This window comes from Bradyrhizobium sp. UNPF46, assembly GCF_006658625.1.
Classification (GTDB): domain Bacteria; phylum Pseudomonadota; class Alphaproteobacteria; order Rhizobiales; family Xanthobacteraceae; genus Bradyrhizobium; species Bradyrhizobium nitroreducens.
Map to the genome: position 1 here is coordinate 114,749 of NZ_LFJB01000002.1, position 56,076 is coordinate 170,824.

The 56,076-nt window shown below is 65.7% G+C and carries 51 protein-coding genes (2 of these 51 only partly in view); 20 read left to right on the forward strand and 31 right to left on the reverse strand.

Going from position 1 to position 56,076, the window contains the following annotated elements:
* The 9 genes from UNPF46_RS37245 to soxX form a co-directional block, all read right to left on the reverse strand.
* Positions 1-139 carry the 5' portion of a hypothetical protein gene (locus UNPF46_RS37245; RefSeq protein ID WP_181769718.1) on the reverse strand. 29 nt of this gene lie to the left of the window's left edge, so the window shows 139 of its 168 coding nt (coding positions 1-139); its start codon is at positions 137-139; its stop codon lies off the left edge, out of view.
* A gap of 79 nt (positions 140-218) precedes the next feature.
* Positions 219-1,256 carry an MBL fold metallo-hydrolase gene (locus UNPF46_RS00985; RefSeq protein WP_142248724.1) on the reverse strand — a complete coding sequence of 346 codons (1,038 nt, stop codon included), beginning with the start codon at positions 1,254-1,256 and terminating at the stop codon, positions 219-221.
* Between the two features lie 219 nt (positions 1,257-1,475).
* Positions 1,476-1,934: a DsrE family protein gene (locus UNPF46_RS00990; protein ID WP_142248725.1), complete on the reverse strand. Its 459-nt coding sequence runs from the start codon at positions 1,932-1,934 to the stop codon at positions 1,476-1,478.
* Positions 1,931-3,682 carry a thiosulfohydrolase SoxB gene (gene soxB, locus UNPF46_RS00995; protein WP_142248726.1) on the reverse strand — a complete coding sequence of 584 codons (1,752 nt, stop codon included), beginning with the start codon at positions 3,680-3,682 and terminating at the stop codon, positions 1,931-1,933. Before soxB ends, UNPF46_RS00990 begins: the two co-directional genes overlap by 4 nt.
* A gap of 56 nt (positions 3,683-3,738) precedes the next feature.
* Positions 3,739-4,044 carry a hypothetical protein gene (locus UNPF46_RS01000; protein ID WP_100181499.1) on the reverse strand — a complete coding sequence of 102 codons (306 nt, stop codon included), beginning with the start codon at positions 4,042-4,044 and terminating at the stop codon, positions 3,739-3,741.
* Complete coding sequence (gene soxA, locus UNPF46_RS01005) at positions 4,041-4,904, reverse strand: sulfur oxidation c-type cytochrome SoxA (RefSeq protein ID WP_181769719.1); 864 nt, start codon at positions 4,902-4,904, stop codon at positions 4,041-4,043. The genes UNPF46_RS01000 and soxA overlap by 4 nt, the downstream gene beginning before the upstream one ends.
* Positions 4,904-5,215 (reverse strand): thiosulfate oxidation carrier complex protein SoxZ, encoded by a 312-nt coding sequence (soxZ, locus tag UNPF46_RS01010; RefSeq protein WP_142248728.1) that lies wholly within the window; start codon positions 5,213-5,215, stop codon positions 4,904-4,906. The genes soxA and soxZ overlap by 1 nt, the downstream gene beginning before the upstream one ends.
* A gap of 13 nt (positions 5,216-5,228) precedes the next feature.
* On the reverse strand, positions 5,229-5,720 hold the full coding sequence (gene soxY / locus UNPF46_RS01015) for a thiosulfate oxidation carrier protein SoxY (protein ID WP_142248729.1): 492 nt from the start codon (positions 5,718-5,720) through the stop codon (positions 5,229-5,231).
* Between the two features lie 25 nt (positions 5,721-5,745).
* Entirely contained in the window at positions 5,746-6,096 is a 351-nt protein-coding gene (soxX, locus tag UNPF46_RS01020) for a sulfur oxidation c-type cytochrome SoxX (protein ID WP_142248730.1), read from the reverse strand.
* A 237-nt stretch (positions 6,097-6,333) separates the two neighbouring features.
* Between soxX and UNPF46_RS01025 the strand changes: the two genes are divergently transcribed.
* Positions 6,334-7,005 carry a DUF938 domain-containing protein gene (locus UNPF46_RS01025; RefSeq protein ID WP_142248731.1) on the forward strand — a complete coding sequence of 224 codons (672 nt, stop codon included), beginning with the start codon at positions 6,334-6,336 and terminating at the stop codon, positions 7,003-7,005.
* 248 nt (positions 7,006-7,253) lie between these two features.
* On the opposite strand, the gene UNPF46_RS01030 is transcribed toward UNPF46_RS01025, so the two are convergent.
* Positions 7,254-9,320, reverse strand: a complete 2,067-nt coding sequence (locus UNPF46_RS01030) for a prolyl oligopeptidase family serine peptidase (protein WP_142248732.1) — start codon at positions 9,318-9,320, stop codon at positions 7,254-7,256.
* A gap of 210 nt (positions 9,321-9,530) precedes the next feature.
* Here UNPF46_RS01030 and UNPF46_RS01035 point away from each other — a divergent pair, with 210 nt between their 5' ends.
* Both UNPF46_RS01035 and UNPF46_RS01040 read left to right on the forward strand, forming a co-directional pair.
* Positions 9,531-10,778, forward strand: a complete 1,248-nt coding sequence (locus UNPF46_RS01035) for an MFS transporter (protein WP_142248733.1) — start codon at positions 9,531-9,533, stop codon at positions 10,776-10,778.
* Between the two features lie 176 nt (positions 10,779-10,954).
* On the forward strand, positions 10,955-12,187 hold the full coding sequence (locus UNPF46_RS01040) for an MFS transporter (RefSeq protein WP_142248734.1): 1,233 nt from the start codon (positions 10,955-10,957) through the stop codon (positions 12,185-12,187).
* A 92-nt stretch (positions 12,188-12,279) separates the two neighbouring features.
* Here UNPF46_RS01040 and UNPF46_RS01045 read toward each other — a convergent pair whose 3' ends face one another.
* Positions 12,280-12,771: a VOC family protein gene (locus UNPF46_RS01045; protein ID WP_142248735.1), complete on the reverse strand. Its 492-nt coding sequence runs from the start codon at positions 12,769-12,771 to the stop codon at positions 12,280-12,282.
* Positions 12,772-12,860: 89 nt separating this feature from the next.
* A complete protein-coding gene (locus UNPF46_RS01050) occupies positions 12,861-13,406 on the reverse strand; it encodes a carboxymuconolactone decarboxylase family protein (RefSeq protein WP_142248736.1) in 546 nt (181 codons plus the stop codon).
* 139 nt (positions 13,407-13,545) lie between these two features.
* Between UNPF46_RS01050 and UNPF46_RS01055 the strand changes: the two genes are divergently transcribed.
* Both UNPF46_RS01055 and UNPF46_RS01060 read left to right on the forward strand, forming a co-directional pair.
* On the forward strand, positions 13,546-14,760 hold the full coding sequence (locus UNPF46_RS01055; protein WP_142248737.1) for an acyl-CoA dehydrogenase family protein: 1,215 nt from the start codon (positions 13,546-13,548) through the stop codon (positions 14,758-14,760).
* 147 nt (positions 14,761-14,907) lie between these two features.
* Entirely contained in the window at positions 14,908-16,047 is a 1,140-nt protein-coding gene (locus tag UNPF46_RS01060) for an acyl-CoA dehydrogenase family protein (protein WP_142248738.1), read from the forward strand.
* Positions 16,048-16,286: 239 nt separating this feature from the next.
* Here UNPF46_RS01060 and UNPF46_RS01065 read toward each other — a convergent pair whose 3' ends face one another.
* From UNPF46_RS01065 to UNPF46_RS01110, 10 genes are all read right to left on the reverse strand, one after another.
* A complete protein-coding gene (locus UNPF46_RS01065; protein ID WP_100181500.1) occupies positions 16,287-17,324 on the reverse strand; it encodes an amino acid ABC transporter substrate-binding protein in 1,038 nt (345 codons plus the stop codon).
* A gap of 86 nt (positions 17,325-17,410) precedes the next feature.
* Positions 17,411-18,004, reverse strand: a complete 594-nt coding sequence (locus UNPF46_RS01070) for a L,D-transpeptidase (protein WP_142248739.1) — start codon at positions 18,002-18,004, stop codon at positions 17,411-17,413.
* A gap of 279 nt (positions 18,005-18,283) precedes the next feature.
* Entirely contained in the window at positions 18,284-19,258 is a 975-nt protein-coding gene (locus UNPF46_RS01075) for a hypothetical protein (protein WP_142248740.1), read from the reverse strand.
* A gap of 106 nt (positions 19,259-19,364) precedes the next feature.
* The gene (locus tag UNPF46_RS01080; protein ID WP_142248741.1) at positions 19,365-19,928 is read right to left on the reverse strand and encodes a thioredoxin family protein; all 564 of its coding nucleotides are present in this window, start codon (positions 19,926-19,928) and stop codon (positions 19,365-19,367) included.
* A gap of 32 nt (positions 19,929-19,960) precedes the next feature.
* Complete coding sequence (locus tag UNPF46_RS01085) at positions 19,961-20,659, reverse strand: cytochrome c biogenesis CcdA family protein (protein WP_142248742.1); 699 nt, start codon at positions 20,657-20,659, stop codon at positions 19,961-19,963.
* 527 nt (positions 20,660-21,186) lie between these two features.
* On the reverse strand, positions 21,187-21,798 hold the full coding sequence (locus tag UNPF46_RS01090; RefSeq protein WP_100180215.1) for a sigma-70 family RNA polymerase sigma factor: 612 nt from the start codon (positions 21,796-21,798) through the stop codon (positions 21,187-21,189).
* A gap of 440 nt (positions 21,799-22,238) precedes the next feature.
* Positions 22,239-22,973 carry a response regulator gene (locus tag UNPF46_RS01095; RefSeq protein ID WP_100180216.1) on the reverse strand — a complete coding sequence of 245 codons (735 nt, stop codon included), beginning with the start codon at positions 22,971-22,973 and terminating at the stop codon, positions 22,239-22,241.
* A 10-nt stretch (positions 22,974-22,983) separates the two neighbouring features.
* Positions 22,984-24,729, reverse strand: a complete 1,746-nt coding sequence (locus UNPF46_RS01100) for an ATP-binding response regulator (RefSeq protein ID WP_142248743.1) — start codon at positions 24,727-24,729, stop codon at positions 22,984-22,986.
* Positions 24,699-26,777 carry a sensor histidine kinase gene (locus UNPF46_RS01105; RefSeq protein ID WP_246668577.1) on the reverse strand — a complete coding sequence of 693 codons (2,079 nt, stop codon included), beginning with the start codon at positions 26,775-26,777 and terminating at the stop codon, positions 24,699-24,701. The genes UNPF46_RS01100 and UNPF46_RS01105 overlap by 31 nt, the downstream gene beginning before the upstream one ends.
* A 6-nt stretch (positions 26,778-26,783) precedes the next feature.
* Positions 26,784-27,794: a TRAP transporter substrate-binding protein gene (locus tag UNPF46_RS01110; protein ID WP_100181503.1), complete on the reverse strand. Its 1,011-nt coding sequence runs from the start codon at positions 27,792-27,794 to the stop codon at positions 26,784-26,786.
* A 205-nt stretch (positions 27,795-27,999) separates the two neighbouring features.
* On the opposite strand from UNPF46_RS01110, the gene ugpB reads away from it, so the two are divergent.
* From ugpB to UNPF46_RS01160, 10 genes are all read left to right on the forward strand, one after another.
* Positions 28,000-29,322 (forward strand): sn-glycerol-3-phosphate ABC transporter substrate-binding protein UgpB, encoded by a 1,323-nt coding sequence (gene ugpB / locus UNPF46_RS01115; protein WP_142248744.1) that lies wholly within the window; start codon positions 28,000-28,002, stop codon positions 29,320-29,322.
* A 184-nt stretch (positions 29,323-29,506) separates the two neighbouring features.
* On the forward strand, positions 29,507-30,448 hold the full coding sequence (locus UNPF46_RS01120; RefSeq protein ID WP_142248745.1) for an aminoglycoside phosphotransferase family protein: 942 nt from the start codon (positions 29,507-29,509) through the stop codon (positions 30,446-30,448).
* 303 nt (positions 30,449-30,751) lie between these two features.
* Entirely contained in the window at positions 30,752-32,374 is a 1,623-nt protein-coding gene (locus tag UNPF46_RS01125; protein ID WP_142248746.1) for an ABC transporter substrate-binding protein, read from the forward strand.
* Positions 32,375-32,607: 233 nt separating this feature from the next.
* Positions 32,608-33,621 carry an ABC transporter permease gene (locus tag UNPF46_RS01130; RefSeq protein ID WP_100179530.1) on the forward strand — a complete coding sequence of 338 codons (1,014 nt, stop codon included), beginning with the start codon at positions 32,608-32,610 and terminating at the stop codon, positions 33,619-33,621.
* Between the two features lie 9 nt (positions 33,622-33,630).
* Entirely contained in the window at positions 33,631-34,530 is a 900-nt protein-coding gene (locus tag UNPF46_RS01135; protein WP_142248747.1) for an ABC transporter permease, read from the forward strand.
* A 277-nt stretch (positions 34,531-34,807) separates the two neighbouring features.
* A complete protein-coding gene (locus UNPF46_RS01140; RefSeq protein WP_142248748.1) occupies positions 34,808-36,583 on the forward strand; it encodes a dipeptide ABC transporter ATP-binding protein in 1,776 nt (591 codons plus the stop codon).
* A gap of 16 nt (positions 36,584-36,599) precedes the next feature.
* A complete protein-coding gene (locus UNPF46_RS01145) occupies positions 36,600-36,779 on the forward strand; it encodes a DUF4089 domain-containing protein (protein ID WP_142248749.1) in 180 nt (59 codons plus the stop codon).
* Between the two features lie 7 nt (positions 36,780-36,786).
* Entirely contained in the window at positions 36,787-38,181 is a 1,395-nt protein-coding gene (locus tag UNPF46_RS01150; protein ID WP_181769720.1) for an AtzE family amidohydrolase, read from the forward strand.
* Between the two features lie 12 nt (positions 38,182-38,193).
* Entirely contained in the window at positions 38,194-38,586 is a 393-nt protein-coding gene (gene hpxZ / locus UNPF46_RS01155; protein WP_100179527.1) for an oxalurate catabolism protein HpxZ, read from the forward strand.
* A gap of 4 nt (positions 38,587-38,590) precedes the next feature.
* Entirely contained in the window at positions 38,591-39,313 is a 723-nt protein-coding gene (locus UNPF46_RS01160; protein ID WP_181769721.1) for a GntR family transcriptional regulator, read from the forward strand.
* 145 nt (positions 39,314-39,458) lie between these two features.
* Here UNPF46_RS01160 and atzF read toward each other — a convergent pair whose 3' ends face one another.
* A complete protein-coding gene (gene atzF, locus UNPF46_RS01165; RefSeq protein ID WP_142248751.1) occupies positions 39,459-41,267 on the reverse strand; it encodes an allophanate hydrolase in 1,809 nt (602 codons plus the stop codon).
* 192 nt (positions 41,268-41,459) lie between these two features.
* Positions 41,460-41,960, reverse strand: coding sequence for a MarR family winged helix-turn-helix transcriptional regulator (locus UNPF46_RS01170; protein ID WP_100179524.1), 501 nt, complete (start codon positions 41,958-41,960; stop codon positions 41,460-41,462).
* A 191-nt stretch (positions 41,961-42,151) separates the two neighbouring features.
* On the opposite strand from UNPF46_RS01170, the gene UNPF46_RS01175 reads away from it, so the two are divergent.
* On the forward strand, positions 42,152-44,002 hold the full coding sequence (locus tag UNPF46_RS01175) for a feruloyl-CoA synthase (protein ID WP_181769722.1): 1,851 nt from the start codon (positions 42,152-42,154) through the stop codon (positions 44,000-44,002).
* A gap of 378 nt (positions 44,003-44,380) precedes the next feature.
* Here the strand turns inward: UNPF46_RS01175 and UNPF46_RS01180 are convergent, their stop codons facing one another.
* Complete coding sequence (locus UNPF46_RS01180) at positions 44,381-44,887, reverse strand: MarR family winged helix-turn-helix transcriptional regulator (RefSeq protein ID WP_142248753.1); 507 nt, start codon at positions 44,885-44,887, stop codon at positions 44,381-44,383.
* An 83-nt stretch (positions 44,888-44,970) separates the two neighbouring features.
* On the opposite strand from UNPF46_RS01180, the gene UNPF46_RS01185 reads away from it, so the two are divergent.
* The 3 genes from UNPF46_RS01185 (at position 44,971) to UNPF46_RS01195 (ending at position 47,804) form a co-directional block, all read left to right on the forward strand.
* Positions 44,971-46,191: a cytochrome P450 gene (locus UNPF46_RS01185; RefSeq protein ID WP_142248754.1), complete on the forward strand. Its 1,221-nt coding sequence runs from the start codon at positions 44,971-44,973 to the stop codon at positions 46,189-46,191.
* A gap of 12 nt (positions 46,192-46,203) precedes the next feature.
* On the forward strand, positions 46,204-46,527 hold the full coding sequence (locus tag UNPF46_RS01190; RefSeq protein ID WP_142248755.1) for a 2Fe-2S iron-sulfur cluster-binding protein: 324 nt from the start codon (positions 46,204-46,206) through the stop codon (positions 46,525-46,527).
* Between the two features lie 65 nt (positions 46,528-46,592).
* Complete coding sequence (locus UNPF46_RS01195) at positions 46,593-47,804, forward strand: ABC transporter substrate-binding protein (RefSeq protein ID WP_142248756.1); 1,212 nt, start codon at positions 46,593-46,595, stop codon at positions 47,802-47,804.
* Positions 47,805-48,012: 208 nt separating this feature from the next.
* Here the strand turns inward: UNPF46_RS01195 and UNPF46_RS01200 are convergent, their stop codons facing one another.
* Positions 48,013-49,275: an NAD(P)/FAD-dependent oxidoreductase gene (locus UNPF46_RS01200; protein ID WP_181769723.1), complete on the reverse strand. Its 1,263-nt coding sequence runs from the start codon at positions 49,273-49,275 to the stop codon at positions 48,013-48,015.
* A gap of 308 nt (positions 49,276-49,583) precedes the next feature.
* Between UNPF46_RS01200 and UNPF46_RS01205 the strand changes: the two genes are divergently transcribed.
* Positions 49,584-50,756, forward strand: a complete 1,173-nt coding sequence (locus tag UNPF46_RS01205) for an ABC transporter substrate-binding protein (RefSeq protein ID WP_100179518.1) — start codon at positions 49,584-49,586, stop codon at positions 50,754-50,756.
* A 175-nt stretch (positions 50,757-50,931) separates the two neighbouring features.
* On the opposite strand, the gene UNPF46_RS01210 is transcribed toward UNPF46_RS01205, so the two are convergent.
* The 5 genes in view from UNPF46_RS01210 to UNPF46_RS01230 are tightly spaced (at most 10 nt apart) and all read right to left on the reverse strand, a layout consistent with a single transcriptional unit that may run on beyond the window.
* Positions 50,932-52,803, reverse strand: coding sequence for a bifunctional sugar phosphate isomerase/epimerase/4-hydroxyphenylpyruvate dioxygenase family protein (locus UNPF46_RS01210; RefSeq protein WP_142248758.1), 1,872 nt, complete (start codon positions 52,801-52,803; stop codon positions 50,932-50,934).
* Positions 52,800-53,858 carry a Gfo/Idh/MocA family protein gene (locus UNPF46_RS01215; RefSeq protein ID WP_142248759.1) on the reverse strand — a complete coding sequence of 353 codons (1,059 nt, stop codon included), beginning with the start codon at positions 53,856-53,858 and terminating at the stop codon, positions 52,800-52,802. Before UNPF46_RS01215 ends, UNPF46_RS01210 begins: the two co-directional genes overlap by 4 nt.
* Positions 53,855-54,592 carry an ABC transporter ATP-binding protein gene (locus UNPF46_RS01220; protein ID WP_142248760.1) on the reverse strand — a complete coding sequence of 246 codons (738 nt, stop codon included), beginning with the start codon at positions 54,590-54,592 and terminating at the stop codon, positions 53,855-53,857. Before UNPF46_RS01220 ends, UNPF46_RS01215 begins: the two co-directional genes overlap by 4 nt.
* A gap of 10 nt (positions 54,593-54,602) precedes the next feature.
* The gene (locus UNPF46_RS01225) at positions 54,603-55,346 is read right to left on the reverse strand and encodes an ABC transporter ATP-binding protein (RefSeq protein WP_142248761.1); all 744 of its coding nucleotides are present in this window, start codon (positions 55,344-55,346) and stop codon (positions 54,603-54,605) included.
* Positions 55,343-56,076 carry the 3' portion of a branched-chain amino acid ABC transporter permease gene (locus tag UNPF46_RS01230; RefSeq protein ID WP_142248762.1) on the reverse strand. It continues 265 nt past the right edge of the window, so the window shows 734 of its 999 coding nt (coding positions 266-999); the start codon falls outside the window, past its right edge; the stop codon is at positions 55,343-55,345. Before UNPF46_RS01230 ends, UNPF46_RS01225 begins: the two co-directional genes overlap by 4 nt.

Here is a 56,076-nt window from a genome sequence, read left to right on the forward strand (position 1 = left end):
GGTCGCGCTTGGGCGTTGCGATGTCGCCGTCCTCGTAGTCGTCGTCTTCGAGGGGAGGCGGAGGCGTCTTCGCCTTGCCTTCCGCCGGCTTCTTCTCGGCGACCTCAGGCAGCTCGCTTGGTTTGCAGATCCTGGTCATGGCTGGTCCCGGATGGTGATGCTGCATCCGATCCTATCCGGAAGATATGTGCAGTTTCTGAGCTATCGCAAGCAGGCCGTCAGTGCACGACCGGCCCGCCCGCCTTCTTCCAGGCGTCGATGCCACCGGCGATATGGGCCGTGTTGAGCAGCCCCGCCTCTTTCGCTGCCGCAACCGCCATCGCCGAGCGCTCGCCGAAGGCGCAGAAGAACACCACGCGGCGCCCCGTCGCGGCTGCGACCTCGCGCAGCATGCCGCCGGGCTTCAGGCTCTCCTCGACCGACGGATAGGGCGTATGCAGCGCGCCTTCGAGCATGCCGTGCTTCATCCGCTCGTTGGTCTCGCGCAGATCGACCAGCAGCATGTCGGGCCGGCCGAGAATGCGGATCGCCTCGACCGCGCTGAGCGCGCGGCCTTCCTTCTCCAGCTCCTCCTGATGCAGGCCGACATGCATGTTGGCGGGCACCGCCACGTCCATCATCTTCGGATTGGGCAGCTTCAGATCGGCCATCAGCTCGATATATTCGTCGACCGATCGCACCTGGAGGCGGGGGTTGTAGCGCTTCTCCTCGCCGATGGTGGAGACGGTGTCGCCCTTGTAGTCGTGCGCCGGGAATACCATCGTCTCGTCCGGCAGCTTCAAGAGGCGGTTGAAGATCGAATCGTACTGTGCGCGCGAAGAACCGTTCTGGAAATCGGTGCGGCCGGTGCCGCGGATCAGCAGCGTGTCGCCGGTGAAGACGCGATCGCCCATCAGATAGGAATAGGAATCGTCGGTGTGGCCCGGCGTGTACATCACGTCGAGCGACAGGCCCTCGATCGTGACCTTGTCGCCGTCGGCAACGCGCATCGCCACCACGTCGGCCTTGGTCTGGTCGCCCATCACGGTCATGCAATGGGTGCGGTCGCGCAGCTCGCCGAGGCCGGTGACGTGGTCGGCATGCAGATGGGTGTCGACCGCCTTCACCAGCTTGAGGTCGAGCTCGCGCAGCAATTGGCAGTAGCGGTCGACCTTTTCCAGCACGGGATCGAGGATCAGCGCCTCGCCGCCGGGGCGGCTGGCGAGGATGTAGCTGTAGGTGCCCGAAACGCTGTCGAAGAGCTGGCGGAAGATCATGGCAGAACCCGGCTTGGAACTGATTTCGAGGATTCTACTACGTTCTGGGCCAGAAATAGAAGTAATTCACTGCATTTGGAGTAAAATTTAGAAAATTGTTGTTCCGAGTGATCGGCCGGAGGAGGGGATCTATGTGGGGGAACGCCGGTCCCACAAATTCGGTCGCCCCTGCGTTCGCAGGAACGACACTGAGGGTGACGCGAGAGCGCGCCTACGCCCCTACGGCCTCACCAGCGTGTACCCGTTCTCCGCCAGGAACAGGATCTGCGCGACGCCGACCTGCACCGGCGTCGCCGCGGCGATGAATTCCGGCCGCTTGCCGGTTTCGCGCTCGATGGTGTCCACCGTGTTGAGGCAGATGTCGAAGCGCACGCCCTGCGCGATCAGGCTTTCGACCTGCTTGCGACGCTCGCTGCCTGACAGCAACAGGTCGATGCCGGGACCGAATGCCACCACCTCGATCGCGATCTTGTCGGGGTCGTAGGCCTTCAGCAGATTGTTGGCGACGCTCAGCACCAGCGCCTGCTTCCTGGCATCGCCGTCCGAGAGCTGCAGCACGACCCTGTGCTCCGCGAACGGCTTGTCCTGCAGCGGCACCTGTTGCGCCGAGGCCGGCGCGAGCGCGGCCCACGCCAGCAGCGCCAGCATCAGCGCGGACAGGATCTGCGCCCGTCTCATCCCTGTCCCGCGATGCCTGGATTGTCCTCGACGCCCTTCAGCGTGACGCCGGAGCCGAGTCGCTCCTGAAACATCCGGCCCGAGCGCAGATATTTGCCGACGACGTCCCACACCGGCGCGCCTTGCTGGCTGTTGACCGAGGCCCAGCCCGCGACCTTGTAGCGATGGCTGGCGCTGAGCGCCTTGCCGTTATGGAGCTTCAGCTCCGAGATGCGGCTGCCGATCGCGCCCGCCGGCGTGCAGGTGTAGCTGAGCCCGCCGGCGCGCACCATGTCGCCACCTTGCTGGTAGTAGGGATCGGCATTGAAGAGATTGTCGCAGATGTCTTCCAGCACGTCCTTGACCTGCGCGCCCGTCATCTCCTGCACATAGGTCTCGGGATAGGTGATCGCGGTTTCCGCGAGCACATCCTCCATGGTCAGCGCCTGGCCGGGCAGCGCAGTGACGCCCCAACGGAAGCCCGGCGACAACGCGATCTCGGCATCGAGCTCGGTGCGGAGTGCGGTGCAGATCAGCTCGTCGACCGGTCCGGAGAAATTGCCGCGCCGATAGAGCAGGCGGTCCGGCGTTGCGATCTTCGTCGACCAGTCGGTCACATGCGGCGCGCGCAGCCGGCCGATCAGCTCGGCCATGGCGGGATCTGGCTTCAGCAGTTCGGAATAAACCGGTAGCAGATGATAACGAATGTCGCCGACCTTGCCCTTGTCGATCGCGAGATCGAGCACGGCGAGGAATTTTCCGTTGGAGCCGGCATTGGTGACGAGCGTGGTGCCGCCGGCGTTCTTCACGGCAATCGGCTGCGGCACGGCGTCATGGGTGTGGCCGCCGAGAATGACGTCGATGCCGGTGACGCGGCTTGCCAGCTTGAGGTCGACGTCCATGCCGTTGTGCGAGAGCAGGATGACGGCATCGACCTTGTCGGTGCCGCGCAAGGCATCGACATGCTTCTGCAACTCCTCCTCGCGGATGCCGAAGCTCCAGTCCGGCGTGAACCGCTTGGGATGCGCGATCGGCACGTAAGGGAAGGCCTGGCCGACGATCGCGACCCGATGGCTGCCCATCTCCTTGACGACAGACGGCTTGAACACGCGCCCGCTGGCCTTGTCGAAGGCGAGGGCGTCGTTGAACGCGGCTTCCTCGGTCAGGAAGACGTTCTGCGCCAGGAACTCGCCCTTGAAGCGCTCGAGATTGTCGCGCAGCACCTGCTCGCCATAGGTGAACTCCCAATGCCCGGTCATCGCTTCGATGCCGAGCAGGTTGGCGACCTCGACCATGTCGCGGCCCTGCATGACATTGGCAAGCCCGGTGCCCTGCCAGAGATCCCCGCCGTCGACGAGCAGCGAACGCTTCTCGCCGACATCGCTACGCAAGCGGTCGACCAGCGTCTTCAGATGGGCAAAGCCGCCGAGCTTGCCGAAGCGGCCTGCCGACTTCTCGAACTCGATACAGGTGAAGGCATAGGCTTCGGCGCTGTCGGCGCGGATGCCGAAGCGCTCCAGGAAAGCTCGGCCGACCAGATGCGGCGGCCGTCCGGCCATCTCGCCGACCCCGATATTGACGCTGGGCTCGCGGAAATAGACCGGATTGAGCTGCGCATGCGTGTCGGTGATGTGCAGGATCCGCGCATTGCCGAACCGTTCGAGGTCGTAGATGCTCGCGGTCTCGGTGCCTCGCGCGAGCCTCGGCAGACCAAACGATGCGGCGGCAAGGCCAGCGCTCTTCAGGAAATCGCGGCGGCGGATCGCCATTCCAAAATTCTCCGCGCCCTCAGGCGGTCGCAAGACTGTTCCAGTGGGGGCCCAGTCTAGCGGATTTCCATCGCCTTCCAGGCTTCTTTTTCGGAGGCAGCCTGGAAGATCGAGGCCTTTGCCAGCGCCTCGGCTTCCTTGGCTGCGGCGGTGGCGCGGTCGAAATCGCCGCCATCGGCCGCCTTCCTGGCGGCAGCCAGCGTCGAGACGGTGACGGTCCATTGATTGCGCAAGCCGGCAGCCTCCTTCGATGCGGCTTCCGCAGCGGCGTAGGCCGCCTTGTAGTCCGCTTCATTGGCCGCGCGCGCCGTGGGCGCAAGGCCGAGCGCGAGCAGCATGGCCAGGGGAAGTGACCGCTTCATGGCCGCGCTCCCGGGCCCGCGATCGGCAGGCCGTTGGCGACGTAGGACAGGAAATATTCGACGTCGCGGTATTCGTCCGACTGCGGCTCCAGCGGAACCGCGCGGGTCTGGCTGTTGCAGGTGACGAAGCGGCGGCTGATCGTGCCCATGCCGCTCCATTCGGAGCGGTAGATCGGCATCGCGTTCAGAATGCCGAGCGCCGGCGCCAGGATCTCGGCGCGGATGCGCTCGCCCGGGCTCTGCACGTGGCAGCTCGCGCAGGAGAAGTTCATCTGGCCGCGCCGCGTGTAGAAATAGCGCTTGCCGTTCTCGAACGCCGCGAGCGCGCGCGGATCATCGGGAATCTTGATGTCCATCAGCTTGCCGCGCGAGGTGAAGGCCATGTAGGCGGTGAGCGAGGCCATCTCGTCCTTGACGTAGGAATAGGGCACTTCCCCATTGGCCTCGCGGCAGCGGTTGAGCGCGAGCTCCAGGGTGACGACCTTGCCTTCCTTCTCGTCGAAGTAAGGATAGTTCTGGCGGATGCCGATGCCGCCGTTCGGAAAGCAGTCGGCGTAGGTCTTGCCGTTCTTGAACGGGGTCGCGAACATCTCCTTGCCGGCGTCGAGCGCGAACTCGTAAGGCGGGAATTCCTCCTTCTCCTGCCATTGCCGCTTCATGTCCGCGTTCATCGAATACGGACCGTTGACGAAGTCCTCGTGCTTCACGTCGGGAAATTTCTGGAAGAAGAAGTTCCTGAACGCCTTGGCATCAGTGACGGGATCGACCTTGTCGGCTGCGGCGACGCGCGGAGAAGTGAGGGCAAACGCAACGAGCGCGGCGCTCAGCGAGCCAAGCAGGAGGGCAGACCGGGTCTTCATCACGCGATCTTCGCGGTGGTCGTGTCCGACGCACCCTTGTTGTCGGTCCAGGAAATCTTGAGCTCGTCGCCCTTCTTGGCGCCCTTGAAGCTGAATTTGACATAGGGGTCCTTGGAGACCGCGGTGCCCCAATCGGCGACGAAGACGTCCTTGCCGTTACATTCGAACTTCAGCTGCTGGATGTAGTGCGCCGGGATCAGCTCGCCGGCGGGATTCTTGGCGAGGCCGGTATCCATGGGGTGCTGGATCAGTGCCTGCACCTCGGTGATGTCGCCGTTGGACGTTGCGCGCACGCGAATGCTTGATGCCATCGGACCGATCCTCCTAGCCGCCGCAGCCGCCGACGGTGACCTTCACTTCCTTGGTCGCGCTGTAGAGCTTGCCATCAGCCTCGACGATGGCGATCAAGTTGCTGGTCTTGGCCATTTTCAGCCGGTTGGCGACGCCCGGAATCGTGCCGTCGGCGATCTTGTAGGACGCCGCGAGCGCGAACGGGTTCTCGGCCACGAAGAACGAGATCGAGGTGACCTTGTCGAGCGTGGTCGTCACCGAGACCGGCACGACGCCGCCGTTCTCGGCGATCTCGGGCGCGTCCAGCCTGACCTTGTCGGAAGGCTCGGCGGTCCTGCCATAGAGCGCCTTGATCGCGTCGGCCTCGCTCTTCTGCTTGAACGCCTCTTCCGGATATTTGTCATTGGCCGCAGCGCGCGCCGGCGCGGCTGCGAACGGCAGATTGCCGAGGCCCAGCACGGCGACACAGGCCGCGCCCTGCAGGATCAGGCGCCTTGTCGCAACGGGGCCGGTGGTCGTGGTCATCGGAGGTCTCCTGGGCAGCCGGCCATTACAGGGTTTGCAGGAAATCAACGATCGCGCCGATCTCCTGTTCGGTCAAAATCCGGTTCCGGCCGAACGGCGGCATCATGGTCTGCGGATTACGCTTGGTCTCGTCGAAGATGATCGCGGTGAGCTCGTTGCGGTCGGGGTACTTGGTCTTGAGATCCTTCAGCTCCGGACCGATCGTTCCCGGCAGGTCGCCGCCCTTGATGACGTGACAGGTCAGGCAATTGCCCTTGCCGCGGTCGAAAGCGAGCTTCTGGCCGTCGGCGACAGTGGATTGCGCCTGCGCCGCAGCCGCGCCGGCGAGGAGGGCCAGCGCCACCAGAGCAGCAGGCTTGCAAGGAAAGGCGGTCAAGGCATCGTCCCAAGCGGTATGTCGATGATCTCGTTTGCAGAAATATAAGCGTTCCAAAGCACAAAGGGCATCGCGTGACAATCAAGACTATGCACGCGGCAAAATGGAGTTAATATCCTCCGCATTGCAACCGCTGAGATAGGTTCGTTCATCTAACAGGTGGGCACTAGCAAATTATTCTAGGGCGTTCGGCCGTTACGGCCGTCTTTTCTGTTTCGCATATTTTGGGGATCTCGCTTGGCTGAATATGTCGTCGAATTTGGCAGGGACGGCGGACGTGTCGAGGCCGATGGGCGGCTCGATGCGCCGGCCTTCCATCGCAATCACGCGCCGATCTGGTCCGCGCTGGAGACGCGCCTCACCGGGCTGACCGGCAACGTGGTCGAGCTCGGCAGCGGAACCGGCCAGCATGTGGTCCATTTCGCCCGCCACACGCCCGGCCTGATCTGGTGGCCGAGCGATCTCAACCAGCGCCATCTCAGGAGCATCGAGGCCTGGCGCGTGCATGCGGGCCTGCCAAACATCCGCTCACCCCTGCGGATCGATCTCACCGATCCCGACTGGTGTCCGGAGATGAAGAGCGGGCAGGGGCCGACCGGCCTTGCAGCCGTGTTCTGCGCCAATGTCATCCACATCGCGCCCTGGGCCGTGGCCGAAGGCCTGTTCGCGGGCGCCGGCCGCTATCTGCGCCTCGACGGCAAGCTGTTCCTCTACGGTCCCTTCAAGCGCGACGGCAAGCACATCGCGCTCAGCAATGCGGTGTTCGACACCTCCTTGCGCGAGGGCAATCCGGAATGGGGCGTGCGCGACATCGGCGATGTCGAGACGCTCGCGACGGCCGCAGGCCTCCGCCTCATCGAGTCCATCGACATGCCCGCGAACAATCTGACGCTGGTGTTTTCGCGCTGAGCCGTTGCTGGCTTGAGCCCGGGAGCACACCACAAAGGCGGTGTGCTCCCTCCCCCCTTGTGGGGGAGGGCGGGGGAGAGGGGTAGCCCAGCAAACGGTCTAACCGTCCTCGATCACGCCGCGCGCACATCGAGAGAGTTCCCGTGTGGTACCCCTCTCCCTGCCCCTCCCCCGCAAGGGGGGAGGGAATGAGAGAGCGGTGGCCGCCTTACGTCGCGATGCGATCAGGACTTGCGAGCGGGCGACCATCAACCTTCATCCCGCCACCCGATCTTCTCCTTCAGAAACCGGAAGCCGAGCACCTCGAAGCCTGCGCGCTCCCGGTTGTCCTTGCCGTAGCCGTGGCCGCCGGCGGCGGGCTCGTAGAACCAGGCCTCATAGCCCATTGCCTGCAGCTTGGCCGCCATCTTGCGCGCGTGGCCGGGATGGACGCGGTCGTCGCGGCGCGTGGTGGCGATCAGGATCGGCGGGTAGGACTGGCCGGCTTTGACGTTGTGATAGGCGGAGTAGGTCTTCAGCCACTCCCATTCCTCGGGCTTGTCGGGATCGCCATATTCCGCGATCCAGCTCGCGCCCGCGAGCAGTTTCGTGTAGCGGCGCATGTCGACCAGCGGGATGGTGCAGAACAGCGCTCCGAAGCGCTCGGGATAGCGCACCAGCATGTTGGTGATGAGGATGCCGCCGTTCGAGCCGCCCTGCGCGGCGATGCGCTTCGCACTCGTCACGCCGCGCCGGACGAGATCGGCCGCGACCGCGGCAAAATCGTCATGCGACAGCTTCTTGCCGGCGAGTCGTCCCGCATCGTGCCAGCGTGTGCCGAACTCGCCGCCGCCGCGCAAGTTTGCCTGCACCGTGGTGCCGCCGCGCTCCAGCCACAGCTTGCCGAGCGATGAATTGTAATACGGCTTCACCGCGAGCGCGAAGCCGCCATAGGCGCTCATATAGACCGGCGCATCGCCGGTCTGTTTGGCCGGACCGGTCTGCACATAGGGAATGCGCTCGCCGTCGACAGAGATCGCCTCGTGCTGCGTCACCGCAAGACCGTCGGCGGTGAAGGTCTTCGGCGCCTGCTTCAGCACGGTCGGGCTTGCGACGCCGCGCTGCAGCAACAGCAGCGAGGGCGGGGTCAGCGGATCCTGCACATTGGCGAGCAGGTCGCCGTTGCTCTCGGAGGGATGGCGATCGAGCGGCCAGACGTCGACGACGCCGATTTGCGGCAGGCCGGGGAGCGTCTCGCGGCTCCAGCCGGCGGCGGACGGCGTGCAGATTTCGAAGCGCGGCCTGAGCTCGTCGAGGATCGACAGCACGAGCTTGCCGGCGGCCCAGAACAGACCCTGCAGCGCGCACCGCGGCGCCGGCTCGAACAGCGCCGCGAAATCGCGGCTGCCGTTCAGGAATGCCGACAGCGAGATGCCGAGCACGGTGTCAGTTGCGTAGGTCCGCCCTCCGATCGACCAGTCCTTGCGCAGCTTCATCGCGAACCAGTCGCCATGCGCCTGCAGCCAGATGCCGGTCGGCAGATCGAGCTTCGTCATCGTGCCCGTCGCATCGCGCAGCCAGATCGCGTGGTTGAAGAAATCGATCTGGTCGACGATCCAGACCCGCGGGGCAGGTCCGGTGTCGTCGTGCATGCCATAGATGATCATGTGATCGGCGGTGGTCTCGATGATCTCCTCGGCCTGATCGACAGTCTGGCCGCGCCGCCACAGCCGAACCGTTCGCGCATAGCCCGAGCTCGTCGCCATGCCTTCGCCATGGGCGCTCGACAGCAGCAGCGTATCGGCATCGAGCCAGTCGGCGCCGCCTTTCGCCTCCGGCAGCGTGAAACCGTCCGTCACGAAGCTCTTCGTAACCATGTCGAACTCGCGCAACGTCACCGCGTCGCTGCCGCCGCGCGACAGGCTCAGGATCGCGCGAGAGCTTCCCGGCCTGGTGGTGATCCCGCTCAGCAGCCAGTCCTCGCCTTCGCGCGCGGCGAGCTTGTCGATATCGAGCATGGTCTCCCACGCCGGATCGGTGTTGCGAAACTCCGCGAGCGTCGTCCGCCGCCACAGCCCGCGCGGATTGGTGGCATCCTTCCAGATGTTGTGGAGGTCAGAGCCGCGCCGGCTGACATAGGGAATGTTGTCGGGCCGGTCGTAGATCGCCGCGAGGAGGTCGCGGTCGTGCTCCCAGGCCTTGCCGCCGAACGCCTGCAGCGTCAGCTCATTCTGCCGCTCGACGAAGTCGAGCGCCTGCTTGCCCTCGATCTCCTCCAGCCACGACCAGGGGTCGTCGTCGGGAGCGCTGAGCGTGGGCCGGTCGTCGACGGACATGAACGAAACTCCCTGGAAAATCGCGGCGGATAGGATTCGATCGAGCGCAAGCCGTCAAGGGCGCGGCCCCGCTATCATCGCACCGATTGCGTCAGCGGCATGGCCTGCGCCCGTTTGCGCCGGTTGCCCACCCTCTCGCACCCCTCCATAGTGCCGCGAATCAACAAAACCTCGTGAGCCCCGCGAAAGTCCTCTGGGGCGGAAAAGCCGATGCTCGACGTGACTTCGACCCGTGAGATCGCCGACGACGCCCGCGCGCGCGCCAATGTTGTGCGCCTCGCCGCCGCGCAGGCGCTGACCGGTGCCAACTCGGCGGTGATCTTCGCCACCGGCTCGATCGTCGGCGCGACGCTTGCGCCCGACATGTCGCTCGCGACCGTGCCGCTGTCGATGTACGTGCTGGGGCTCGCGGCCGGCACGCTGCCGACCGGCGCGATCTCGCGCCGCTTCGGCCGCCGCGTGGCCTTTGTCATCGGCACCGGTCTCGGCGCGCTCACCGGTTTGCTCGGCTCGTTCGCGATCCTGCACGGCTCGTTCGCGCTGTTCTGCATCGCGACCTTTCTCGGCGGCCTCTACGGCTCCGTGGCGCAGTCCTATCGCTTTGCCGCCGCCGACGGCGCCAGCGCGGCCTATCGGCCCAAGGCGGTGTCCTGGGTGATGGCGGGCGGCGTGTTCGCCGGCGTGCTCGGTCCGCAGCTCGTGCAATGGACCATGGACGTCTGGCAGCCCTATCTGTTCGCCTTCAGCTTCCTGGTGCAAGCCGCCGTCGCATTGATCGCGATGGGCATCGTCGCCGGCGTCGATATCCCGAAGCCCGCGCCGGCCGACCTGCATGGCGGCCGGCCGCTGTTCACCATCGTGACGCAGCCGCGCTTCGTCGCGGCGGCGCTGTGCGGCGTCATCTCCTATCCCATGATGAATCTGGTGATGACCTCGGCGCCGCTCGCCATGAAGATGTGCGGCCTGTCGGTGTCCGATTCCAATTTCGGCATTCAATGGCACATCGTGGCGATGTACGGGCCGAGCTTCTTCACCGGCGCGCTGATCGCCCGTTTCGGCGCGCCGAAGGTCGTGGCCGCCGGCCTGCTGCTGGAAGCCGGCGCCGCCGGCATCGGCCTCTCCGGACTCACCGCGATGCATTTCTGGGCGACGCTGATCGTGCTCGGCGTGGGCTGGAATTTCTCCTTCGTCGGCGCCTCCGCGCTGGTGCTGGAGACGCACCGGCCGCAGGAGCGCAACAAGGTGCAGGCCTTCAACGACTTCCTGGTGTTCGGCATGATGGCGATCGGCTCGTTCTCCTCCGGGCAGCTGCTCGCCAATTACGGCTGGTCGGCGGTGAACCTCGTGGTGTTCCCGCCTGTCGTGCTCGGTCTCGTCGTGCTCTCGCTGGTCTCCTGGGCCCGCCGCCGCAAGGCGCGGCTGGATGCGGCGATGGGCGAGTTCCCGGACGCGGTGTAGATTGGCGGGAGGCTGTCAGCAGCGATGATACTTCGGTCGCGGTCGAAGTGATTTTCGGAGACCATTCATTAGATGCGTCATGGCCGGGCTTGTCCCGGCCATCCACGTCTTAGGCGTGCAGATCGAAGAACGTGGATGCCCGGGACAAGCCCGGGCATGACGGAGTAGGTGGCGACATGCTCGACAATCTTCACCACACCCCGACCGACGAAGCCTCCCTCCGCTACGAAGGCTGGCGCATCGTCGCGGTCTGCTTCCTGCTCGCGACCTTCGGCTGGGGGCTCGGCTTCTACGGCCAGAGCGTCTATGTCGCCGAGCTGCAGCGCGCACGGGGCTGGCCGACCACGCTGATCTCATCGGGCACCACGTTCTTCTATCTGTTCGGCGCGCTGCTCGTCGTGTTCGTCGGCGAAGCCGTGAGGACCTATGGCGCGCGCCTCTGCCTGATCGCGGGCACGCTGGCGATGGCGGCGGCGGCCGTGGCGATCGGCGCGGTGCGCGAGCCCTGGCAGCTCTATCTCGCCGACGCCGTGCTCGCCTTCGGCTGGGCCGGCACCAGCCTCGCCATGATCACCAACACGATCAGCCTGTGGTTCGACCACAGACGCGGCATGGCGATCAGCCTCGCGCTCAACGGCGCCAGCTTCGGCGGCATCGTCGGCGTGCCGCTGCTGGTGACGCTGATCGGCCATATCGGCTTCGCCGGCGCGATGTATGCCGCCGCCGGTGCCATGCTGGTCTTGCTGCTGCCGGTGATCCTGCTTTTCGTCGGCCGGCCCCCCGCGCAGCACGGCTGGCACGCGGCGAAGGCGAAGCCGCAATCGTCGACGGAAATCCGCGCCTGGGCGCTGCGCGATGTCGGCTTCCTCACGGTGACCATTGCCTTTGCGCTGGTGCTGTTCGCGCAGGTCGGCTTCATCGTGCACCTGATCTCGTTCCTCGATCCCGTGATCGGCCGCGAGCGCGCCGCGCTTGCCGTTGCGGTGCTGACCGCGATGGCGGTGGTCGGCCGCGTGCTGTTCTCGCTGGTGATCGATCGCCTCAACCAGCGGCTGGCGTCGGCGCTGTCGTTCCTCAGCCAGGCCGTCGCGCTGCTTGTCGTCATCAATCTGCACAATGATTACGTGCTGATCGCGGCCTGCGCATTGTTCGGCTTCTCGGTCGGCAATCTCATCACGCTGCCGTCGCTGATCGTGCAGCGGGAATTCGATTCCGCCGCCTTCGGCGTGCTGATCAGCCTCAACACCGCGATCAACCAGGTCACCTATGCGTTCGGGCCCGGAATCGTCGGAGCCTTGCGTGATTGGTCCGGCAGCTATTCGCTGCCGTTCTATCTCTGCATCGCGCTGGAGGTCGTGGCAGCTGCGCTGATCATGGTGCGGGGCAAGCCCAAAGCAAAGCTCTCGTAGGGTGGGCAGAGGCGCAAAGCGCCGTGCCCACGATTTTTGCGATGAGTCAGCAAGAGTTCGTGGGCACGCTCCGCTTTGCCCACCACACGAGACTATTCTTCCCGCTCTCTCAGCAGCGCCTCCACATCGAGCCGCTTGGTGATCATCGCGAGCTTGCCGTCGGGCCCGAACGGCCACTCTTCCTTCGGGCGGTCGCGATACAGCTCCACGCCGTTCTGATCGGGGTCGCGCAAATACAGCGCTTCGCTGACGCCGTGGTCGCTGGCGCCGTCCAGCGCGATGCCGGCCGTGAGCACCCGATGCAGCGCGTCCGCGAGCGCCGGCCGCGTCGGATAGAGGATCGCGGTGTGATAGAGCCCCGTGGTGCCGGGCGGCGGCGGCGAGCCGCCCTTGCTCTCCCAGGTGTTGAGCCCGATGTGGTGATGATAGCCGCCGGCCGAGATGAAGGCCGCGCCCGAGCCCATCTTCTGCATCAGCTCGAAGCCGAGCACGCCGCAATAGAAGCCGAGCGCGCGATCGAGATCGGCGACCTTGAGGTGGACGTGGCCGATCCTCGTGCCGGCATGAACGGGACTCTGCGACATGTGAATGCTCCCTCGAAGACATGCACATAGGGCCGGCTCCGGGGCGGCGCTACGGCCGATCCCGAAACCCAGCGTTTCCGACGGGGAAACTAAGCCAGCTCCTTCACCTCGCCCTCGGGCAGCTCGAACTCGAACGTGTTCAGCGTCATCGACACCATCGTGTAATAGCCGCACAGGCCGATCACCTCGACCACGCCGCGCTCGCCGAGCAGCTTCACCGCCTCGTCGTAGAGCCCCTTCTCGACGCCGTGCCCTTCGTGCAGCGACTTTGCAAGATCGTAGATCGTCTTTCCTTTGGGATCGTCGAACTCCGGCGTGCGGCGATCGCGGATCGCCTCGATGATCTCTGGCTTCATCCCGCCCGCGAGCGCGAGGCGCTTATGCGCATACCATTCGTAATGCGCCGTCCAGTGCCGCGCCGTCACCAGGATCGCGATCTCCGAGAGCTTTGCCGGGAAGATCGTGTCGAAGCGCAGGACTTCGCCGAGCCGCGTGGCGTGGCGCGCCATCTCGGGGCTGTTGAGCCAGGCCATCATCGGCGCCGGCGGCTTGCCGCGCTTGCCGGCAATCGACTCGTCATAGGTCTGCCGCTGGCTCTCGTTCATTTCGCCAGGCGAAAGAAGTTTCAGGCGCATCGTCGTTTCCTCTTTGTTTTCAAGCGCTGCCGTCGCCGCGACTATAGCGGAATGCGGGCTCGCGGAAGTGGTTGAATTCCGCGGGAGCTTGGCCCAGAGTCGCGCCCAACAAGTCGATTTTGATTGATGGAAACGACCAATGACGGACTCTAAAACAAGCGACACTGAAAGCGCCGAGCTCGAAACATTCCGCGCCGAGACGCGCGCCTGGCTGGAAGCCAATTGCCCGCCGGAGATGCGCAAGCCCGCGACATCGGATGCCGACGTGTTCTGGGGTGGGCGCAATGCGAAGTTTTCGTCCGAGCCGCAGCGCATCTGGTTCGAGCGCATGCGCGACAAGGGCTGGACCGTGCCGGATTGGCCTAGGGAATATGGCGGCGGCGGCCTCAGCGCGGCCGAGCACAAGGTGCTGCGCGCGGAGATGGCGAAAATGGGCGCCCGCCCGCCGCTGTCGAGCTTCGGCATCTGGATGCTCGGGCCGGCGCTGCTGAAATACGGCAACGACGCCCAGAAGAAGGAGCATCTGCCGAAGATCGCGGCCGGCGAGATTCGCTGGTGCCAGGGCTATTCGGAGCCGAACGCCGGCTCCGATCTCGCCTCGCTGCAGACCCGCGCCGAGAGCGACGGCGACGACTTCGTCATCACGGGCTCGAAGATCTGGACCTCCTACGCCAATTACGCCGACTGGATCTTCTGCCTGGTCCGCACCGATCCCACCGCCAAGAAGCACGACGGCATCAGCTTCATCCTGTTCGACATGACCTCCAAGGGCGTGACGACCAAGCCGATCCTGTTGATCTCCGGCTACTCGCCGTTCTGCGAGACCTTCTTCGACGGCGTCCGCGTGCCGAAATCGCATGTGGTCGGCACCGTCAACCGCGGCTGGGACGTCGCGAAATATCTGCTGCAGCACGAGCGCGCGATGATCTCTGGCATGGGCGAGCGCGGCGTCGGCCGTCCGCTCGGACAGATCGCGGCCGATTCCGTCGGCACCGACGGGCAAGGCAAGCTCGACGATGCCATGCTGCGCGGCAAGATCGCGACGTTCGACGTCGATGAGGCCGCGCTCGCGGCCTGTGCCGAGCGCGCGGTCGATCTCGCCAAGGCGGGCCAGGCCCATCCGGCCTTCTCCTCGGCGATGAAATATTACGGCACCGAGCTCAACAAGCGCCGCTACGAGATCCTGATGTCGGCGGGCGGCGTCGATGCGCTGGAATGGGAGAGCGAGCGCTCCAGGCAGGGCGCCCGTCCGCGCGCCTGGCTGCGCACCAAGGCCAACTCGATCGAGGGCGGCACGTCCGAGGTGATGCTCGGCATCGTCGCCAAGCGCATTTTGGATTTGCCGGGGGCTTAGGGCCTTCCGTCATTCCGGGGCGCGACGAAGTCGCGAGCCCGGAATCCATCTATCCACCAACTCTGCCGCTCGATGGATTCCGGGCCTGGCCCTTCGGGCCATCTCGGAATGACGAGCCAAAATAGATTTCGAACCGGAAACACGCACATGGCCCTCGTCCTCACCGAAGAACAGTCGATGCTCCGCGACTCCGCGCGCGGGCTGATCAGCGACAAGGCACCGGTGTCGCATCTGCGATCCCTGCGCGACTCCAAAGACCCCACCGGCTTCTCGAAGGAGCTCTGGCACTCGTTCGCCGAGATGGGTTTTGCCGGCCTCTTGGTGCCGGAAGAGTTCGGCGGCAGCGGTCTCGGCTTCATGGAGGCCGGAATCGTCATGGAGGAGATCGGCCGCACCCTGATGCCGTCACCGTTCCTCGCCACCAGCGTGGTCGCGGCCTCCGCTCTGAACCGCGGCGGCAATGCCGCGCAGAAATCGGAATACCTGCCGAAGATCTCCAATGGCTCGCTGCTCGCGACGCTCGCGATCGACGAAGGCGCAAAGCATCGCCCCCTCCAGACGAACTTGCAGGCCGTGCGTGCCGGCAATGGCTTCAAGCTCTCCGGCGCCAAGGCGCTGGTGGTCGACGGTCACGTCGCCGATCTCCTGATCGTTGCCGCGCGCACGGCAGGCGCTGCCGGCGAGCGCGAAGGGCTGACGCTGTTCCTGGTCAACCCTGCGGCCAAGGGTGTTGCGATCGAACGCACCATCATGGTCGACGCGCACAATGCGGCGCGGATCGAGTTTGCGAACGTGGAGGTCAATGCCGACAGCGTGCTCGGCGAGGTCGATCAGGGCGTCGCCCTGCTCGACGGCGTGCTCGACATCGGCCGCGGCGCGGTCGCGGCCGAAATGGTCGGCCTCAGCGACGAGGTCTTCAACCGCACCGTCGAATATCTCAAGAGCAGAAAGCAGTTCGGCAAGCTGATCGGCGAATTCCAGGCGCTGCAGCATCGCGCCGCCGAGCTCTATGTCGACATCGAGATCACCCGCGCCGCCACCATGAAGGCGCTGCAGGCGCTGGACGCGGATGTCGCCAAGGCCGCATCAAGCGTCGCCGTCGCCAAGGCGCGCGCCGGCACCACCGCCACACGCGCGGTGCAGGAGGGCGTGCAGATGCATGGCGGCATGGGCATGACCGACCAGTTCGACATCGGCTTCTTCATGAAGCGCGCAAGGGTCTGCGAGGAGCTGTTCGGCGACGCCAACTATCACACGGAGCAGCTGGCACGGGCGCGGGGGTATTGATTTCGTAGCCCGGATGGAGCGTAGCGAAATCCGGGTTCTGTCCACGCGGTGAGATCGCCCCGGATTGCGCTGCGCTCCATCCGGGCTACTGCAATGGCGTTCGTCGTCATGGCCGGGCTTGTCCCGGCCATCCACGTTCTTAATGTGCCTCAAAAACGTGGATGCCCGGGACAAGCCCGGGCATGACGATTGAGAGTGTGGTGCGAGCCTTCGCTCGCAATGACGGCCGATAGACCGCCTTACCTCATCGGCGGCGCATACTGCACGCCGCCCGCGTTCCACAGCTGGTTCATGCCGCGCGGGATCTTCAGCTTGGACTTCTCGCCGATGTTGCGCTCGTACATCTCGCCGTAATTGCCGACGTGGCGGATGATGCGGACGGCCCAGTCCTTGGTGAGGCCGAGCTGCTCGCCGTAATTGCCTTCGGTGCCGACGAGGCGCATCACTTCCGGCTTCTTCGACTTCAAGGCCTCGTCGATGTTCTCCGAGGTGACCCCGAGTTCCTCGGCGTTGATCATCGCGTACAGCGTCCACTTCACGATCATCATCCAGTCGTCGTCGCGCTGGCGCACGACGGGGGCGAGCGGCTCCTTGGAGATCATGTCCGGCAGGATCATGTGGTCGCCGGGTTTCGTCAGGTTCAGCCTGAGCGCATAGAGCTGCGAGACGTCGGCGGAGAAGGTGTCGCACTTGCCGGTGTCGTAGGCCTTCACGACGTCGTCCAGCTTGTCGAACTTCACCTCGTCATACTTCATGTTGTTGGCTTTGAAGTAGTCGGCGACGTTGAGCGCGGTGGTCGTGCCGGCCTGTACGCAGACCTTGCTGCCATCAAGGTCGAGCGAGGTCTCCTTGTTGCGCGAACGCGGCAGCATGAAGCCGGCGCCGTCGTAATAGGCGACTGCGGGGAAATAGAGGTCGTAGTCGAGCTCGCGCGCCATGCTCCAGGTCGAGTTGCGCGAGAGGATGTCCACCTTGCGGCTCTGCAATTCCTTGAAGCGCTCGCTGGCATCGAGCGGGATGAACTTCGCCTTGCCCGGGTCGTTGAAGATCGCCGCGGCCACCGCGCGGCAGAAATCGACGTCGAAGCCGCTCCAGTTCTTGTTGTCCTCGGAATACGAGAAGCCCGGCAGCCCCTTGTTGACGCCGCACAGCACCTCGCCGCGGCGCACGGTGCGCTTCAGCGTGCGGGTATCGTAGAATTCATAGATGATGGCCAGAACGGCGACCAGCACGGCGACGGCGAGTCCGATCAGCAGGCCGCCACGAAAGGTGCGCATCATGTTGCTCTCTCGAAAATCGGGAAAAGGGGATTGGCAGGAGGGCGCGGAGCATGACCCGTTCGGATCATGCTCCGACGATGGAATTACAGTTCGGGCTTCTGCCGGATCACGACCTTGGTGCCGACAGGGACGCGGTCGTAGAGATCGGCGACGTCGTTGTTGACGAGACGGAAGCAGCCCGAGGACACCTTGGTGCCGATCGTATCTGGGCGGTTGGTGCCGTGGATGCGGTAGACCGTGGTGCCCAGATACATGGCGCGGGCGCCGAGCGGATTGCCGGGGCCGCCGGCCATGAAGCGCGGCAGATAGGGCTGGCGCTGGATCATCTCCGGCGGCGGCGTCCAGTCCGGCCATTCCTTCTTGTTGGTGATGGTCACCAGGCCCTGCCACTGGAAGCCGTCGCGGCCGACGCCGATGCCGTAGCGGATCGCGCGCCCGCCCGGCTGGACGAGATAGAGGTGCCGCTCGGCGGTCGATACGATGATCGTGCCCGGCGCCTCGGTGGTGCGGAAATAGACCACCTGCTTCTGCCATTCCGGGTCGAGCTGGTAGGCGTCATCGGCGACCAGCCCCGGCTCGTCGCCGCGGTCCGGCTGCTGGGCGGAGGCTTGCGGGGCGGACAGAATAAGCCCCACCGCAGCCATGAACATCCCGGTCAGGCGACGAAAATCCGTCATTTCAAGCTCTCCCCGCTGCCACAGCGCAAATCATTCAAAGCCATCAAACCTGAGGGGCAAGTTCATGGCAAGTTGATGGCGCGCCGCCCTGATATGTCACGAGAATGCTTTGGTTTTTTGACGCGGCCGGCGCAATGCCACAAACAGGGGATGGCGCGAAAAGCCTAGAGCTGGGCTCGATGCGCTCCCTCCCCCACACCCAATTATGCAAAGCTCTCGCAAGCGGGAGAGGCTCAGACCGAGTTCACGGCCAGATCCTCTGCGCCAATAGACATCGGGTCAGATCCTGTTGCTCTCCGCCGGAATCCCCAGCCGCCGCACGATCTCCGTCCCCACGGCGCGGGCCTCGACCCGCGAGCCGATCCGCGGGCTGCGAAACCGTCGTCCGGAGTGCAATCGGATCGTGACGATGCAGTGCTCGTCCTCGGACCGGCCGCGGCGGTCGACGGTGATCGTCTTCACGTCATGCCCCTCGATATGGTCCGCGCGCGGCGTGCCGTCGCCCCACAGGCGTTCGACACGGATATCGCCCTCGCGGATGATCCAGAACGTGCCGGTGACGAGATTGGCGTAGCGATGCACGGCGAACGCCGCGAGCACGCCGAGCGGCAGCAGCAGGATGTCGACATGGCTGGGCGGCCATCCGCGCCAGAGCTTGGTGGCATAGGGCACGGCGGACAACGCGACGACGATCAACGCGACGATGCGGATGTCCCGTGCGGGAAACGCCTCGATCGGCTCGCCAAGATGCATCTCGGGATTGCTGGCATCGAGCGGATTGACGGGTTCCTCGACATTGGGGACCTCGAACTGCGTGGCGATCCGCGCCACGGTGTCATGAACATGCGTGACGTCCGAGATCGGCGGCGAGGTCAGGCGCTCCCCTGAAGTCAGCGTGAAGACGAGCTGAAAGCGGGCCTTCACCCGTTTGCTGCCGGGAACCTGCAGCGCCGTGATGTCGTCCTTCGCGACGATCCGCGTGCGCAGCTTGCCGAACGGGCTCTGCCGCCCGATCAGGATCTCGTTCGCCGTGATGATCCACACCACCGCCGGCGCCATCATGATGCCGACGACGAACCCGGCGCCGACGAGCAGCGCCACCACCGAGATGATGATTTCCAGGGTATCATGCGTGAACAGGCCGGGCGTGAAGCACAGCGCAACGGCCGCGGCAAAGGCGGACATCACCAGCCGCTGCGCGATCGAGGCGCCTTCACGAAGGCGGATGTCGGTGCTGGTGGTCGCGTCGTCCATCGCGGGCGGCTGATTCCGTTGCGCGCGAAAACTCCACGGACGGGTCCGTGGAGTCAAGCAACAAGGGCGTCACCCGCGCAGCCGGCCGCGCGATGTCTGCGCGGGATTAGCTGCTCGCGTTCAGCAGCTTGGCCACGGTGCGGTCGATCTCGTCGTAGCGGCCTTCGCCGGCGTGCTGGAACACGATCTTGCCGTTCTGGTCGATGATGTATTGCGCCGGCCAATATTGGTTGCTGTAGGCGTTCCAGGTCCTGGAATCATTGTCCTGCGCCACCGGATAGGTGATGCCGTGACGCTTCAGCGCGGCCTGCACGTTGGCGGCGGAGCGCTCGAACGGGAATTCCGGCGTGTGCACGCCGACCACGACCAGGCCCTTGTCCCGGTATTTGGCGTAGAGCTCGGTGACGTGCGGCAGCGTGTTGACGCAGTTGACGCAGCCATAGGTCCAGAAATCGACCAGCACGACCTTGCCGCGGAGGTCGGCCATGCTCAGCGGCTTGGAGTTGAACCAGGTGTTGATGCCGGTGAAGTCGGGCGCGGATTGCTGGCTGGCGGCGGCGACGGTGATCGGCGCGGCGGGCGCGGCCTCGTCGCAGAAGCCGGGGATGACGGCGCCGGTCACGGCGAGGCCGACAAGGGCGGCTGAAACGGCGAGCAGTTTGAAAGTCATGAACGAGTCCTCCGGTTCGAGATGCAGATTGTTCACAGGCCGATCTGGCCGGTGGGGTAGAAGCCGGTGAGCCACGCCACGATCAGCGTGTCGTATTGGAAATAGGCGGCAAGCGCGAAGGCGATCACGACCACGCCAAAGCCCTGCTGCAGCCGCGGCGAGATTCGCGCGATGCTGCGCACGCGCGTGGTCGCGGCCTGTCCGCCATAGGCGATCAGCAGCATCGGGATCGCAGCACCAATCGCGTAAGCGATCAGCAGCGTGCCGGCCCAGGCGGCATTCTTCTGGGTCGCGACCAGCGTCAGGATCGAGCCGAGCACCGGGCCGGCGCAGGGCGTCCAGACCAGGCCGAGCGTGGTGCCGAGCACGAGCCCGCCGAGCGCGCCTTCGCGTTGTGTGCCGCCTGCGTTGCCGAGATCGAGCCAGCCATTGAGCCGGACCGACAGCCATTCGAACGGCGTCGGCCACAGCATCAACAGGCCGAAGCCGATCAGCAGGATCGATGCCGCCTCGCGCAGCACATTCGGATCGAAATCGAACAGCCGCGTCAGCGCGCCGAGCAGCAGCGCGACCGCCGAGAAGGAGACGACGAATCCGAGCGCGATCATCGCGGGCCGCAGATGCCCCGCGCGCCCGATCGAGGCGCCGAGCAGGATCGGCAGCATCGGCAGCGTGCAGGGCGCAGCGATGGTGAGGATGCCGGCGAGGATAGCGAAGAGAAGGTCGAGCATGGCGCACTCGTGGAGGTCACGAGGGCAGTTCGCGTGTGGCGGGGTGGTCGTTACGCCGCGTCACGCCTTCGTGACGGGCGGCTGTTTCTGTGAGGCACCCTGTCCGCCGCAGCGGCAGTCCGCGCCCTCCCCCCTTGTGGGGGAGGGCGGGGGAGAGGGGTGGCCCAGCAAATGGTCTACGCGATCGTGTCGCGCGCAAATCGAGAGATTCCCCGTGTGGACCCCCCTCCCTGCCCCTCCCCCGCAAGGGGGGAGGGAATGAGAGAGTGTGGCCGCCTCACTCGACGTGGCCACCACACACCAGGTCGGCAGCTTCGAGCACCCCCAAATACAAAACGACCCGGACGGGGGCATCGTCCGGGTCGCTGGAGGTCTTGGGAGGTTTAACGAAACCGTATGTGAGCTTTATAGGGGGGAAGTTTTTCCGCCTGATGTTGTGCTTTGTTTCAATTGTTTCGTCGGCGGTAACACTTCCGTGTTCCGGGCCAGGGCCTGGTATCAGGCCCTATCCCTTTGAAATCGTTGGGTCAGGCGGCGAAACGCTCGACGCCGGCGCCCTTAAGCAATTCGGCCAGCTGCTTGCGGGCGTAGAACATCCGCGTCTTCACGGTGCTCTGGGGGATGCCGATGATCTGGCCGACCTCCTCCACCGATTTCTCGTGGTAGTAGACGAGGTTGATGATCTCGCGATGGGCGGGCGACAGCTTCTGCACGCAGGCGCGCAGGATCGCGCTGGTATCGCTGCGGTCGAGCGAGGTCTCCGGCGTATCGCAACCATCAGGGATCTGGCGCACGTCCTCCTGGTCGATGTCCTCGAAGCGGCGCTGGCGCATCGCGGTCAGGGCCTTGAAGCGGGCGATCGAGAGCAGCCAGGTCGAGACCTGCGAGCGGCCCTGGAACTGGCCGGCGGTGCGCCAGACGTCCAGAAACACCTGGCTGACGAGGTCTTCCGCCGTGGTGGCATCGCGCACGATGCGCAGGATGAAGCGATAGACCCGCACGTTGTGCCGGCAATAGAGGATATGCATCGACGTCCGGTTGCCGTCGGCAATGCTTTCGAGAAGCATGTCGTCCGAAGTCGCCTGAGCGGCGATGATGCTCTGGCTGGCCTGGGCGTTGATGGCGATGACGTTCCGCATAGTCTTGGCTCCCCGTAGCGCCGCAACCGAGCGGCGTTTCCTTGGACCAAAGTGTTAATGAGCCAACGTTTCGGGACGTCTGCACGAAAAGGGGAAAATGGTTTCGTGCGCCGCCAAATTGTTTCGTCGGAGGGGGCGCGACGAAACATTCGGGGCAAAAAGCTGAGGAATTTCAATATACGGAAAATACGGGGGTGGGGGCTTGGGGGCCGACGGCGGCGCCTGGAACGTATTTCCAGCTGTTGCGTTCGGGCGCGCGACGCACACTCCTGTCGTCCCGGACAAGCGAAGCGCAGATCCGGGATCCATACCCACAGGGCGATGTGGTTACGGGGACTTGGAGTGGGCGCTTTCACGCCAAACCGCGGCCTGGGATGATGGGTCCCGGATCGGCGCGCGCTTGGGGCGCGCTTGTCCGGGACGACAGTGGAGGGTGAGGGCTACGCCTTGTCGCCCTGCGGCGAGAACAGATAGCCGCCGCCGCGGATGGTGCGGATCACGGCGGGCTTGGCCGGGTCGGGCTCGATCTTGCGGCGGATGCGCATGATGCGCAGGTCCACCGCGCGGTCGAAGGCTTCGGCGTCGCGCGCATTGGCGAGCTCCAGCAGGCGCTCGCGCGACAGCACGCGCTTCGGATTGGCCGCGAACACCTTGAGCAATCCAAATTCGGATGCGGTCAGCGGGTGCTCGTTGCCTTCGTCGTCGCGCAGCGCCTGCGCTTCGAGATCGAGCCATTTGGTGCCGAAGCGTACCAATTGCTCCTTGTCCGATTTCGCCGCCGCCTCCGGCGCCGCCGCCTTGGCCGGCACGCTCCGCCGCAGCACCGAGCGGATCCGTGCCATCAGCTCGCGCAGCTCGCAGGGCTTTGCCACGTAATCGTCGGCGCCGAGCTCGAGACCGACGACGCGATCGATCGGGCTCGCCGTCGCCGTGAGCATGATGACCGGCACGTTGATGCGGCTCTTGAGGTCGCGGATGATCGAGAGGCCGTCCTCCTCGGGCATGTTGAGGTCGAGCACGACGAGATCTGGCATGCCGCCGTCGATCGCCGCGCGGAGCGACTTGCCGCCGTCGCACAGCGTCACGGTGAAGCCGTGCATCTTGAGATAATCGCCGACCATCTCCCGGGCCGGGGCCTCGTCGTCGACGATCATGATGTGCTGGCTTTGGGTCATGGTCTTTGCATCACGGCATTTCGGTCGCGGGGAGGGTGATGGTGAAGGTCGAGCCCTGACCGGGCCCGTCGCTGTCGGCGGTCACCTCGCCGCCATGCATGTCGACGATCCGCTTGACGATGGAGAGCCCGAGCCCCGTCGAGCTCTCGCCGGCGGTCGGCTTGGCCGACAGCCGCTGGAAGCGGCCGAACAGGCGGCCGAGATCCTCCGGCGACAGGCCGGCGCCCTCGTCGCTGACGCGGACGATGGTGTCGTTGCCCTCATGGCTGACGGCGACGTCGATCTTGCCGCCGATCGGCGAGTATTTGATGGCGTTGCTGATCAGGTTGTCGATCGCCTCGCGGATGCGGTCGGTGTCGCACATGGTGACGATGTTGGACGGCGCGGTGACGCTGATCGCCTGCTGCTTGTTGACGGCGAGCGGCTGGTTGGCCTCGGCGACCTCCTTGACCAGCGCGGCGACGTCGACCGGCTCGCGGCGGATGGTGATGTCGAAGGCATCGGCCATCGCGTCCGAGATCAGATGGTCGACCATGGTGGTGAGGCGCTTGGTGGCGTCGCGGATGTGGTCGACCTGGGCGACCACGCCGGTTTGCGAGGCGCCGGTCGAGATCAGCTCCTTCAGCATCTCGGTGCGGCCGAGAATGACGCCGAGCGGGTTCTTCAGATCGTGCGCGACGGTGCCCAGGATCTCGTTCTTGAAGCCGTTGGCGCGCTGCAGCCGCAGCCATTGCGCCGAGAGGCGGCGGTTGGCCTGCATCAGTGCGCGGGTGCGCTGGGCGACGCGGTCCTCCAGCTGCGCGTTGGCGTCCTGCAGCTGCTGATAGAGGATGACGTTGTCGAACGCGATCGAGAGCCGGCTGGAGAAGATCTCGACCAACGAGCGGTCGGTCTCGGACAGCTCGCGCTCGGCCTGCAGCAGCACCACCACCTCGCGGCCGGATCCGGTGCGCAAATAGATCACGCTGCGGTGGTCGGCGAATTCGTTCTTGCGGCCCTGGAAGGCGGCTTCCACCATCGCGCGCAGATCGGGGTCGAGCGCCTTCGACGACGTCGTGCCGATGAAGCGGCTGTAGCAGCCGCTGCCGGCGAGCACCGAGAGCTCGGGGTCGAGGCCGCCATTGTCGCGCAGGACCAGTATGCCGGCGCAATCGGCGTTGAGCAGCGAGGCGAGCTGGGTCAGCACGCCCTCGGCGAGCCGCTGCATCGACTTGAAGTCGTACAGCGTGGACGCGGCGTCGATGATGATCTCGAGCCCGCGCCGCGTCTGCACCATGCGCTCGAGCTGCTGATAGGAGCGCAGCGCCGCGGTCAGCGAGGTGAACAGCTTGTCGGCGGTGAGCTCGGTCTTGGCCTTGTAGTCGTTGATGTCGTACTGCACGATCACGCGCCGCTCCGGCGCCTGGCCGGGCTGGCCGGTGCGCAGGATGATGCGCACGGTCTCGTTCCTGATCTCGTTGCGGATGAACTCGACCAGCTCGAGGCCGGCGACGTCGGTCTCCATGATGACGTCGAGCAGCACGGCGGCGATGTCGCCGTGCTCGGCCATCAGCTTGCGGCCTTCCGCCGCGGAATAGGCCGACAGGATCTCCAGGCCCTGGCCGTTCAGGCTGTAGTCGGACAGCGCAAAACGCGTGCCGTCATGCACCGCCGGATCGTCGTCGATGACGGCGATCTTCCATTTCCGGGCGTTGCTATCCTCCGACGCGGTACCGGTATCGTCGATCAGGTGGAGGACATCGTCCTGTTCGGCCATTGAGAAGTCCCGTCACTTTCTGTGCTCTGCGCGCCGCCCTTGGCGACCCGGGGCATGATAATGCGAAAAGTAGTGCCTTGTCCCAGCTTGGATTCCAGCATCATGCGGCCGCCGAGCTGCTGGGAGACGAGGTTATAGACGATATGCAGGCCGAGGCCGGTGCCGCCTTCATTGCGCCGGGTGGTAAAGAAAGGGTCAAAGGCCTGGCGCTGCACGTCGGGGGTCATGCCGGCCCCGTCGTCGGTGAAGATGATCTCGATGTCCTCGGTCCCGCGCGGCCGCGCCGAGATCGTGATGGTGCCGGCGCGCCCGTCGGCGAAGGCGTGGTTGGCGGCGTTGAGGAAGAGATTGGTCAGGATCTGGCCATAGGAGCCCGGATAGCCGTCGAGCAGGAGCCCCTCGGGCACGTCGACCTGCAGCGTGATCGGCGAGCGCTTCAGCACCGGGCGCAGGCTGGCGATGATCTGGTCGGTGGCCTCGCTGAGCGAGAATTGCCGCCGCTCGGCATGGGAGCGGTCGACCGCGACCTGCTTGAACGACTGGATCAGCTCGCCGGCGCGCTGGAGATTGGCGACGAGCTGCTGCGAGGCGTCGCGCGAGGACTGCACGAATTCTTCCAGCTGCGAGCGGCGCAGGCCGCCCTCGCCCTTGAGCTGGGCCTCGAAGATTTCCGTGCGCCGGGCAAAGCTGGACGCAACCGTCAGGCTGATGCCGATGGGGTTGTTGACCTCGTGGGCGACCCCTGCGACGAGGCCGCCGAGCGCCGCCAGCCGCTCGGCGTCGATCAGATTCTGCTGCGCGGTGTTGAGCTCGAGCAGCGCGCTCTCGGCTTTCTCCTTCGACGCGCGCAGCTCGTCCTCGGTCTCGCGCTTCGCAATCGCGTTCTCGCGGAACACTTCGACCGCGCGCGCCATGGCCCCGACCTCGTCGCGGGCCTTGGTGCCCTGCACCTCGCGGTCGAGATCGCCGAGCGTGATCGCGCGCATCGCGGTCATGATCTGCTGCAGCGGCAGCCGGATCGACAGCGCGATCATCACGCCGGCGGTGAGGATGATGCCGAGGAAGATCACCGCGATCGACAGCACCCGCCGCGAAATATCCGCCAGCGTGCGGTCGAAGGTCTCCTGCGCCTTCTGCTCGCGCTGGCGCATCTTGGTGGAGAGGTCGTCGATGGCGCCGATCGCCTCGGCCTGGCTGGCGTCGATGGTGTTGCGGAGCAACTCGGTGCGGCTCGCAAGCTGTTCGGAGAGCTTTGCAAAGCCCTCGCGCAGCGCGGCGGTGCGGGCCCCGAGCCGCTGCAGCGCCATGCGCTGGAGGTCGTTGTCGGCGAGATCGATCATCACCGGGATGGTCTTCTCGATCGTCTCGGTGTTGCGGCGGGCGTCGTCGGCCGCGCCCGTCTGCAGCGACAAATAATAGGAATTGGCCGCCACCAGCATCGCGGTGAAGGCCTCGCGGGATTTGCCGAGCGAGGGCCAGATCAGCGCGTCGCGATGGCCGGTGGCGCCCTCGATGATGGAATAGAGGCCCGCCATGTCCCTGGCCGGGCCCTGTACCTGGTCCTCATAGGTCTTGGCGATGGTGGCCTGCACGCTGCGCAGCTCGCCGAAGCCGTTGAGGAAGCGGTCGGTGGTGCGCTCCAGCTCCTCGACCGAGCCCGCCAGCATCGGGTCCTTGGCGGCGCGGTTGGAGAGCGTGCCCAGCACCGCCTCGCGCAGCAGCAGGATCTCGGCGAACAGGTCCGGGCTCGGCTGGTTGATGTAGCGGTGGATCAGGTTCTGCAGGCGGCCGGTCTCGCTTTCGAGCAGCGCCAGGATCCGGTCGGATTCGCGCACCTGGCGCACGTCGTCCCAGGCCGAGCCCAGCACCTGCGCGCCGTTCCAGATCATGGCGACCAGCACCACCACCACGGCGGAGTTCAGCGCGGCGATCGACAGGATGCGCCAGCGGATCGGCACCGCCCGCAGCACGCCGACGAGACGCGCGCGCAGCCGCCCGATCGGGCCGGGCGGCCGCTCCGCGTGCTCGTGATGTCCAAGTGCAGCCAACGCGGCTCACTCCACCTTGCGTATGCGTTCGATCAGCGCCGCCGCGGCAGGATCGCGTCCGGCCTTGGCGTAGATGGCGGCCATCGCGTCCTCGAACGGCTTGCGGTCGATGTCCCTGATGATGGTGACGCCGGCTTCCTGCGCCTTGCGCTGCGACTGCTCCTCGAGGTCGCGCCATTTCTCTCGCATGAACCGGCTGGAGCGCTGCGCGGACTCCCGGAAGATCGCCTGGTCGTCCGGCGACAGGCTCTGCCAGGCCTTCAGCGAGATCACCAGCACTTCGGGGCTCATCGTGTGCTCGGTGAGCGTGTAGTAGCCGGCGTGCTTGTAATGGTCCGTCGTCACGAAAGATGGCCAGTTGTTCTCGGCGCCGTCGATCAGATGGTTGGCGAGCCCGGTGAGCACCTGCCCGTAGGGCAGCTCGACCGGCTCGGCCCCGAGCGCGCGGATCATCTGGCTCATCAACTCCGACTGCTGCACCCGGATCCGCAATCCCTTGAGATCCGCGAGGCTCTTCACCGGGCGGACACCGTTGTAGATCGACCGCGCGCCGGAATCGTAGAAGGCGAGCCCGACGAAGCCGTAGGGCTCGAAACTGTTCAGGATCTCGCTGCCGACGGGCCCGTTCAGCACCTTCTGCATGTGCTCGATGGACCGGAACAGGAACGGCATGGCGAGCACGTTCATCGCCGGAACGAAGTTGCCGATCAGGGCGACATTGGTCCGGTTGAGGTCGATCGCGCCGGCCCGGGTCTGCTCGATGGTCTCCTTTTCCTCGCCGAGCTGGCGGGAGTGGAACACCTTGATCTCGTGGCGGCCCTTGGTGCGCTCGGCGATCAGGGCGCCCATGTAGCGCAGCGCCTGGACGGTCGGATAGTCCTCGGCCTGGGTGTCGGCGGCGCGAAATTCGCGCGCGACGGCGCCCGTCGCGCGCATGCTCATCGAGACTGCGGCAAGCAGAAGCGCGACGACAATCATTCCGGTCCGCGAGAGTTCGGCACGGCTTAACACTGGCACACTCAACCCCTCAGTGGTGGAGTCCATGGCGGGAGCAAAAGGTTCAATGCAATCTAGCAGATGGTAAAGGGAAGGCCATCCCGCCCGGTGCGGCGACGTGATTGTGCGGCGCGGCCGGCTCGCATTCCCGGTTGAAACCGCAGATGCCGCGCCTTAAGCAGGGCGCGGTCGCCTTTTGTCGCGCGACACGGGAAGAGCCATCGTGATGTCAGCATTGCGCCTCTTGCAGGTCGTCGTCGTCTCAACGGCCCTCGCATGGGGCTGTGAAGTCCGCGCCGCCACCGACATCGCGTGGTGGCACGCCATGTCCGGCGAGCTCGGCAAGCAGCTCGAGAAGCTCGCGGCCGACTTCAACGCCTCGCAGTCCGATTACCGCATCGTGCCGGCCTACAAGGGCAATTACACCGAGACGGTGACCGCCGCGATCTTCGCCTTCCGCTCGCGCAGCCAGCCTGCGATCGTCCAGGTCAACGAGGTCGCCACCGCCACCATGACCGCGGCCAAGGGCGCGATCTATCCGGTGTTCAGCCTGATGCGGGACCAGGGCGAGCCGTTCTCGCTGACCGACTATTTGCCGGCGGTCTCCGGCTATTACACCGACGCGGCCGGCAATCTGTTGTCGTTCCCGTTCAATTCCTCGACGCCGATTCTCTATTACAACAAGACCATGTTCCGCGACGCCGGCCTCGATCCGGAGGCGCCGCCGAAGACCTGGCCCGAGCTCGGCGCGGCCGCAAAGCGCCTGCGCGACCGCGGCGCGGCCTGCGGCTTCACCACGTCCTGGCCGTCCTGGATCCATGTCGAGAATTTCTCGGCGTTTCACAATCTTCCGCTGGCCACGCGCGCGAATGGTTTTGGCGGCCTCGACGCGGAATTGACCATCAACAATCCCACCCTCGTGCGTCACGTCGCCCAGCTCGCCGAATGGCAAAAGACAAAACTGTTCGACTATGGCGGTCGCGGCCAGTCGGCCGAGCCGCGCTTCCAGAGCGGCGAATGCGGCATCTTCATCGGCTCCTCGGCGACGCGCGCCGATATCAGGGCGAATTCGAAATTCGAGATCGGCTACGGCATGATGCCGTACTGGCCCGACGTGAAGGACGCGCCGCAGAACTCGATCATCGGCGGCGCCACGTTGTGGGTGCTGCGCGACCGGCCGCGCGAGGAATACAAGGGCGTGGCGCGCTTCTTCGCCTATCTGTCGCAGCCCGGCGTGCAGGCCGCCTGGCACCAGAACACCGGCTATCTGCCGATCACCCGCGCCGCCTCCGAGCTGACCCGCGCGCAAGGCTTTTACGAGCGCAATCCGGGTTCGGCGATCTCGTTCGAGGAGATCACGCTGCATCCGCCGACGGAGAATTCCAAGGGCATCAGGCTCGGCTCCTTCGTCCTGATCCGCGGCGCGATCGAGGACGAGCTGGAGCAGGCCTTTGCGGGGCAGAAGAGCGCGCAAGCCGCGCTCGATTCCGCCGTCGAGCGCGGCAACAAGCTGCTGCGCCAGTTCGAGCGCGCAAGTCCGGAGCGGTAGGGGTGGTCGGAGCGCGCGCCTCGTTCTTCGAGACGCCCGCTTTAGGCGGGCTCCTCAGGATGAGGCTCAGCAGCGCCGGTGCCTGTCAATGCCGCTGCGCAATCAGCTCCTCATCCTGAGGAGCCCGCAAAGCGGGCGTCTCGAAGGATGGCCGCAAGGATACACTTTCCAGAACGCAAACCCGATGAAACTCCCCGACTTCACCGACGCCAATAGCTTCCGCGCCTTTCGCTCCGATCCGTCGCGATGGCTGCCGATCGCCCTCGATATCGCGCGTAGCCACGGCCTCGACACCGGCGCTCCGCACGTGTTTGCGACCGGCACCAATCTCGTCGTCGGCCTCGGCGAGAACCTGATCCTGAAGATCTTTCCGCCACTGCTGCGCGCGCAATTCGTCTCCGAGCGCGGCTCGCTGACGCAGCTCAAAGGCCGCCTGCATCTGCCGATCCCCGAGATCGCCGCGGAAGGGACGCGCGACGGCTGGCCCTATCTCGTCATCACACGTCTCACAGGCACGCTCGGCTCGGAGGTCTGGCCGCAGCTGCCGGAGGACCAGAAGGAGCGTCTGCTGCGCCAGATCGGCGAGACCATCACCAGCGTCCAGCGCGCCCCGCTGGGTCCGCTCGCCGCCATCGAGCCGCGCTGGGATGCGTTCATACGCCAGCAGATGCAGGGCTGCCGCGCACGGCACACGCGCCTCGGTCTCGCGCCAAAATTTCTCGCCGGCCTCGACGATCTCCTGCGCGATGCGCAAGAACTCATCCCGATGGATGCGCCGCCGGTGATCCTGATCGGCGAATACATTCCGGAGAACTTCCTGCTCGCCTGCGATGACGGCCAATGGTCGCTCGCCGGCCTGTTCGACTTCGGCGACGTGTTGGCGGGTTGGCGCGACTACGATTTGCTCGGGCCAAGTGCCTTCATGGCGGCAGGCCGGCCGGGCCGGGTGAAGAGCCTGCTCGAAGGCTTCGGCTATGCGAAGCCGGACTTCGCGCTCAAGCGCCGCCTGATGGCCCTGATGCTGCTGCACCGCGCCAGCGATCTCAACGCGCACGTCTGCATCGATGGCTGGCAGGACCAAGCGAACGATCTGGTCGAGTTGCAGGACCTGATCTGGGCGGGGTGAGCGGCGCGCTCAGCCTCTCTTCGTCATTCCGGGGCGCCGCGCAGCATCGAACTTTGGTACGCATCGCCCCGGAATGACGGTGGTGCTTGTTGGAAGGGCGCCCATCAAATGAAGCTTATTAAATGAGCAAATCTGCACCTTTGTATGCAATACCCCCGAACTCGATGCGCGCCCCGGACCCGCCAAAATCAAGATTTTCATAGCAATTTCAGCCTAGTACCTCGGTCGTAAACCGCCGTTAAGCTCTGGCACGAACCTTGCGAATCCGGTTCCAACCAAAAACCTTTGCGTTGGAGCATTGCCATGAAGCGCCGCGATTTCCTCAAGTCCGTTTCGGGATTGGCCGCCGGAGCGGCGCTTCCGGCGATGCCACAGGTGATCTCCTCGGCCTATGCCGATGCCCGCTCGGAGACGCTGCTGATCGTCTCGGAGGGCGGCCCCAACAATCTCGACATCCACGGCGTCGGCACCAACGTGCCCGGCTATGAAGTGTCCTGGAATTGCTACGACCGCCTGATCAGCCACGAGATGAAGAGCGGCCCCGGCGGCGTGCCCTATTACGACCGCGACAAGTTCAAGGGCGAGCTCGCCGAGGAGTTCAAGATCGACGACATGTCGGTCACCTTCAAGCTGCGCAAGAACGCCAAATTCCACGACGGCACGCCTGTTACCGCGAAGGACGTCAAATGGTCGCTGGACCGCGCCGTCAGCGTCGGCGGCTTCCCGACCTTCCAGATGAGCGCGGGCTCGCTGACCAAGCCGGAGCAGTTCGTCGTGATCGACGACCACACCGTGCGTGTCGACTTCCTGAAGAAGGACAGGCTCACGATCCCCGATCTCGCGGTGATCGTGCCCTGCATCGTCAATTCCGAGCTGGTGAAGAAGAACGCCAGCGAGAAGGATCCCTGGGGCCTCGAATTCACCAAGCAACAGACCGCGGGCTCCGGCGCCTACAAGGTGACGAAATGGACCGCCGGCACCGAAGTGATCATGGAGCGCAACGACGATTGGGTCTGCGGTCCGCTGCCGAAGATCAAGCGCGTGATCTGGCGCATGGTGCCGCAGGCGGGCAACCGCCGCGCGCTCTTGGAGCGCGGCGATGCCGATATCTCCTACGAGCTGCCCAACAAGGACTTCCAGGAGATGAAGGCGAACGGCAAGCTCAACGTGGTGTCGCTGCCGTTCTCCAACGGCATCCAGTATATCGGCATGAACGTGACCAAGCCGCCCTTCGACAATCCGAAGGTCCGTCAGGCGGTCGCCTATGCGCTGCCCTATCAGAAGATCATGGACGCCGTGATGTTCGGGCTCGCCAATCCGATGTTCGGCGCGGCGAAGGACAAGCCGACCGAAGTCGCCTGGCCGCAACCGCACAAATACAACACCGACATCGAGAAGGCGAAGGCGTTGATGGCCGAAGCGGGCATGGCAGGCGGCTTCGAGACCACGATCTCGTTCGACCTGAATTTCGCCGGCGTCAACGAGCCGCTCTGCGTGCTGGTGCAGGAGAGCCTCGCGCAGATCGGCATCAAGACCACCATCAACAAGGTGCCCGGCGCCAACTGGCGCACCGAGTTGAACAAGAAGGAGATGCCGCTCTTCACCAACGTGTTCTCGGGCTGGCTCGATTACCCCGAGTACTTCTTCTACTGGTGCTATCACGGCAACAATTCCGTCTTCAACACCATGAGCTACAAGTCGGCGGAGATGGACAAGCTGATCGATGGCGCGCGCACCGCGGCAGCAAGCGGCGACACCGCCACCTACGACAAGGACGTCAAGGGCTTCGTCGACCTCGCCTTCACCGACATCCCGCGCATCCCGCTGTACCAGCCCTTCGTCAACGTCGCGATGCAGAAGAACATCAGCGGCTATCAGTACTGGTTCCACCGCCGGCTGGACTACCGCGCGCTGGTGAAGGGGTGAGGCGTGATGCTGATGGTCGGCGACGCATCGGCATCGGTTGACTGCGTACATTTGAGTGAGGTGAACCCAGCTTTCTCATTCCCTCCCCCCTTGTGGGGGAGGGGCAGGGAGGGGGGTAGCCACGAACTCCGACCTCTCCCGGGGGCCCCCCCCTCCCTAGCCCTCCCCCACAAGGGGGGAGGGAACATAGCTGCGTGGGCCGAGAGAGTCTTTTTCACGACGGGGAACGCATCATGCTGACCATGATCGGCAAGCGCCTGATGTTCGCGATTCCCTCGCTGATCGGGGTCGTCATCGTCACCTTCCTGCTGACGCGCGCGCTGCCGGGCGATCCCGCCGCCTATTTCGCCGGTCCCGCCGCGACCAAGGAAGCCGTCGAGCAGATCCGCAAGAAGCTCGGCCTCGACAAGCCGCTGATCGAGCAGTTCTTCCGCTACACCAACGATCTCGCCCACGGCGACTTCGGCAACTCGCTCACGACAGGCCAGCCGGTCGCCGCCGAAATCCGCAACCGCCTGCCGGCGTCCGCTGAGCTGACATTGCTCGGCCTCATCGTCTCCGTCGTCATCGCCATTCCGCTCGGCGTGCTCGCGGCGACGCGACCGGGCTCATGGGTCGATCATTTATGTCGTGTCACGACGACGGCGGGCGTCTCGCTGCCGGTGTTCTTCACCGGCCTCGTGCTGGTCTATATCTTCTATTTCCGTCTGGGCTGGTCGCCTGCGCCGCTCGGACGTCTCGACGTGTTCTACAGCGCGCCGCCGACCGTCACCGGCTTCTATCTGATCGACACCTTGATCGCCCGCGACTTCGAGGCGTTCCGCTCGGCGCTGAGTCAGCTTATCCTGCCGGCGACGACGCTGGCGATCTTCTCGCTGGCGCCGATCGCGCGCATGACCCGGGCCTCGATGCTGGCGGTGCTGGCCTCCGAATTCGTCCGCACCGCGCGCGCCAGCGGCCTGTCACCGACGACTGTCATCGTCACCTACGCGTTTCGTAATGCGATGCTGCCCGTCATCACCACGCTGAGCATGGTGTTCTCGTTCCTTCTGGGCGCCAACGTGCTGGTGGAAAAAGTCTTCGCCTGGCCCGGCATCGGCTCCTATGCGGTGGAAGCGCTGATCTCGTCGGATTTCGCGCCGGTGCAGGGTTTCGTGCTCACCATGGCGGTGATGTACGTGCTGCTCAATCTGATCATCGACATTCTCTATGGCGTGATCGATCCGCGCGTCAGACTTGAAGGCTAGGGGGACACAATGAGCTCCGTTGCGCCTGCTGTTGAACCCGCCGGCCCCGCGCGTACCTCCGGGCTGTCGGCTGTCCTTGAACAAACCCGCTACGTCCTGAGCGAGAACAAGGTCACCGGCTTCGCCTTCGCGCTTCTGATTCTGATCCTCGCCGCCGCGATCTTCGGCCCCTACGTCGTGCCCTACGATCCGCTCGCCTCGGATACAGCTGCTGCGCTGAAACCGCCGTCGGCGGCGCACTGGTTCGGCACCGACCAGCTCGGGCGCGACATCTTCAGCCGCGTCATCGTGGCGACGCGGCTCGACACATTCATCGCGGTCGCATCCGTCGCGCTGGTGTTCCTGATGGGCGGGCTCGCCGGCATCGCGGCCGGCTATTTCGGCGGCTGGACCGATCGCATCGTCGGCCGCATCGCCGACACCATCATGGCCTTCCCGCTGTTCGTGCTCGCCATGGGCATCGTTGCCGCGCTCGGCAACACCGTGCAGAACATCATCCTCGCCACCGCCATCGTGAATTTCCCGCTCTACGCCCGCGTCGCCCGCGCCGAGGCGAATGTGCGCCGCAACGCCGGCTTCGTGCAGGCCGCGCGCCTCTCGGGCAACGGCGAATTCCGCATCCTGCTGGTGCACATCCTGCCGAACATCATGCCGATCATGATCGTGCAGATGTCGCTGACCATGGGCTACGCCATCCTCAACGCCGCCGGCCTGTCCTTCATCGGCCTCGGCGTCCGCCCGCCGACCGCCGAATGGGGCATCATGGTCGCGGAAGGTGCGGGCTTCATGGTCTCAGGCGAATGGTGGATCGCGCTGTTTCCCGGTCTTGCCCTGATGATCGCCGTGTTCTGCTTCAACCTCCTCGGCGACGGCCTGCGCGACATCGTCGACCCCCAGCGGAGGACGTGATGGTGGGCTTCGATTGGATGCAGCGAAGCTGTGAGGAGGGCACAACTTCCTCGCTCCCTCCCCCCTTGTGGGGGAGGGTTGGGGAGGGGGGTAGCCACACACTCCCATCCCTCCCGGGGCCACCCCTCTCCCTGCCCCTCCCCCACAAGGGGGGAGGGAATGAGAGAGCGGCGGCCGCCTCACACGCGAATTTCCGGCCGGAATTCCCCAACGATTCCAAAGCCTTTCTACTGTGCATGGGGTTGTTTTCGCACTTTTTGCATCATGGCAGGCCCGCATGACCGCCCAGCCACTGCTCGACGTCCAGGATCTCACCGTCGAATTCTCCACCCGCCGCGGCATCGTCAAAGCCGTGCAGCACGTCAACATCTCCGTCGCCAAGGGCGAGACGCTCGCCATTGTCGGCGAGTCCGGCTCCGGCAAGTCGGTGACGTCCTATGCGGTGATGCGCATCCTCGATCGTGCGGGGCGGATCGCCGAGGGTTCGGTGATGTTCTCCGGCATCGACGTGAAAGCGGCGAGCGAAGACCAGATGCGCGATCTGCGCGGCCGCGAAGTCTCGATGATCTTTCAGAACCCGCGCGCCGCGCTGAACCCGATCCGGAAAGTGGGCGACCAGATCGAGGACGTGCTGCGCACCCATGTGCAGCAGGCGATGGTCTCGGATCACGGCGAGAAGGCGATCGAGGCGCTGGAGCAGGTCAAGATCGCCCGCCCGCGCGAGCGCTATCACGCCTATCCGTTCGAGCTCTCGGGCGGCATGTGCCAGCGCGTCGTCATCGCGCTCGCGCTCGCCTGCAATCCGCAGCTGCTGATCGCGGACGAGCCGACCACGGGCCTCGACGTCACCACGCAGAAGGCGGTGATGGATCTGATCGTCGAGCTGACCAAACGCAAGGCGATGTCCACCATCCTGATCACGCATGATCTCGGCTTAGCGGCCGCCTATTGCGACCGCGTCGTGGTGATGGAGAAGGGCCGCGTCGTCGAGACCGCCAAGGCGGCCGACATCTTCGCCAACCCGCAGCACCCCTACACCAAGAAGCTGATGCGCGCGACGCCGCGGCTCGGCGTGTCCTTGCGGGATCTGCTGCCGGAGGAAGAGGGCGCGTCCTCATCCGCATCCGTCATGGCCGGGCCTGACCCGGCCATCCATCACACTTCGCAAGATTCGTCTCAAGCGATGGACCCCCGGGTCAAGCCCGGGGGTGACGAGAAGAGTTCGCCCCTCCTCCGCATCGAAAAGCTCGTCAAGGAATACCCCCGCCAGGGCGCCACGGCGACGCTCGGAAAGCTGTTCGGCCGCAAGCCGCCCGTGGAGCCGGACGTGTTCCGCGCCGTCGACGGCATCAGCTTTTCGATCGGCCACGGCGAGAGCGTCGGTCTCGTCGGCGAGTCCGGCTGCGGCAAATCGACCACGTCGATGATGGTGATGCGCCTCCTGGACCAGACCTCCGGCCTGATCCAGTTCGACGGCGAGGACATCGGCGGCATTGCGCCTGCCAACTTTGCCCGGCTGCCGCAGCGCAGCCGCATCCAGATGGTGTTCCAGGATCCGACCGACAGCCTCAACCCGCGCTTCACCGCCGCCCGCGCCATCGCCGACCCCATCATGCAGCTCGGCGACGTCAGGGGCCGCGATGCACTCCGCGCCCGCTGCGAGGAGCTGGCGACCATGGTCGGCCTGCCGCACAATCTGCTGGATCGTTTTCCGCATCAGCTCTCCGGCGGCCAGAAGGCCCGCGTCGGCATCGCCCGCGCCATCGCGCTGCATCCCAAGCTCGTCATCCTGGACGAGCCGACGGCGGCACTGGACGTCTCGGTGCAGGCCGTGGTGCTCAACCTGCTCCAGGACCTGAAGGCGCGGCTAGGTATGAGCTATCTGTTCGTCTCGCATGATTTGAATGTGGTGCGCTTGCTGTGCGATCGTGTCATTGTGATGCGGACGGGACGGATCGTCGAGGAGGGCTCTTCCGAGCAGGTCCTCAGCGATCCCAAGGACGACTACACCAAGGAACTGCTGACGGCGATCCCGCATCCGCCGTTGCACTGATTGTTTGAGAAGCGAGATGGCCGAACCGCTGGACGACTATATCTACGCCGTATCGAAAGCGCTGGCGCTGCCGGTCGAGGAGGCCTGGCGGCCCGCGGTGCGCGCCAATCTCGAAGTCTCGCTGCGGCTTGGCCGCCTCGTCGACGAATTCGCGCTGCCGGACGAGACCGAGCCGGCGCCGATCTTCACCGCCTGATGCTGCCATGACCAGCAAGCCAGAGATGACGGCCGCCGAAATCGCGAAGGCGGTTGCGGGCGGCAAGATGTCCGCACTCGATGCGACCGAAGCCGCTCTCGTGCGCATCAAGCAGCACGACGGCATCCTCAATTCCTTCACCGACGTCACCGCCGAGCGCGCCCGCGCCAAGGCGCGCGCCGTCGATGCCGACATCGCCGCAGGCAGGGATGTCGGCCCGCTCGCCGGCGTGCCCTTCGCGGTGAAGAACCTCTTCGATGTCGCAGGCCTCCCGACCCGCGCGGGCTCGAAGATCAACCGCGATCGCGCGCCCGCAAAGCGCGACGCAACACTGATCGAGCGCATGGAAGCCGCCGGCGCCGTGCTGGTCGGCGCGCTCAACATGGGCGAATACGCCTACGACTTCACCGGCGAGAACGTCCATGACGGCCCCTCGCGCAATCCGCATGACACCACGCGGATGACCGGTGGTTCCTCGGGCGGTTCGGGCAGTGCCGTCGGTGGCGCGCTGGTGCCGATCGCGCTCGGCTCGGACACCAATGGCTCGATCCGAGTGCCGTCCTCGTTCTGCGGCATTTTTGGCTTGAAGCCGACCTATGGAAGGCTGTCGCGGGCGCGCTCGTTCCCGTTCGTCGCGAGCCTCGACCACCTCGGTCCGTTCGCGCGCTCCGTCGCCGATCTCGCACTCGCTTATGATGCAATGCAGGGCCCGGACGCGGAGGACAGCGCCTGCACCACGCGCGGGCTGGAGCCGACGCTGCCGCTGATCGCCAATCCGGTCTCGGACCTGCGCATCGCCATCGCCGGCGGGTACTTCCAGAAGAACGTGTTTCCGGAAGCCGTCGAGGCCGTCAGCCGCGTCGCCAAGGCGCTCGGCGCAACGAGGGTGGTCGACATTCCCGAGGCCGCGCGCGCCCGCGCGGCGGCTTATGTCATCTCCACCACCGAAGGTGCTTCGCTGCATCTCGATCGCCTGCGCCAGCGGGCGAACGATTTCGATCCGGCCGTGCGCGACCGGCTGATCGCGGGCGCCATGGTGCCGGCAGCGCTGGTCGACCGCGCGCAAAAGTTCCGCCGCTGGTATCGCGCCGAGCTCGCCAAGATCTTCAAATCGGTCGACGTGCTGATCGCGCCGGCGACGCCCTGCACTGCGCCGAAGCTCGGCCAGGTGAATTTCAATCTCGATGGCGTAGAGCTGCCGGTGCGCGCCAATATTGGCATCCACACCCAGCCGATCTCCTTCATCGGACTGCCGGTGGTCGCCGTCCCGGTTCCGCTCGAACCGCTGCCGATCGGCGTGCAGATCATCGCTGCGCCATGGCGCGAGGACATCGCGCTCCGCGTCGCGCACGCCCTGGAAAAGATGGGTGTGGTGTCGGCGCCGGCCCCGAGGGGACTTTAAGAGGAATTTGAGATGGAGATCGATCTCCCCGAGGTGATCGCGGAAGTCAAAGCCGCGTTCGATCGTTACGAGCAGGCGCTCATCACCAATGACGTCGCGGTGCTCGGCGAGCTGTTCCGCAACGATCCCCGCACGCTGCGCTACGGCATTGGTGAGAACCTCTACGGCTATGAGGCGATCAACGGCTTCCGCGCCGCGCGCTCGCCGGTCGGCCTCAACCGCCGCACCGCCAGGACCGTCATCTCCAGCTATGGCCGCGACACCGCCGTGGCCTCCACCCTGTTCTATCGCGACACGGCGCCCGGCAAGGTCGGCCGGCAGATGCAGACCTGGATTCGCTTTCCCGAGGGCTGGCGTGTGGTCGCCGCCCATGTCAGCATCATCGACGAGCCGAAAGAGACCTGACCGTATGACGCTTGACGACTTTCCGCCCGGAGCGTTGCCGGCCGAGCCGGTGGTGCCCCGCGTCGACCGTGCCTCGCCATCAGTGCAGAAGGTCACGCGCGCCGAGGAGCTGCGCCTGCAGCTCGCCGACGAGATCGTGCGCGGCGCCCTCGCGCCCGGCTCGCCCCTGGACGAGACCGACATCGCGCGCCGCTTCAGCGTCTCGCGGACGCCGGTGCGCGAGGCGTTGCGTCAGCTGGTCGCCAGCGGCCTCGTCGAGGCGCGTGCCCATCGTGGCGCGGTGGTGGCGCAGCCCTCGTTCGAACGGCTGACAGGCATGTTCGAGGCGATGGCGGAGCTGGAGGCGCTGTGCGCCGGCCTTGCAGCCGAGCGCATGTCGGCCGCCGAGCGTCACGGCCTGGAGGCGATCCACGAAGAGCTGCGGGTGCTGAGCTACACCGGAAATCCCGATCGCTTTCACGAGGTCAACGAACGCTTCCACAACGCGATCTATGCAGGATCGCAGAACGGCTATATCGCCGAGATCACGCTGGCGACGCGCGTTCGCGTGCAGCCGTTCCGCCGCGCCCAGTTCCGCAATCTCGGCCGGTTGGCAAAATCGCAGGCCGAGCACGACCGCGTCGTCGTCGCCATCATGCGGGGCGACAAGCAGGGCGCGGCTGCTGCGATGCGCGCGCATATCGAATTGGTGCGCGGGGAGTACGAGATCTACGCGGTGTCGGTGTGATGCATCCGCGTCCCGGACGCGGTGCAGCGCGCAGCGCTGCTCCGCAGAGCCGGGACCCATCTATCCATCACGCACAGCAACTCCATGGGTCCCGGTTCAGCAGCGCACCACTGCGTGATGCGCTGCGCCCGGGACACGAGACCGGTTACGCCTTCGCACCTTCCGTCATATACTTCCGCCATCCCCCAAACGCGGTGATATCCCGCGCATCGCCCAGCACTTCGGGCTCGACCAGAAATCCCTTCACGCTGCGTCCATCCGCGAGCCGCAGCGTGCCGATCGCCATCGGCGCCGGAATCGCATTCACGAACTTGCCGAACGCCGCCGCCGACAGCGACCAGATCTCCAGCTCGATCGCGGCGCCCGTGCCGGTCGCGACGCGCAGCAGGCCCGGCTTCGGCGGCGTGGTCTTCAGCGCATAGAGCTTGTAGTCCGGCGCAGTCTTTGTCGCCTCGATCAGCTTGCCGTTCAGCGCCGTCAATTCGCCGTTCAGCGCCATACCGGACAGATGCGCGCCGACCACGGCAACGGGAATCTCATCGCCCGTGTTTGCGGTCAGCGGCGCGAGCGGCGCCTGCGCCGTGCCCTTTGCGCCGAGACTCAACCTGGCGTCCGCATGGAAAACGCGGCCGATGCTGGCCAGCATCGCATCGCGCCCCGCGGGCGCCAGCAGCGTGATGCCGAACGGAACGCCGTCGGCGCGCAGTGAGGTCGGCAAAGCGAGGCCGCAGAGATCGAGCAGATTGACGAAATTGGTGTAGGTGCCGAGCCGGCTGTTGAGCTCGATCGGATTGGCGAGCACCTGCGCGGTCGTGTAGGCCGTCGGCGCGGTCGGCAGCACCAGCGCGTCGATATCGGCAAAGGTGCGCTCGGCGATCTTGCGCAGGCCCTGCAAACGATACAGCGCCGAGAAGGTGTCGGCCGCCGTCAGCCGTGCGCCGGCGGCGGTGATCTCGCGCGTCACCGGATGAATCGCGTCAGGCGCCGACGCGAGCAGATCCTTGATCACGAGATAACGCTCGGCGACCCAGGGGCCCTCATAGAGGAGCCGCGCCGTCTCGTAGAACGGTTCGAGGTCGAACTCGACCAGCGTTGCGCCGAGCGCGGTCCAGCGCTTCAGCGCATCGGCGTAGGCGGTCTCCGCTTTCTTGTCGCCGAAGAAGATCAGCTGTCCGTTGCGCGGCACGCCGAGGCGCAAGCTTGACGGAAGCGGCGTGATCGCGCCCAGCGGCCGGTCGCGTGAGAACGGGTCAGTCGGGTCCGGCCCTGCCATCACGGACAAAGCGAGTGCAGCATCATCCACCGTCAGCGCGAAGACCGATATGCAGTCGAGCGTGCGGCAGGCCGGCACGAGCCCCGTATTCGAGATCATGCCGAGGCTAGGCTTCAGCCCGACGATGTTGTTGAGCATCGCCGGCACGCGGCCGGAGCCTGCGGTGTCGGTGCCAAGCGACAGCGGCACGAGACCCGCGCCGACCGCGACCGCGGAGCCGGAGCTCGAGCCGCCGGGGATGAGATCCTCGCGGATCGAATTGCGGGGGATGCCGTAGGGCGAGCGCACCCCGACGAGGCCGGTTGCGAACTGGTCGAGATTGGTCTTGCCGATGATGATGGCGCCGGCGGCGCGCAGCCGCGCCACTGCGGTCGAGTCGTGTGCCGGTGTATAGGAAAAGGCCGGGCAGGCCGCCGTGGTCGCAAAGCCCAGTGCGTCGATATTGTCCTTCACCGCGACCGGCACGCCGTAGAGCGGCAGGCTGGCGGCGTCCGCGCGCGCGGCGAGCTTCTCGGCCTCCGCGACCGCATCCTTCTCCTCGCGCAGGCTGATGAAGACGGCCGGATCGTTGTAATCGCGGATGCGCTGATACGCCCGCGCGATCGTCTGCGCCGGCGTCAGCGTGCCCGCGCGATGCGCGGCCACAATCGCGGCGATCGTTTCAGGCTGCTCAGCCCCCATGCGTCAAAACTCCGGCACCATGCTTCACCCGGATTGAAGCAAGCGATGTGCCATTGTGTACAGAATCCAGGCAGGATGGTCGCCCGGGATATTATCGTGGGATCAGTGAGTTGGGAGATATTTCGGCGACCCGTCAGGTGGTCGTGCCAGCGCCCTGTTACGGGCATCTGCATAAATATTGGGCGGTCCGGATCAGGTGAAGCCGGCAAGGATCCGCAGCAGCTGCTCCCGGTTTTCCTTGCCGATCTTGTCCTCGACATGCCGCTCGTGCTCGGCGGCGAGCCGCTTGAATTTCGCCAGCGCCGTCTCGCCATGTGCGGTGAGATGCAGCGCGTGGGAGCGCCGATCGGCCTTCGACTTGACCCGCTTCACATATTTGCGCTGCTCGAGGCTGTCGAGCAGATGCACCAGCCGGGCGCGCTCGATGCCGAGGCGCTTGGCCACCGCCATCTGCGACAGGCCCGGATTGGCGCCGATCACCGTCAGCACCGAATATTGCGTCGGCCGGATGTCCACCGCGCCAAGCGTCTTGATGAAGTCCTGGAAGATCCAGATCTGGAAGCGCCGCACCGCATAGCCGGCGTGACCGACCAGCGCGTCGAGGCCGATGTCGTCGGCGACGTCGCGGACCGCCGCGCCGTTGCCCGCGCGTTTGCGTGAGGAATCCCCGGTCTCGCGCGACGTCGTTCTCACCGACTTTCTCTCCCTGCAAGGTCCGCTTCGCCGCTCCCCGCGCGCGGGGAGCGGAAGAAGAGCCTAGCGCTCGGCGGTCATGAAGGAAAGATTGTTGTTGACGACAACAATTGTCCTGCCCAACATTATGGCCAAGGCAGCTCGGAACGAGGCTGCGGCCGGTCCCGGATCCGGGCGGAGGGAGGAAACACATGACTGTCGCCCCACGCGGTGACGTGGCAGGCCTGTTCGCAACGCCACGGACCGTCGCAGAGCGCCGCGCCGACGGCAGCATCTTGCTGCGCTCGCCCGAACCGCTAGGTAGCAGCGCGCGCTGCGTCGGCGATTGGCTGGAGCATTTCGCCCGGCAGACGCCCGATGCGATCTTCCTTGCGGAGCGGGGCCATATCGATGCGCCCTGGACCACGGTCACCTACGCAAAGGCGCTGCGCCAGGTGCGTGCGGCAGCGTCCTGGATTCTGGCGCAGGGCCTCAGCGCGGAACGCCCGCTCGCGATCCTCTCCGACAACAGCGTCGATCACGCGCTGCTCGCGCTGGCCGCCCAGCATGTCGGCGTGCCCTCGGCCGCGATCTCGCCGGCCTATTCGCTGATGTCGAGGGATTTCGAGAAGCTCAAGAGCATGATCACGCTGCTCGATCCCGGCGCGATCTATGTCTCCGCGACCGGGCCGTTCGCGGCCGCGCTGGCAGCCATCGAACCGCTGCACAGCGCGCAGCTCATCAGCGGCAAGGAGGGTGATGCCGGCGCGCTCGCCTTCCGCGAGGTCGCGGCGACGCCGGAGAGCGCCGAGGTCACGGCGGCTTTCGCCGCGGTGACGCCCGACACGATCGCCAAATTCCTGTTCACGTCGGGCTCGACCGGCACGCCGAAAGCCGTCATCAACACCCAGCGCATGCTGACCTCGAGCCAGCAGGCCAAGGCGCAGACCTGGACCTTCCTGCAGCCGGGACGCGGCGATCTCGTCATTCTCGACTGGCTGCCCTGGAGCCACACTTTCGGCGCCAACCACAATTTCAATCTCGTGCTGCGCAACGGCGGCTCGCTCTATATCGACGGCGGCAAGCCCGCGCCCGGGCTGTTTGCGACCTCGCTCGCCAATTTGAAAAGCGTGATGCCGACGGTCTATTTCAACGTGCCGCGCGGCCTCGACATGCTGATCGCGGCGCTGCGCGGCGACGAGGAGCTCTGCCGCCGCTTCTTCAGCGAGGTGAAGTTCGCCTTCTATGCCGGCGCCGCGCTGCCGCAGAACCTGTGGGACGCGCTCGAAGAGCTCTCGCTCAAAACGGTCGGCCGCGCGCTGCCGATGGTCTCGGCCTGGGGCTCGACCGAGACTTCGCCGCTTGCGACCGACTGCCACTTCCTTGCCGAGCGCTCCGGCAATATCGGCGTGCCGATTCCGGGCACCGAGTTGAAGCTGGTCACGTCAGGCGACAAGCTCGAGGTGCGCGTGCGCGGTCCCAACGTCACGCCGGGCTATTGGAAGGCGCCCGAGCTGACCCGGCAGGCCTTCGACGAAGAGGGGTTTTATCTCATCGGCGATGCGGTGAAGCTTGCTGATCGCGAGCGGCCGGAGCGCGGCCTGTTCTTCGACGGCCGTGTCGCGGAAGACTTCAAGCTCAATTCCGGCACCTGGGTCAGCGTCGGCACGCTGCGCGTCGCCGGCATCGCCGCGCTCGCACCGCTGGCGCAGGATATCGTCGTCGCCGGTCACGGCGGCGACGAGGTGCGCTTCCTGGTGTTCCCGAACATCGCGGCTTGCCGTGCGCATGCCGGCCTGGGCGATACGGCCGATGTGACCGAGGTGCTCGCGCGCGACAAGGTCAGGACCGCCATCGCGCAAGGGCTCGCGAAACTGAAGCAGCAGGGCCCTCACTCCTCCGGCCACGCCACCCGCGCGCTGCTGCTTGCCGAGCCGCCCTCGGTCGACGGCGGCGAGATCACCGACAAGGGCTACATCAACCAGCGCGCCGTGCTGACGCGGCGTGCGGATGCGGTGGCGCGATTGAACGATGGCGCGTCGTCGGAGTGGATCGGGGTGTAACTGCAAAGGATCGCACGCGTTGCTCCCGTGCCCCGGACGCGGCGCAGCACGCAGTGATGCGCTGCTGAGCCGGGGCCCATCTCTCGTCGTGCGCGGAGTCGCATGGGTCCCGGCTCGGCGCAGCAGCGTTTCACGCTGCAGCGCGTCCGGGACACGAGAGCGTAGCGCTCAACCACGCCAGTCATCCTGCCGCAATATATTTCTGATTCTTTTGTTGCCTAAGCAACTAATTTGTGCGAACCGTTCCGGGAAGCGATGACGGCGGGGAAACCGCCGCGTCCGATCCTGGAGGAAACAATGCTCGGCCCACATGGTGCCGCCGGCAAACGCTGGCGCATGCCCGGACGTGACGGAGGGGCGCGCCAGACGCGCGCCCCGTCAGGCTTCCGTGCCGCCGGTGACCGCGCCGAGATTCTCGTGCAGCCGGCGGAGCAGGTCGATCAGCAACTCGCGCTCGTTCTTGTCGAGGCACGACAGCAGCCGCCGCTCGCGCTCGAGCGCTGCGACGATCACCTTGTCATGGGTGGCGCGGCCCTTCGCCGTCAGCGCGATCGAATGGGTGCGGCCGTCATTGGGATCGGTGCGGATCGAGACCAGTCCGCGCTTCTCCAGCCCCGCCAGCGTCCGGCTCACCGGCCCCTTGTCGAAGCCGATGACGTGGCAGATGCGCGAAGCCGGAATGCCCGGCTCGATCGCCAGCAGCGACATGATCCGCCATTCCGTGACGTTGACGCCGAACTCCCGCTGATAGAACGCGGTCGCGCTGTTCGAGAGCTTGTTGGCGATGAAGGTGACGAACGCCGGGACGTAACGGTCGAGATCGAGCGTCGGCCCCGCATCATTGGGCGCAGGCTTGTGGCGGGATCTGGTCAAGGACGGCGGCATGGCGGGGTTCTGACTCGCGGCGGGCCGAAAGACCTAAGGGCATGCGCCGTCCTTTCACAAGATCAAAATGAGGGAGGTCTCCCATGACCGTATCCGGCACTCCGGCATCGACGGATCCTGCGTCCGTTCCGCATCTCGATGTCGATCCCTTCGACATGACCTTCTTTGCCGATCCCTATCCGGCGCATCAGCGGCTGCGGGAGGCGGGGCCGGTGGTCTATCTCGACAAGTGGAACGTCTACGGCGTGGCGCGCTATGCCGAGGTCCATGCCGTCCTGAACGATCCCGTCACCTTCTGCTCCAGCCGCGGTGTCGGCCTGTCCGACTTCAAGAAGGAGACGCCGTGGCGGCCGCCGAGCCTGATCCTGGAGGCCGATCCGCCCGCGCACACCCGCACCCGCGCCGTGCTGTCGAAAGTGCTGTCGCCGACCGTGATGAAACAGGTCCGCGACCGCTTTGCGGCGGCGGCCGAGGAGCGGGTCGACGCGCTGCTGGACAAGCGCAGCTTCGATGCGATCACCGATCTTGCGGAGGCCTATCCGCTCTCGATCTTTCCGGATGCGCTGGGCCTGAAGCCGGAGGGACGCGAGCATCTCATTCCCTATGCCAGCGTCGTGTTCAACGCGTTCGGTCCGCCGAACGAGCTACGCCAGCAGGCGATCGCGCGCTCTGCGCCGCATCAGGCCTATGTCGCCGAACAGTGCCAGCGCGACAATCTCGCGCCCGGTGGCTTCGGGGCCTGCATTCATGCGCAGGCCGACGAGGGCGCCATCACGGCCACCGAAGCGCCGCTGCTGGTGCGCTCGCTGCTGTCGGCCGGTCTCGACACGACAGTCAACGGCATCGGTGCCGCGGTCTATTGCCTCGCGCGCTTCCCCGACCAGTGGCAGCGGCTGCGCGATGATCTGACGCTGGCGCGCAATGCTTTCGAGGAGGCCGTGCGGTTCGAAAGCCCGGTGCAGACCTTCTTCCGCACCACCACGCGCGAGGTCGAACTCTCAGGCGCGACGATCGGCGAAGGCGAGAAGGTGCTGATGTTCCTCGCCGCCGCCAACCGCGATCCGCGGCGCTGGGACCAGCCCGACAGCTACGACATCACCCGGCGGACCTCCGGCCATGTCGGCTTCGGCTCGGGCATCCACATGTGCGTCGGCCAGCTCGTCGCGCGCCTCGAAGGCGAGGTGATGCTCACCGCGCTGGCGCGCCGGATCGCGAAGATCGAGATCACGGGCGAGCCGAAGCGCCGCTTCAACAACACGCTGCGCGGGCTCGACAGCCTGCCCGTGACCATCACCCCGGCCTGACGAGGAGCTTCGATGCCTGCCATCACCTTCATTCATCCCGACGGCAAGTCCGAGCGCGTCGAGACCTCAGGCGGCGAGAGCGTCATGCAGGCCGCGACCCGGCACGGCCTCGACGGCATTTTGGCCGAGTGCGGCGGCAACGCCATGTGCGCGACCTGCCACGTTTATGTCGACGAGAGCTGGCTCGCGCGGCTGGCCGCCATGGCCGGCGACGAGGACGCGCTGCTCGACGGCACCGCGGCCGAGCGGCGGCCGAACAGCCGGCTGTCCTGCCAGATCAATATCACGCCCGAACTCGATGGGCTCGTCGTGAGACTGCCGGAGCGGCAGGTCTGATCTGAAGACGTCTGAATTTCGATGCGCCGGCGACGACCGGCAACCAACAAACAGGGGAGGGAATGATGAAGCACTTGAAGTGGACGCTTGCGCTGGCCACGAGCCTGATCACCGGCGCGGCGAGCGCGGAGATATCGGACAATGTCGTGCGCATCGGCGTGCTCAACGACATCTCCGGCATCTTCCAGGACACCAACGGCATGGGCTCGGTGGAAGCCGCGCGCATGGCGGCGGAGGATTTCAACGGCGGCGGCAAGGGCATCAAGGTCGAGATCGTCTACGCCGACCACCAGAACAAGGCCGATGTCGGCAACGCCATCGCGCGCAAATGGCTCGACGTCGAAGGCGTCGATGCCATCGTCGACGTGCCGAACTCGGCCGTCGGCCTCTCCATCAACACGCTGCTGCGCGACAGCCGCATGACGTTCCTGGCGTCGTCGACCGCAAGCTCGGACCTCACCGGCAAGGCCTGCTCGCCCAACACCATCCAGTGGGTCAACGACACCTGGGCGACCGGCAACACCACGGCGGCGGCCATGATGTCGCGCGGCGGCAAGGACTGGTACTTCCTCACGGTCGATTATGCGCTCGGCAAGGGCATCGAGGCAGAGGCGCAGAAATACATCGAAGGACACGGCGGCAAGGTGCTCGGCTCCTCCAAGCATCCGCTCGGCACCTCCGACTTCGCCTCCTTCCTGTTGCAGGCGCAGGGCTCGAAGGCGCAGGTGATCGGGCTTGCCAATGCCGGCGGTGACACCATCAACGCGGTGAAGCAGGCCGCCGAGTTCGGCATCCAGCAGAGCGGCCAGAAGCTCGTCGCCTTCCTGCTCTTCATCAACGACGTCCACGGCATGGGCATCAAGGTCGCGCAGGGTCTCCAGTTGATGGAAGCCTTCTACTGGGACATGAACGACGATACCCGCGCCTTTGCCAAGCGCTTCGCCGCGCGGCCCGGCATGAACGGCAAGATGCCGAGCGGCAACCAGGCCGGCGTCTATGCCTCGACGCTCGCCTACCTCAACGCCGTCGCGGCCATCGGCAGCGACAATGCCAGGGACGCCGTGCCCGAGATGAAGAAGTTCAAGGGCAAGGACAAGCTGTTCGGCGACACCACCATCCGCCAGGACGGCCGCGTCGTGCACCCCATGTACTTGTTCGAGGTGAAGAAGCCGGAGGAGTCGAAATACCCTTACGACTACTACAAGCTGGTCTCGACGATTCCCGCGGATCAGGCCTTCCGCCCGCTGGCGGAGGGCGGGTGTGAATTGGTGAAGTAGCTAGAGAGAGCGCGGTCTCCTCTTACCCTCCCCTGGAGGGGGAGGGTCGATCGCGCGAAGCGCGAGCGGGGTGGGGTGATCTCTCAGCACGGGCACCGCCCCGGCGGAGAGACCGTCACCCCACCCCGCTGCGCATTTCGCTTCGCTGCATGCGCAGCGACCCTCCCCCTCCAGGGGAGGGTAGGAGGAACGCGCGCAGCGCTGGCCACTACACGACCTTGCTGCTCCCTTGCGTGATCAACCGCGCCGCGCGCTGGTCTCGGGCGTAGATCCAGAGCCAGCTCAAGGCGACGCTGAGGCGATGGCGCAGGCCGATCAGGAAGTAGATGTGGGCGATGCCCCAGATCCACCATGCGATGGTGCCGCGCAGCTTGACCTTGCCGAAGTCGATCACCGCCAGGCGCTTGCCGATCTGGGCGAGGCTGCCGGCGTGCTTGTAGCGGAACGGGCCGGTCGCGGCTCCGCGCAGGCGGGCCTTGATGGTCTCGGCGACATGGCGGCCCTGCTGCTTGGCTGCCGGCGCGATGCCGGGCACCGGCTTGCCGTTCCAGGCGTTGATGCTGGTGGTGTCGCCGATCGCAAAGATCTCGGGATGGCCTGGAATGGTGAGGTCGGCCTCCACCTGCACGCGTCCGGCGCGGTCGGCGGGAGCACCCAGCCATTCGGCGGCAGGTGAGGCGCGGACGCCGGCAGCCCAGATTCGCGTCTTGGCTTCGAGCAGCTTGCCGCCGAACACCACGCCCTCGCGATTGATCTCGGTGACGGCCTGTCCCAGCACGACCTCCACGCCGATCTTTTCCAGCGAGGCCTGCGCGTAGGCGGAGAGATCGTCGGGAAAGCCGGCCAGCACGCGCGGTCCCGCCTCGATCAGCACGACGCGCGCCTTGTGGGTGTCGATGTTGCGGAAGTCGGCGGGCAAGGTGTGATGCGCCATCTCGGCGATGGTGCCGGCGAGCTCGACGCCGGTCGGGCCGGCGCCGACGATGACGAAGGTCAGCCGCGCCGCGCGCCTGGCCGGATCGGTCTCGCGTTCGGCGCGCTCGAATGCCACCAGGATGTGCCGGCGCAGCGTGGTCGCGTCCTCCAGCGTCTTCAGGCCGGGCGCCCATTGCTCCCATTCGTCGTGGCCGAAATAGGCGTGGCGCGCGCCGGTCGCCAGCACCAGCGTGTCGTAGGGCACCTCGCTGCCGTCGTCGATCTGCACGCAGCGCCTGTCGGCATCGACGCCGCTCACGGTCGCAAACAGCGTCGTCACCTCACGGCGGTCGCGCATGAGATGGCGGATCGGCCAGGCGATCTCGCTGGTGGCGAGCGAGGCGGTCGCGACCTGGTAGAGCAGCGGCTGGAACAGATGATGGTTGCGGCGGTCGATCAGCGTGATCTCGACCGGGGCGCCGGCAAGCCGGTAAGTCGTCTCCAGCCCGCCGAAGCCGGCGCCGACGATGACGACGCGATGGGGATGTGCGGCCATGATACGCCCTCGAATCTCGCTGCTGCTCTTCCTCATTTAAGTGCGGATCGGGCGTCGCGGTCCAATAGAGGCCATCAATCGCGACATAGGCGGGGCGTATCGATCCGGCGCGAGAAAGCGCCGCAGGCCTGATCGGGCCTTGGCCGAAGGAGTAGCATTATATTTCTTGCCATCTCCGATCGGGGCGAAATATGGTGCAGGGGCAGGCGCTGAGCCATTGGCGGCTCGACAGATTTTGCGTTCAATAGAGAAGGCCCGGGGCGGCGATCACCCCGCTTGCGGGCTCAATCATAAGGAGGGGAGTGATTATGAAAACGGCATTCTGGCTGGCGGGCGCAGCGGCGCTGGTGCTGGCGAGCCCGGCTTTCGCCGGCGACACCATCAAGATCGGTTTCGTTTCGACCTTTAGCGGCCCGACCGCCGTGATCGGCAACGACATGCGCAACTCGTTCGAGCTCGCGCTTGACCACATGGGCCGCAAGATGGACGGCAAGCCGGTCGAGGTGATCTACGAGGACGACGGCCAGAAGCCTGACGTCGGCAAGCAGAAGACCGAGAAGCTGGTGCAGTCCGACAAGGTCGATTTCATCGTCGGCTACATCTGGTCGAACGTGCTGCTGGCCTCGCTGAAGACGGCCGTGGATTCGCAGACCTTCCTGATCTCGGCCAATGCCGGCCCGTCGCAGCTCGCCGGCGAGCTGTGCAGCCCTTACGTGTTCTCGACCTCCTGGCAGAACGACCAGACGCCCGCCGCGATGGGCCTCTACATGAACCAGAAGGGCGTCAAGAGCGTGTTCCTGATCGGCCCGAACTACGCGGCCGGCAAGGACATGCTCGCGGGTGTGAAGAGCACCTTCAAGGGCGAGGTCAAGGGCGAGGAATACACGGTGTGGCCGAGCCAGCTCGACTTCTCCGCCGAGCTCTCCAAGGCGCGCGCCTCGGGCGCGGAGTCGATCTTCGTGTTCTATCCGGGCGCGGCCGGCGTGCAGTTCCTCAATCAATATGCGCAGGCGGGCCTCAAGAGCACCATGCCGCTCTACACGGCGTTCACCGTCGACGAGCTGTCGCTGCCGCTGCAGAAGGACAACGCACTCGGCGTGCCCGGCGCGCAGGAATGGGTCAACGACCTCCCCAACGAGCAGAACAAGCGCTTCGTCGCCGACTACCGCAAGAAATATCCTGGGCTGCGTCCGACCTATTACGGCGCGCAATCCTATGACGCGGCCCAGCTCATCAACAGCGCGGTGGTCGCGGTGAAGGGCGACACCAGCAAGAAGGACGCGATGAAGGCCGAGATGGAGAAGGCCAACTTCAAGTCGCTGCGCGGTGCGTTCAAATACGGCAAGAACCACATCCCGGTGCAGAGCTTCTATCTCCAGGACGTGGTCAAGGACGGCGAAGGGCAGCTCTCGCTGAAGACGGTCGCGACCATCGTCGAGAACGACCAGGATCGCTTCCACGACAAGTGCCCGATGAAGTAGCCGCAAGCGACGTTGCCCCTTCTCCCCTTGTGGGAGAAGGTGGCGCGAAGCGCCGGATGAGGGGTATCTTTCCGCGAAGCAACTTCTATCGTGTTCGCGGAGAAATACCCCTCACCCGTCTCGCCGCTATCGCGGCGAGCCACCCTCTCCCACAGGGGGAGAGGGGAAGCAGCGGCTACACCCGCGGCATGCTCGCCGGCCGCACCTCGCGGGACTGCGCTGCGAGCCTGATGCCGGCGTTCGCCGCACCGAACCCCTGATAATTCCTGCGCTCGACGATCTCGAAGAAGAAGCGCTCGTCGAAGATGTGGGTGTAGACCTGGAAGAATTCGCCGTCGCCCTCGCGGTCGTAGAGGATGTGGTTGGCGCGAAGCTGCGCCATCAGCTCGGGCGCGAGGTCGTATCTGGCTTCGATGTCGTCATAGTAGTTGGCGGGGATATCGAGAAAATCCGCGCCGCGCTTGCGCATCTCGGCGACCGTCGTGAAGATGTCTTCGCACGCAAAGGCGACGTGCTGCACGCCCGAGCCGAAAAACTCCGAGATGAAGCGCGCCGGCAGCGTGCGGTTGGCGGAGGAGCCGTTGAGCACGAAGCGCAGGCTCTGGTCGGCATTGACGATGGCCTGGCTCTGCACGAGACCTCTGGGATCGGCGATCTCCATCTGGGGCAGGCGCTTGAGGTCGAGGATGCCGGTGTAGAAAAGCAGCCAGGACAGCATCTCGTCATAGGGCATCGACTGCGCGATGTGGTCGACGGCGAGCAGGGCGTCCGCGCTCGCATCGCCAGGGACAGGCTCGAAATCGGTGTCCCAGTTCTTGCCGGCCTGATCGAGGAAATAGAGCAGACTGCCGCCGACGCCGTGGATCGCGGGAATCTCCAATTCCCCCGGGCCGACCGGCTGATAGAAGGTGCGCGCCTTCAGCATCTCGGCGCGCTGCATGGCAAGGCCGGCATTGTCGACGTCGAGCGCGATGGCGCAGACGCCGGGGCCGTGCGTGACATAGTGCGAATGGGCAAAGCCGTCGGTCTCGCTGTTGATGACGAGCTCGACCTTGCCCTGCGACCAGCGCTCCACCGCCTTGCTGCGATGCGCGCCGGTCTTGCGGAAGCCGAGTTGCGAGAACAGGCAGCCGAGGTCGCCGGCTTTGCTCTCGTTGACGGCGAACTCGACGAAGCCGGTGCCGCGGCTCTTCGCCTTCGGTGCCAGCGGCTCGGCGGCAAATTTCGGCCAGTCCGGCGCGAGCTGGTCCTCCAGCAGGATCAGCGAGCGCAGGCCGTCGAGCGCGGTCTGCGCGGCCGAGCCGGCGCGGAACTGGTCGTTGAAGATCTCCAGCGACAGCGGCCCGGCATAGCCGGTCGCAGCGACCGCCGCCATGAACTCGCCGACCGGCAGATCGCCCTGGCCGGGGAAGGAGCGGAAGTGCCGGCTCCAGGACAGGATGTCGAGCTCGAGCTTCGGCGCGTCGGCAAGCTGCACCAGGAAGATCTTGTCGCCGGGGATCGAGGCCATCGCGCGCACCGGAAAGCCGGGCGCCAGCGCGTGAAAGCTGTCGAGGATGATTCCGATCGCGGCATGATCGGCGCGCCGCACGATCTCCCAGGCGTCGCGATAGTCGTTGACATGGCGGCCCCAGGCCAGCGCCTCGTAGCCGACGCGTAAGCAGCGCTTGGCTGCGCGTTCGCCCAGCTCGCGAAAATCCTCCGCGGCGCGGTCGATGCCGCCAAGCGAGGCGGGCGAGACGTTGGAGCAGATCAGCAAGAGATCGGTGCCGAGCTCCTGCATCAGATCGAACTTCCGCTCCGCGCGGGCAAAATTGCGCGCGCGCTGCGGCTCCGGCATGCCCTCGAAATCGCGGAACGGCTGGAACGCCGAGATCTTCAGGTTGAGGTCGCCGCAGAGCTTTGCGATGTCGCGCGGACCCGCGCCGAACGACAGCAGATCGTTCTCGAAAATCTCGACCTCGTCGAAGCCCGCGGCGGCGATGGCGCGGAGCTTTTCGTCGAGTGTACCTGAGAGAGAGACGGTCGCGATCGAGCGCTTGTTCATGCTGCCTGCTCCATGATCCGCCCCGGTGAAATTGTCTGGCCCGTGCGCGCGGCCTCGCTGACGGCTTCGACGACGGCGAGCGTTCCCATTGCATCCTCGGCCGTGATCAAAGGCCGTTCCTGGCCCCTGACGACCGCGCAGAAATGACGGAGCTGCTCGACCAGCGGATCGAGCGCGAGCGGTGCGATGGTTCCGCGCGACAGCGGCGCATACCAGCCGGGCTGCTGTGTGTAGGACCACAGCTCCATATCGGGCACGGAAAGCGATCCCTCGGTGCCGGAGAGGATGTAACAGGGCTGGTCCTGCTTGGGGTACGCAGCGTTCTCGCCCGATGTCAGCTCCCAGCTCCACGGCGCCGGCGTCGCATCCGACACAGTCACCGTCCCCAATGCGCCACGCTCAAAGCGCAGCAGCAGCGCGGCGGTGTCCTCGACAGCGAAGCCGCGCACCTTGTTCGAGGTCAGCGCCTGCACCTCGGCGATCTCGCCGCAGATGAAGCGGAGATTGTCGATGTCGTGGATCAGGTTGATCAGCAGCGGTCCGCCCCCCTGCTCGCGGCGCCAGGCCACCTCGAAATAGTCGTCGGGCTTTTTCAGCAACCACAGCCCGACCACGGCGGTGAGCGGGCCGAGCTTGCCGTTCGCCACCGCTTCGCGCGCGGCCTTGATGATCGGATTGTGCCGGCGGTGATGGCCGACCAGCATCGGAACGCCGGCCCGCTCGACGGCGGCACAAAGACGCTGCGCGTTGACGACCGTATCGGTCACCGGCTTTTCGATCAGCGCAGGGACGCCGGCTGCCGCGCAATCGAGCGCCATCGGCAGGTGCAACATGTTGGGCGAGGCGATGATGAGACCGTCGGGCTTTTCCTGCGCCAGCAGCGCGCGGTGATCGGCGTAGCAGGCAGTTTTGCGGGCTTGCGCATAGTCCTGCGCAGCAGGCGAGGGGTCGGCGATGCCGGCGAGCTCGCAGTCCGGTGACGCCGTGATCAACTCGATATGGCGGCGGCCGATCAGGCCGGCGCCGGCGACGGCGATGCGCAGTCGCGCGCTCATGCCGCGCTTTCCTCCATGGCGCCGCCGAGGAAGAGCTGACCGATGCGGGGGTCGTTCAGGATGCGCCTGGCATCGTCGACCATGCGGGTCTGGCCGAGCTCGAGCACGATGCCGATGTCGGAGATTTCCAGTGCCGAGCGCGCGTTCTGCTCGATCATCAGGATGGTGACGCCGCGATCGCGCAAGCTCTTGAGGATATCGAAGGTCTGCTGCACCATCAGCGGCGACAGGCCGATCGAAGGTTCGTCGATCAGGACCAGCTTCGGCTCGAGCAGCAGCGAGCGGGCGATCTCCAATTGCTTCTGCTCGCCGCCGGAGAGCGTCGAGGCCTGCTGCGCGGATTTGCGGCGCAGCGCCGGAAACAAATCCAGCGCCGCCTCGATCCGCTTCGGCAGGTCGAGTCCTTTCCCGGCCGAGACGCCGCCAAGCTCGATATTGCTGCGGACCGACAGCTCGGGAAAGATGTTGCGGCCCTGCGGCACGTAGCAGATGCCGGCATTGAGCAGCGCGCGCTGGCTCAAATTCGTGACGTCGCGGCCGGCAAAATTGACCTTGCCTTCGCGCAGCTTCAACAGGCCGAAGATCGCCTTGAACACGGTGGACTTGCCGGCGCCGTTCGGGCCGATGATGGTGGTGATGGTGGCCTGCGGTACGGAAAAGCTCGTGCCGTTCAGGATCGTCATCTTGCCATAGCCGCCGACGAGATTGTGAACCGAGAGGATTGGCTCGCTCATGATCTTGTCCTCAATGTCCGAGATAGGCTTCGATCACCGCCGGGTTCTTGCGCACCTCATCCGGGCGTCCCATCGCCAGCACCTTGCCTTCCGCCATCACCATCACGCGCGAGCACAGCGACATCACGAACTCCATGTTGTGCTCGATCACGACGAAGGTGGCGTTCTTCTCGCGGTTGATCGCGACCAGCCGGTCCTTGAGATCCGCCAGCATCGACGGGTTGACGCCGCCGGCGGGCTCGTCCAGCAGCACGAGGCGCGGGCCGCCCATGAAGGCCATGGCGGCATCGAGCAGCTTCTGCTGGCCGTAGGAGAGGCCGCCGGCCGGCTCGTCGGCGAGATGGTCGAGCTTGAAGAAGCCGATCATCTGGTTGGCGGCGTCGGTCAGCCCGGCATCGGAGCGGCCGACCAGGCGCGAGGCCATGTTGCCCTGGTGCTCCTGCCCGGCGAGGATCAGGTTCTCGCGCACCGAGAGTTTTGGGAACACCTGCAGCAGCTGGAAGGTGCGGCTGACCCCGAGCTTGTTGAGCTCGGCGGGACGCAGGCCCGTGACGAGCTTGCCGTCGAGCTTCACTTCGCCGCCTGATGGTGTGAGCTGGCCGAGGATGCAGTTGAACAGGGTGGACTTGCCGCAGCCGTTCGGGCCGATCAGCCCGAGGATCTCGCCCTCGCGCACGTCGAAGGAGACGCCGTCGACGGCGTGGATGCCGCCAAAGTTCTTCTTGATGTCGGTGACTTCGAGGACCGCACTCATTGCGCCGTCTCCAGTCGGGATTTTGCGACGGCGCGCAGCGCGGACGCCGCCTTGGTGCGGCGCTCGGCGAGATAGCGGTCGAGGATTCCCAGAATGCCCGTCGGCGACCAGATCAGAAGCCCCATCACCGCCACCGCGTAGAGCATCAGATAATAGCCCTCGGTGAAGCGCAGCCATTCCGGCAGCAGCACCGCGATCATCGCCCCTAGGAACGGGCCGAAATAGAAGCCGGCGCCGCCGACGATCACCATCATCAGCAGGTCGAGCGAGAGCGACAGGTTGAACGGCACCGGATCGATATATTGCGTCAGCGGCGCGTAGAGCGCGCCGGCGACGCCGCCGAGCGCCGAGCCGATCGCGAACGCCATCAGCGTATAGCGGCGGGTGTCGATGCCGAGCGATTGCGCGCGCAAGGGATTCTCGCGCAGCGCCATGAAGGCGCGGCCCCAGGGCGATCGGATCAGCCACCACACCGCGAGCGACACGATCGCGAGCGAGCCGAGGCAGACATAGTAGAACGGCAGCGGCTTGTTGGTGGCGATCCCGAGGACGTGCGGGCGCGGGATGTTGGAGATGCCGTAGATGCCGCCGGTGAGCCAGCTCTCGTTCCGGAACACCAGGAAGGCGAGGGTCGAGAAGGCCAGCGTGACGAAGGCGAGGTAATGGTGCTGCACGCGCAGCGCCGGATAGCCGAGCACCCAGCCGACCGAAAAGCTCAAGGCGATCGCGA

Excerpts from the sequence above, each read along its gene's own strand:
- UNPF46_RS01205 (WP_100179518.1), top strand. The coding sequence starts at position 49,584 with ATGAAAACGGCATTCTGGCTGGCGGGCGCAGCGGCGCTGGTGCTGGCG.
- UNPF46_RS01130 (WP_100179530.1), top strand. The coding sequence starts at position 32,608 with ATGCTGACCATGATCGGCAAGCGCCTGATGTTCGCGATTCCCTCGCTG.
- UNPF46_RS01035 (WP_142248733.1), top strand. The coding sequence starts at position 9,531 with ATGCTCGACGTGACTTCGACCCGTGAGATCGCCGACGACGCCCGCGCG.
- UNPF46_RS01150 (WP_181769720.1), top strand. The coding sequence starts at position 36,787 with ATGACCAGCAAGCCAGAGATGACGGCCGCCGAAATCGCGAAGGCGGTT.
- UNPF46_RS01120 (WP_142248745.1), top strand. The coding sequence starts at position 29,507 with ATGAAACTCCCCGACTTCACCGACGCCAATAGCTTCCGCGCCTTTCGC.
- UNPF46_RS01090 (WP_100180215.1), bottom strand. The coding sequence starts at position 21,798 with ATGCGGAACGTCATCGCCATCAACGCCCAGGCCAGCCAGAGCATCATC.
- UNPF46_RS01185 (WP_142248754.1), top strand. The coding sequence starts at position 44,971 with ATGACCGTATCCGGCACTCCGGCATCGACGGATCCTGCGTCCGTTCCG.
- UNPF46_RS01000 (WP_100181499.1), bottom strand. The coding sequence starts at position 4,044 with ATGAAGCGGTCACTTCCCCTGGCCATGCTGCTCGCGCTCGGCCTTGCG.
- UNPF46_RS01200 (WP_181769723.1), bottom strand. The coding sequence starts at position 49,275 with ATGGCCGCACATCCCCATCGCGTCGTCATCGTCGGCGCCGGCTTCGGC.
- UNPF46_RS01055 (WP_142248737.1), top strand. The coding sequence starts at position 13,546 with ATGACGGACTCTAAAACAAGCGACACTGAAAGCGCCGAGCTCGAAACA.
- UNPF46_RS01220 (WP_142248760.1), bottom strand. The coding sequence starts at position 54,592 with ATGAGCGAGCCAATCCTCTCGGTTCACAATCTCGTCGGCGGCTATGGC.
- UNPF46_RS01030 (WP_142248732.1), bottom strand. The coding sequence starts at position 9,320 with ATGTCCGTCGACGACCGGCCCACGCTCAGCGCTCCCGACGACGACCCC.
- UNPF46_RS01190 (WP_142248755.1), top strand. The coding sequence starts at position 46,204 with ATGCCTGCCATCACCTTCATTCATCCCGACGGCAAGTCCGAGCGCGTC.
- UNPF46_RS01075 (WP_142248740.1), bottom strand. The coding sequence starts at position 19,258 with ATGGACGACGCGACCACCAGCACCGACATCCGCCTTCGTGAAGGCGCC.
- soxZ (WP_142248728.1), bottom strand. The coding sequence starts at position 5,215 with ATGGCATCAAGCATTCGCGTGCGCGCAACGTCCAACGGCGACATCACC.
- UNPF46_RS01175 (WP_181769722.1), top strand. The coding sequence starts at position 42,152 with ATGACTGTCGCCCCACGCGGTGACGTGGCAGGCCTGTTCGCAACGCCA.
- ugpB (WP_142248744.1), top strand. The coding sequence starts at position 28,000 with ATGTCAGCATTGCGCCTCTTGCAGGTCGTCGTCGTCTCAACGGCCCTC.
- UNPF46_RS01080 (WP_142248741.1), bottom strand. The coding sequence starts at position 19,928 with ATGACTTTCAAACTGCTCGCCGTTTCAGCCGCCCTTGTCGGCCTCGCC.
- UNPF46_RS01140 (WP_142248748.1), top strand. The coding sequence starts at position 34,808 with ATGACCGCCCAGCCACTGCTCGACGTCCAGGATCTCACCGTCGAATTC.
- UNPF46_RS01210 (WP_142248758.1), bottom strand. The coding sequence starts at position 52,803 with ATGAACAAGCGCTCGATCGCGACCGTCTCTCTCTCAGGTACACTCGAC.
- UNPF46_RS01065 (WP_100181500.1), bottom strand. The coding sequence starts at position 17,324 with ATGCGCACCTTTCGTGGCGGCCTGCTGATCGGACTCGCCGTCGCCGTG.
- UNPF46_RS00985 (WP_142248724.1), bottom strand. The coding sequence starts at position 1,256 with ATGATCTTCCGCCAGCTCTTCGACAGCGTTTCGGGCACCTACAGCTAC.
- UNPF46_RS01145 (WP_142248749.1), top strand. The coding sequence starts at position 36,600 with ATGGCCGAACCGCTGGACGACTATATCTACGCCGTATCGAAAGCGCTG.
- soxY (WP_142248729.1), bottom strand. The coding sequence starts at position 5,720 with ATGACCACGACCACCGGCCCCGTTGCGACAAGGCGCCTGATCCTGCAG.
- soxB (WP_142248726.1), bottom strand. The coding sequence starts at position 3,682 with ATGGCGATCCGCCGCCGCGATTTCCTGAAGAGCGCTGGCCTTGCCGCC.
- UNPF46_RS01045 (WP_142248735.1), bottom strand. The coding sequence starts at position 12,771 with ATGTCGCAGAGTCCCGTTCATGCCGGCACGAGGATCGGCCACGTCCAC.
- UNPF46_RS01060 (WP_142248738.1), top strand. The coding sequence starts at position 14,908 with ATGGCCCTCGTCCTCACCGAAGAACAGTCGATGCTCCGCGACTCCGCG.
- UNPF46_RS00990 (WP_142248725.1), bottom strand. The coding sequence starts at position 1,934 with ATGAGACGGGCGCAGATCCTGTCCGCGCTGATGCTGGCGCTGCTGGCG.
- UNPF46_RS01050 (WP_142248736.1), bottom strand. The coding sequence starts at position 13,406 with ATGCGCCTGAAACTTCTTTCGCCTGGCGAAATGAACGAGAGCCAGCGG.
- UNPF46_RS01225 (WP_142248761.1), bottom strand. The coding sequence starts at position 55,346 with ATGAGTGCGGTCCTCGAAGTCACCGACATCAAGAAGAACTTTGGCGGC.
- UNPF46_RS01195 (WP_142248756.1), top strand. The coding sequence starts at position 46,593 with ATGAAGCACTTGAAGTGGACGCTTGCGCTGGCCACGAGCCTGATCACC.
- hpxZ (WP_100179527.1), top strand. The coding sequence starts at position 38,194 with ATGGAGATCGATCTCCCCGAGGTGATCGCGGAAGTCAAAGCCGCGTTC.
- UNPF46_RS01125 (WP_142248746.1), top strand. The coding sequence starts at position 30,752 with ATGAAGCGCCGCGATTTCCTCAAGTCCGTTTCGGGATTGGCCGCCGGA.
- UNPF46_RS01135 (WP_142248747.1), top strand. The coding sequence starts at position 33,631 with ATGAGCTCCGTTGCGCCTGCTGTTGAACCCGCCGGCCCCGCGCGTACC.
- UNPF46_RS01040 (WP_142248734.1), top strand. The coding sequence starts at position 10,955 with ATGCTCGACAATCTTCACCACACCCCGACCGACGAAGCCTCCCTCCGC.
- UNPF46_RS01085 (WP_142248742.1), bottom strand. The coding sequence starts at position 20,659 with ATGCTCGACCTTCTCTTCGCTATCCTCGCCGGCATCCTCACCATCGCT.
- soxA (WP_181769719.1), bottom strand. The coding sequence starts at position 4,904 with ATGAAGACCCGGTCTGCCCTCCTGCTTGGCTCGCTGAGCGCCGCGCTC.
- UNPF46_RS01160 (WP_181769721.1), top strand. The coding sequence starts at position 38,591 with ATGACGCTTGACGACTTTCCGCCCGGAGCGTTGCCGGCCGAGCCGGTG.
- UNPF46_RS01215 (WP_142248759.1), bottom strand. The coding sequence starts at position 53,858 with ATGAGCGCGCGACTGCGCATCGCCGTCGCCGGCGCCGGCCTGATCGGC.
- UNPF46_RS01100 (WP_142248743.1), bottom strand. The coding sequence starts at position 24,729 with ATGGCCGAACAGGACGATGTCCTCCACCTGATCGACGATACCGGTACC.
- UNPF46_RS01070 (WP_142248739.1), bottom strand. The coding sequence starts at position 18,004 with ATGACGGATTTTCGTCGCCTGACCGGGATGTTCATGGCTGCGGTGGGG.
- UNPF46_RS01180 (WP_142248753.1), bottom strand. The coding sequence starts at position 44,887 with ATGCCGCCGTCCTTGACCAGATCCCGCCACAAGCCTGCGCCCAATGAT.
- UNPF46_RS01095 (WP_100180216.1), bottom strand. The coding sequence starts at position 22,973 with ATGACCCAAAGCCAGCACATCATGATCGTCGACGACGAGGCCCCGGCC.
- atzF (WP_142248751.1), bottom strand. The coding sequence starts at position 41,267 with ATGGGGGCTGAGCAGCCTGAAACGATCGCCGCGATTGTGGCCGCGCAT.